Below are 57,671 nucleotides of genomic sequence, written 5' to 3' on the forward strand. Positions count from 1 at the left end.
GATGATCACCGGCAATTTCGCCCTGCTCGCCGGCATTGCGCCGAGCCAGATCTGTGAGTGGTACCTGGCGATCTACATGGACGCCTTCGACTGGGTCGAACTGCCCAACACGTTGGGCATGGTCATGCATGCCGACGGCGGTTACCTCGGTTCCAAACCCTATTGCGCCAGTGGCCAATACATCAATCGCATGTCTGACTACTGCCGCGGCTGCGCCTACAAGGTCAGCGAAAGTACCGCGGACAATGCCTGCCCGTTCAATGCGTTGTACTGGCATTTTCTGATGCGCCACGGTGAACAGCTGCGCGGCAATCAGCGCATGGCGATGATGTACAAGAACCTCGACCGCATGCCGTCAGCCAAGCAGGAGGCGCTGTGGCAACGCGGGCAGAACCTGTTGGCGCGTCTGGATAACGGCGAATCGATCTGAAATCAGCGCTCGCTTGCGCCGGTGGTGAAACTTAAGCACAACGCGCCCGGTCAACGGATGATCGGCGCTCGAGTCCTCTGCGAGCGCAATGTCCACTGCTCGTGTTGTGCTTACGCGCTCTATGCAGCCAGCCCCTGAACATTCAACAAAGCAGGTCACATGGATACCCTTGAACACCTTAGTCGCGAAGCGCTCGAGTCAGAAGTCAGGCGATTGCGCGCGGCGCTTCAAAGCACTCAGGTCGACACACAGGACGTTGACCTCGAGCGCGACATGGCGGCGCAACTGCAAGCCAGTCGGGACGCACTCGCCCGCAGCGAGGCTCGCTTCATCACCATTCTGGAAACCATCGAATCGGCGTTCGCCATCGTCAAGGTCAAATTCGACGCTGACGATAAGCCGGTCGATTATTACTTCGTCGAGGCCAATCCGGCGTTCGAACACCAGTGCGGCGTCAACCTGCGCGGCAAATGGGTGACCGAGTTCGCGCCCAATCTGGAAAGCTTCTGGTTTGAAACCTACGGCCATGTGGCCAAGACCGGGGAACCGGCGAACTTCGAGAATTACGCCAACACCTTCGAGCGCTGGTTCGACGTGCGCGCCGTGCGTGTCGGCGATCCGGCCGACCGGCAGATCGCCATTCTGTTCAACGACGTCACCCAGCGGCGTGACGCCGAGGAGCGTTTGCGAGCCAGCGAGGCCATCGCGCGGGAGAACATCGAGCGTGTGCAACTGGCGCTCGCCGCCGGGGCCATTATCGGCACCTGGCACTGGGACCTGCTCACCGACCGCTTTGCCGTGGACGAGGCGTTTGCCCGAGTGTTTGACCTCGACCCTGCACTGGGCCGCGAAGGGCTCAGCCTCGAACAAGTGATGGTGACCGTGCATCCCGAAGACCGCGACGGACTGACCAGCGCGATCAACGAAGCCATCGGCCGTGGTGGCGCCTACTCCCATCAGTACCGCGTGCGTCGCACGGACGGCAAGTACCAGTGGATCGAGGCCAACGGCCGTGTTGAGTGTGCAGACGATGGAACGCCGTTGCGCTTTCCCGGTGTACTGATCGATGTCGAGGAGCGACGCAATGTCGAAGCGGAGCGCGACCGCGCCATTGCCGCATTGCGCGCGCTCAACGATACGTTGGAGCAGCGCGTGTCATCGCGCACTTCAGAGCTGATGCAAGCCGAAGAGAAACTGCGTCAGTCGCAGAAAATGGAGGCCGTCGGCCAACTGACCGGAGGCCTGGCGCATGACTTCAATAATCTGTTGGCCGGCATCTCCGGCGCGCTGGAATTGATGGGCGCGCGCATCAGCCAGGGACGGCTGAACGAAGTCGACAAGTACATGATGACTGCTCAGGGCGCGGTCAAGCGTGCAGCCGCCCTGACCCACCGGCTGCTGGCGTTCTCCCGACGCCAGACCCTCGATCCGCGCCCCACCGACGTCAACACGCTGATGACCGGCATGACCGAACTGATCCAGCGTACGGTAGGCCCCAGCATCGTCCTGGAAACCCGCGCCGCGCCGGGGCTTTGGCCAACGCTGGTGGACGCCAGTCAGTTGGAGAATGCTCTGCTCAATCTGTGCATCAACGCGCGCGATGCGATGCCGGACGGTGGGCGCATCACCATCGAAACCGCCAACCGCACGCTGGACGGCGAGACTGCGCGCACCCTGGACATGCCAGAGGGCGAATACCTGTGCCTGTGCGTGACCGATACCGGCACCGGCATGACCGCCGATATCATCGCCAAGGCCTTCGACCCCTTCTTCACCACCAAACCGTTGGGCCAGGGCACGGGGCTAGGACTGTCGATGATCTATGGTTTCGCCAAGCAATCCGGCGGCCAAGTGCGCGTGCATTCGCAGGTCGGCCGGGGCACCGAAATGTGCATTTATCTGCCTCGCTATCATGGCGAACCGGTGCCGAATCAGGATCACAAGGACAACGCGCCGGCCGCCTTGCCCAAGGCAGGTGAGACCATTCTGGTGGTGGACGACGAGCCAACGGTGCGTGCGTTGCTGACTGATGTGCTCGGCGATCTCGGCTACACCTTGATAGAGGCTGCTGACAGTGTGGTTGGGCTGAAGATGTTGCGCTCGGACATTCACATCGACTTGCTGATCACCGACGTCGGCTTGCCGGGTGGCATGAACGGGCGGCAACTGGCCGATGCGGGCCGGGAAATCCGCCAGAGCCTGAAGACCCTTTTCATTACCGGGTATGCGGAAAACGCGGTGATTGGGGCCGGTCAATTGGGCCCGGACATGCAAGTGCTGACCAAGCCGTTTGCCGTCGACACGCTAGTGGCGCGGGTCAGCGACCTGATGGCGATGAAATCCGAATGAGCGACCGTTGCGGCGCTGTAATCCCAGAGAGAGTGGCTGCGGCCAAGGAGTGATAAATGGTGACGTTTCTGATTTTCCTGATTGCGTGCGGCGCTGCAGCGAGTACCGGGGTAATTTTCAAACCCGGGCCATGGTACGAAGGGCTGAACAAACCCGGATTCACTCCACCCAATTGGGCGTTTCCGGTGGCCTGGACAATAATCTATCTATTGCTGGCCTGGGCCGGTTATCGCTTGAGCCTGATTCCTGGCAGTCAGACCGTGTTGGCACTGTGGGCCGCGCAGATCGCCTTGAACACACTGTGGACGCCGGTGTTCTTCGGTGCGCATCAGGTGGCCGCCGCCATGGTGATTCTGTTGGTGTTGTGGCTGGTAGTCGCGGCAATGGTGTTTCTGGCGATGCGCCTGGATGTGATCACCGGGCTGATCCTGTTTCCTTATCTGGCCTGGTTGTGTGTGGCGGCGGCGTTGAATTTCTCGATTCTGCGCAATAACCGTGGGTGATCAAGCGCAACAGCCAATGTTCATTGGAGCGCTGAAGGGGCTGGATTTCATCTATGAAAATAGAGACAGCCCCATTCTGCCAATCAGGAAAACCAGCAGAATCAGGAAAAAGATCCGAATAAAGCCACTGCCATACCGCAGTGCCAGAAAAACTCCAGTCAGCGAACCGGCAATATTGCACAGTGCTACGACGCCACCTACAGCCCACAGAACATTTCCCGTTGGTACAAAAAACATGAGCGCCGCGCAGAACGTGCCCAGATTGACCAGCTTTGCGGAGGCGGAGGCATTTAAAAAATCAAAGCCAAAATATTTGACGAAAATGAATAGCAGAAGGCTGCCGCTACCCGGACCGAAGACGCCGTCATAAAAACCGATCAAGCCACCCCAAAAAATGCCCCACGCAATTTCCTTTGTTCCGCAATGAAATTCAGTGCTGATCAGGCCTAATCTTTTTTCCGCGAACGTATAGATGGCCATCGCTATCAAAACAAAAAAAACAACGAACTCCATGATTTTTTTGGGAACGATTGACACTGAAAACGCGCCAATGAACGCAAAAACGAATGCCGACAGCATGGTGGGCAACATCAGTTTCCAGACAATTTTTATTCTTTTGGTATAGCTGTATATCGAAGAAAGATTGCCCGCAAGAACCGCCAGCTTATTGGTTCCAAATACGGTTGCCAAACTATATTGAGGAAGCGCATGCAAAAGTGCTGGCAGCTGTACAAGCCCGCCACCACCTACCGCTGCATCTATCAAACCACCACAGAATGCAAAAAAGCCTAAAGCAAACAACGCTTGTTCAAAATCCATTCAGGAGATCCTTTCGGGACTGAAACTCTTCGCAAAGCAACATGAAAATCTCCGGATTATTTCCCGCTAACCCGCTGATTTAAATTTCCACAATCAGATCAGACTTTGAAAAATAGGTGACTTGATGGGTTTCGACAAGTGACTTATAGTGATCAAATCATTCATCATAAGTGAGCAATAGCATGGAGCTTTCTCAACTTACTATGTTCAAGACTGTAGCGGATCACGGAAGTATCATTCGCGCCTCTGAATTACTGCACTGTGTGCCGTCCAACATTACCAACAGAATCAAACTTCTGGAAAAAGAACTTGGGGTATCTTTGTTTATCAGGAAAGGTCGGGGGCTTGTTATCAGCCCTTCCGGTAGATTATTTCTTGGGTATGCGAACAAAATCCTGTCTTTGTGCCAGGAATCACAAAGAGCGCTCGATCCTGCGGCGGCGCCGTCAGGACTCTTGAAGATCGGGGCAATAGAGTCATCGGCCACCGGCAGACTGCCCAAGTTGCTCTCAAAGTTTCATCAACTCTATCCATCTGTGCAAATGCAGTTCAGCACAGGTGACTGGTCGCAGTTATTGAATGATGTGGTTGATCATAAACTCGACGGTGCCATCATTGCTGTCAATCAGGATCATCCTGATATTGAAAGTATCGAAATCTACATGGAAGAACTGGTATTGATTGCCTCTTCAGCTGCGGGGCACGTGCATAATCCGCAGGACTTGAGTGGCACGGATATATTCATGTGGCCTGAAGGCTGTCCTTATAGAAAGGCGCTGGAAAACTGGCTGCAAGCGCATGGTGTTGTTAGTCCTATAACAAGCATTGCCAGTTACGGCACCATTCTTGGGTGTGTCAGCTCTAGAGCGGGTGTTTCGTTAGTGCCCAGAGGCGTTTTTGAACAGTTTCGCAGGATCGGTGACATAAGCGGCCATGTATTTGACGACCTGCACCCAATACAGAATTATTTTATATGGAATAAAAACAGTGGACCTCATCGAGCAAAAGAAAAATTTGCGGAGCTGCTCGTAGAGGAATTCAAGGACGTCTGACGTCATTTTTACAGTTTTGCGCGCCCACTGATCGCAGTGCCTGCCAGGCGTGTTGTCCTTTCTGAGCATTCTTTCTCGTGAGTCCAAACAGCAGCAGCCGTACGTCGGTTGATGACTGGCACGTCGAATCGGCGTTTATCGATTCACTCTCCCTCCGTTGATTGATACCTGTCAAAAATCTCATTTGTTCAGTCGATATAGCGACTTTGCCTCACGCTCGACCAGCCCTTGCCGGTCCCGTGAGCGCTCACGCCTGCCCGCAAACCCGCGTAGCGGCGTTGATCTATGCTTCATTCTGAATTAGTGATTTAACTAGGTAGTTACCTAACTATATAATGCACGCCTCATTTCAACGGGACATTCAACGTGAAGCAGAGTCAACGCCTCTCGGGCATATCAAAATTCATTCTGGTCGGGCTGGGGGTGATCATCGCCCTGCTCGGCCTGGCACTTGCGGCTGGCGGAGTGAAGCTGGTCAGCCTGGGAGGGTCGTGGTACTTCCTCGTGGGCGGTCTGGTGATGGCCGTTTCCGGTTTGCTGATCGCTCGCTTCAAGACGGCCGGCGCCTGGCTGTTCGCGGCATTTCTGGTGGGCACCGCAATCTGGGCGGTGAGTGATGCCGGGCTGGTGTTCTGGCCGGTGTTCTCACGCCTGTTCATGTTCAGCGCCGTGGGCCTGGTGGTGGCGCTGGTCTATCCACTGCTCAAGCGCGCCAACGGTGGCGTGCCGGGTCGTGGCGCTTACGGCGTTGCCGCTGTCCTGGCCGTGGGACTGGCGGTGGCTGCCGGCAATATGTTCGTTGCGCACCCGACTGTCGCTGCCACCGGCACTGGCCCAGGCCTGACCCCGGTTGAGCCGGACAAGGCGCAAAAAGACTGGGCGCACTACGGTAATACCGAGGGCGGCAGCCGCTTTGCTGCGCTGGACCAGATCAACCGCAACAACGTCGACAAACTGAAAGTGGCGTGGACCTACCACACCGGTGACGTCGCCGAGAGCGATGGCAACGGTGCCGAAGACCAGCTCACCCCACTGCAGATCGGCAACAAGGTGTTCATCTGCACCCCGCACAACAACCTGATCGCACTGGACGCCGACACCGGCAAAGAGCTGTGGAAGAACGCGATCAACGCCAAATCGAAAGTCTGGCAGCGTTGCCGTGGCATGGCTTATTTCGATGCCACCAAGGCCATCGCTCAGCCAAGCAATTCGAGCATCATCGAAGCCAAACCGGCGCCTGCCGCCAATTGCCAGCGCCGTCTGCTGACCAACACCATCGACGCTCGCCTGATCGCGGTCGATGCCGACACCGGCGAGTTCTGCCAGGGTTTCGGCAACAACGGTCAGGTTGATCTGAAGGCCGGTCTGGGCGATGTGCCGGACAGCTACTACCAGCTCTCCTCCGCTCCGCTGATGGCCGGTACCACCGTGGTGGTCGGCGGTCGTGTGGCCGACAACGTGCAAACCGACATGCCGGGTGGCGTGATCCGTGGTTTTGATGTGATTACCGGCGCCATGCGCTGGGCGTTCGACCCGGGCAACCCGCAGGATAAAAAGGCCCCGGCCGATGGCAGCACGTATGTGCGCAGCACGCCGAACAGCTGGGCGCCGATGTCCTACGACCCGGCGACCAACACCGTGTTCTTGCCGATGGGCAGCTCGTCCACCGACATCTATGGTGTCGAACGCAGCAAACTCGATCACACCTACGGCGCCTCGGTGCTCGCGCTGGACGCCACCACCGGTGATGAACGCTGGGTATTCCAGACCGTGCACAACGATCTCTGGGACTTCGACCTGCCGATGCAGCCGAGCCTGATCGACTTCACCAAGGACGGCAAAACCGTTCCGGCGCTGGTCATCGGCACCAAGGCCGGGCAGATCTATGTGCTCGACCGCGCCACCGGCAAGCCGTTGACCGACGTTAAAGAAGTCCCGGTCAAAGCCGCGAACATCCCGAACGAACCGTACTCGCCAACCCAGCCGAAATCGGTGGGCATGCCGCAGATCGGTGCCCAGCACCTGACTGAGTCGGACATGTGGGGCGCCACCCCGTACGACCAGTTGCTGTGCCGGATCGATTTCAAATCGATGCGTTACGACGGCCTGTACACCGCGCCGGGTACCGACAAATCGCTGAGCTTCCCGGGTTCGCTGGGCGGTATGAACTGGGGCAGCCTCTCCACTGACCCGGTCCACGGTTTCATCTTCGTCAACGACATGCGCCTGGGTCTGTGGATCCAGATGATTCCGTCGCAGAACAAGGCTCAAGCCTCGTCCGGTGGCGAAGCGTTGAACACCGGCATGGGCGCGGTACCGCTCAAAGGCACGCCGTATGCGGTGAACAAAAACCGCTTCCTGTCGGTGGCCGGCATTCCTTGCCAGGCGCCGCCGTTCGGCACCCTGACCGCGATCGACATGAAGACGCAGAAAGTCGCCTGGCAGGTTCCGGTCGGCACCGTTGAAGACACCGGTCCGCTGGGCATTCGCATGCACCTGCCGATCAAGATCGGTCTGCCAACCCTCGGCGGCACCCTGTCGACCCAAGGTGGCCTGATCTTCATCGCCGGTACTCAGGACTTTTACCTGCGCGCCTTCAACAGCGGCAACGGCGAGGAAATCTGGAAAGCGCGTCTGCCGGTCGGCAGCCAGGGCGGTCCGATGACCTACGTTTCGCCGAAGACCGGCAAGCAGTACATCGTTGTAACCGCTGGCGGCGCGCGTCAGTCGACTGACCGCGGCGACTACGTGATGGCTTACGCCTTGCCGTAAACCGCAGTGCCCGTGTTGAACACGGGCGCTTTATTTTTGCGCGCGGCACCTGAGGGTGCCGCGCCGCTTTCCGATATTGCTACCGCTTTGAGCAGGAAGATCTCCATGTTTGGTTTTACTCGTAACGGCTGGGTCAACGGCGTGCTGTTGGGCCTGACCTGCAGCGCCACCCTGCCCGCCTTCGCCGATACCGATGCAAACCTGTTGACCCGCAATACCCTGACCGGTGACTGGGGTGGCTTGCGTCACCAGGTGGACCAGGACGGGATCAAGTTCACCGGCGATTACACCGGTGAAATGGCCTACAACGCCGATGGCGGCCTGCACCGTTCCGGCCGTTACTCGCAGAACATCAAGCTCGGTGCACAGTTCGACCTGAGCAAGTTGTATGGCGTGGAGAACGCCGGCAAGGTCCAGTTGACCATCAACGACCGCCGCGGCAACAGCGCCTCCGAAGACCTGGTTGGCAACCGTCTGCCGATCCAGGAAAACTACGGCGGCCTCTACACCCGACTGACGGAACTCAGCTACGAGCGCAGTCTGTTCACCCCGGCGCTCAACGTAAAGCTCGGTTACATGGCCATGGGCAACGACCTCGGTGGTCTGGACAGCGGCATTCTGTGCAACTTCATGAACGCCGGTTTCTGCGGCCATCCGCTGAACATGTCCGGCGGCAGTGGCTGGACCAACTACCCCAACGCGCACCTGGGCGTGCGGGTGAAGTACGACTTGTCGTCCTCGTGGCAACTGCGCGTAGCGGCGTTCAACGTCGACCCGGAAAGCAACGGCAACTCCAGCCGCGCCTGGCACCTGGGCCCGAAACACACCACTGGCACCGTGGTGCCGATCGAACTGGTGTACAAGCACGCGGGCCAATTGCCCGGCGAATACAAGCTGGGTTACTACTACGACAGCTCCGACGTGAAACGCATCGGCAACGACAAAGAAGTCTCCGGCCGTGGCGGTCACTACCTGCTGATCGATCAAGCCGTATGGAGTTCGCCAACGTCCGAGGGCCGCAGCCTGCATGCGTTCGGCCAATACTCGGCAGCCAGCGAGGCGGCTTCGCCATTCAGCAAGTGGTATGGCACCGGTCTGGTGCTGTACAAACCGTTCGAAGGTCGCCCGCGTGACACCGTTGCCTTGGGCTACGGCCGCGCCGTACCTAACCCGCGCAGCCGCGACGTGCAGCAGGACGCCGCCATGGCCAATGGAACGCAGTTTCCGAATCTGGACAGTGGCGAGCAGTTGATCGAACTCGGCTACGGCTACCAGGCCACGCCTTGGCTGACGCTGCGTCCGAACATGCAATACATCATCGAGCCGGGCGCGTTTTCCGGGCAGGACATCGACAATGCGCTGGTGTTTGGTTTACAGGTGAAAGCCTCGCTCTGAACCTTCGATTTGAAGCGATAGCAGACCTCAAACAACCCGGCATTTCGCCGGGTTTTTTGTTGCTCGATTATCTCGACCCGGGAGGGTCTCTTGTCACGTGTTCAACGCTGACTGCGGCGTATCGGGATTAAGTTGCCGACGCCGGAATTGCCCCGGAGGCTGGCCATGGATCTGGCGGAAACGCCGGGAAAAATAAGCTTCATCCGCGAATCCGCACAACCTCGCCACCTCGCCCACCGGCCGTGTGCCATTGAGCAGGTAATTGCGCGCTGCGTGCATCCTGCGTTCGAGCACAAGTTCGGTAAACGTCTTGCCGATTTCCTTGCGCAACCAGTGCGTCAGGTACGTCGGAGACAGATAGGTCGCGGCCGCTACCTTGATCAGGTTGAGATCCGGATCGGCAATGTTCTTGCGCAGATACTCATACATGCGGCTCAGAGCATCGCGTCGACTGGCTTCAGCCGCATTTTCCTCTGCCAGGCGTTTGAGCGGTTCGGCATACAGAAAACATACGTTGCCGATCAGTTGCAGCAACAAGCCCTTGAGCATTTCGCGGGTACCGAACTGGCGGTTCTCATCCAGCGTGCGCATCTGCTCGATCAAGGCACAGACCTGGTTGAAATCCGCATCCTCCAGAACGAAGTCCAAATGCTCCTGAAAGCGGAACGGCGACAACTCGGGTGCCAGAAGAATCGACACCTCCTCCAGATCCATCGGGTCGCACTGCAAATGCGGCAATAGAAAGGTTTGGGAAAAGTTGATCACCATGAACTTGCTGTCCGCCGGATGCGGGATCACATGCACCCGATGCGGCAGGATAAAGGCCAGTGTATTGCGCGGAAACGGGCGCACAGCGTTGCCGATGTGCTGCACGGTGTCGCCGCCGAGGTTGACCTGAATCTGGAAGTACTCATGTCGATGCGGGCTGGTTTCGGCGCGGCGGCCCTGTTTGTCGCGAATGTAAAAGTCGGTGAGTTCACTGCGTTGCTGCATGACATAGGTGGGGACGCGGCTGGGTGACGGCATTTTTTGAGAATCCTCGACAGGTACGTTGGCAGGTTGTCCTGGCGTTGCCGGGCAAGTGGCGGTGTTCATCTTGAAGCCTCAGAGATACGCCATCAAGAGGTCATACGATGTCTCAGCCCGTGAAAAAAATTTGCCCGTGTGCGTACCGATTCCGACTGTCCAAAAAAACCAGTTTTGGATGATTTCTATTTCTTGTTTTAAAACAAATAGATAGATGACTCGAAGACGAAAATCCCGAGCGGATTTACTGTGGCGTATTTTTGGACAGGTTTGCCCAATCGGTTTTTCAACAAAAAAACGATCTAACACCCGGATTGCTTTAACAAGGTTGTACGACCACTGTGATTGCACACGCAGCCCGACCTCTATCAAAAACAATCAAAGGTGCGCACGTCATGACCCTGCTATTGCTCCCCGCTGATCCCCCCGAACTCACGCCTGTAATGCCTGGCGCACGACGAACCTGAACGTCTGCCGCTAACGCTCACTGTCTTTTTTCAGCACTCGATGGCTCGCTCGCGCTTTTGCGGGCATGACGTCGGCTGCCCGGAAATAACTCGACATTTCTAACAATAAAACGAGGCTTACTCATGTCGAATACCCACACTTCCCAGACGAGCGCTGCGCCGTTGCTCGTCGGCGCGCGCGACACCGTGCTGCCTCAGCGACTGCCTTCGCGGCGGCGCTGGTTCATGCTCTCTTTGCTGCTGATCGCGACGATCATCAACTACATCGATCGGGTGAACATTTCGATTGCCGCACCGTTCATGGCCAAGGACCTGGGCCTGGACAAGATCGAAATGGGCCTGATTTTTTCCGCGTTCGCCTGGACCTATGCGCTGGCTCTGGTGCCGGCCGGGTTTATTGCCGACCGCTTCGGTTCCCGTTTCACCTACGGTGTCTCGCTGATCAGTTGGTCGACGGTCACCGTCTGCCAGGGCTTTGCCAGCGGATTCGCCTCCCTGTTCGGCCTGCGCCTGGCCGTGGGCGCCATGGAAGCTCCGGCGTTTCCGGCCAACAGTCGTGCAGTCACGGTGTGGTTTCCGGCTCGCGAGCGCGGTCTGGCCAGCAGTATCTATGTGTGCGGCCAGTATCTGGGCACAGCGTTGTTTACCGGGGCGCTGTTATGGCTGGCCACGACCTTTGACTGGCGCCATGTCTTCTACAGTACGGGCGCGCTGGGCATCGTTTTTGGTGTGCTGTGGCTTTATCTGTATCGCGACCCGTTGAACTGCAAGAAAGTCAGCAAAGAAGAACTGAGCTACATCGAAGCCGGCGGTGGTCTGGTCAAGAGCAGTCAAGAGCGCACCCGTTTCAACTGGCGGCAAATCGCCGAGTTGTTCAGCTACCGGCAGATCTGGGCAATTTGCATTGGCAAGTTCGCCAGCACCTCTGCGCTGTACTTTTTCCTCACCTGGTTCCCGACTTACCTGATCGAGGAACGCAAACTGACCATGATCAAAGCCGGGATTTTTGCCGTGATGCCCTTCGTGGGCGCCACCGTCGGCATTCTTCTCGCGGGCATTGTGTCCGACCTGCTGATTCGCCGGGGCTACTCGATGTCCTTCGCGCGCAAATTGCCACTGGTGATTGGCTCGATGCTCGGCATGTCCATTGTTCTGGTCAATTTCACCGACTCCAACATGATCTGCATTGCCGTGTTGACCGTTGCCTTCTTCGCTCAAGGCATCGCCTCGTCTTCGTGGGCGGCGGTGTCGGAAGTAGCGCCCAAGGAACTCATTGGGCTCACCGGCGGCATCACCAGTCTGGCGGCGAACATTGGCGGCATCGTCACGCCGATCGTGATCGGGGCGATTGTCCACGCCACCGGCTCGTTTGCCTGGGCGTTCTGGTTCATCGGCGCTGTCGCACTGATCGGCACCCTTTCCTACTCACTATTGCTCGGCCGTTTGTACCGCATCGAGCTGAAGGCGAATTGAGATGTAAAGCACCGTTTTCTCCAACCAGAGGCGGCTTTCGTCCAACTTTGCCAACGAACGCCGCCGTACGCTGAAGCTTCTGACAGGACTTTTAACAGGATGAACATGACTGAGTATGTTTTTACCCCGGATCTGCCAGTGACCTTGCCGGTTGTCGGCAGTAAGCAACGTTTTCCCGTCGGCCGGGTGTTTTGCGTCGGCCGTAATTACCCCTGGCCAGACACTCAGGGGCAATCTCGCCAGCCTCCAGTGTTTTTCATGAAGCCGGCGAGCAACGTGGTGGATGCCGTTGGTGAAGTGCCCTTCCCGCCTCTGACCGACGAGTTCGCCCACGAGATCGAGCTGGTCGTCGCCATCGGTGAAGGGGGCGCCGATATTCCAGAGAGTGAAGCGTTGGCCTACGTGTGGGGCTACGCCGCCGGACTCGACCTGACCCGCCGCGACGTGCAGCGCCAGGCCAAAAGCAGCGGTTTGCCATGGGAAGGGGCCAAGGTGTTCGACGGTGCCGCACCGATGACCGCCGTTGTCCCCGTCAATCGGTTGGGCCATCCCGACGGGGAGCTATGGCTGAACGTCAACGGCCAGGAGCGTCAGCGCGACAGCCTCGATAACCAGATCTGGTCGGTCAGTGAAGTGATCAGCCGGATTTCCCGATCGGTGACGCTCAAGGCCGGCGATCTGATCATGACGGGCAGCCCGGCGGGCGTCGATGTGTTGCAACCGGGCGACATCATCAACGCCGGCATCGACGGTATCGGCCAACTCGAAATGCGTGTCGGCCCGCGGACTTGATCCCGCGCCACGCCCAACCTGATTCGTAGACAGGAGAACAATAAGATGTCGAGCGCTCAAGCTTTGAAAGTAGCCCTGGTCACCGGTGCCGGTAGCGGAATCGGGCGCAGCGTGGCCCTCGGTCTGATGGCCGACGGTTACACGGTGGTACTCGCCGGCCGCCGACCGGAACCGTTGCAGGAACTGGTCGCCATGGCAGCCCTGCAAGGCCATCAGGCGTTGGCGGTGCCTACCGATGTGCGTGAGCCTGCCAGTGTCGATGTGCTGTTTGCGACCATCGCCGAAGTCTATGGACGCCTTGACGTGGTCTTCAACAACGCCGGGGTCAATGCCCCCGCCGTCCCCCTGGATGAACTGACGTTCGAGCAGTGGCGCAACGTGGTCGACACCAACCTCAACGGCGTTTTCCTCTGCGCCCGTGGTGCCTTCGGGCTGATGCGCCGCCAGCAACCGCAGGGCGGGCGGATCATCAATAACGGCTCGATCTCGGCTCATACACCACGCCCGTTCAGCAGCGCCTACACCGCCAGCAAACATGCCGTGCTCGGCTTGACGAAGTCGCTGGCACTGGACGGTCGCGAATTCAACATCGCCTGCAGCCAGATCGATATCGGCAATGCCCTCACCGAAATGTCGGTGCGCATGACCAAAGGTGTGCGCCAGGCCAACGGCAGCATCGCCGTGGAGCCGATGGTCGACGTCAAACATGTGGCTGATGCCGTGCGCTATATCGCGGCCCTTCCACTGTCGGCCAACGTCCTGAACATGACAGTCATGGCCACGGCCATGCCTTTTGCCGGTCGCGGTTAAACCGGCCCTTTATCGAGTAAGTGAGGTTTACATGAAGCCAGAAGTCTTGCAGCTCAGCCCGATCCTGATTCCAGAAATCAACGCCCGTCTCAGCGAACTGTTTACGATCAGACGTTACTTTGAGCAGGCTGACAAAGCGGCGTATGTGCACGAGCACGGGGCCAATATCCGTGGCGTGATCACCGGTGGCCATACGGGGATCAGCCAGGCGCTGATGGCGCAACTGCCGAAACTGGAAGTGGTGGCCGTCAATGGCGTCGGCACCGATGCAGTAGACCTGGCTTACGCCCGGGATCGCGGGATCCGCGTCACCGCAACCATCGGCGCGCTGACCGAAGACGTCGCCGATCTGGCGATCGGCTTGCTCATCGCCGTGTGTCGCGGTCTGTGTACCAGCGACCGTTATGTGCGCTCCGGCCAGTGGCCGCAGAGCCCGACACCGCTGGCGCCGCTGCCACTGGCTCGCCAGGTCTCCGGCATGCGCATCGGCATTGTGGGCATGGGCCGGGTCGGCCGCGCTGTGGCAGTGCGGGCAGCTGCGTTCGGTTGCCCGATCAGTTACACCGATCTGCAACCGATGAACGATGTCAGCCACACCTTCGTGGCTGACCTCAAGCAACTGGCCCGCGACAGCGATGCCTTGATACTGGCAGCCGCCGCCGATAAAGCCGAGGCGATTATCGATGCGCAGGTGCTGCAGGCGCTGGGCAAAGATGGGTACCTGATCAACGTGGCGCGGGGCAAGCTGGTCAACGAAGAGGATCTGGTGGCAGCCCTCAAGGCCGGCGAGATTGCCGGTGCGGCGCTGGATGTGTTTGTCGACGAACCGAATGTGCCTGAGGCGCTGTTCGCCAACGAACAGGTGGTGTTGCAGCCCCATCGCGCCAGCGCAACGCTGCAGACGCGCACACGAATGGGCGAAATGGTCGTGGCGAGTCTGCTCGACAGCTTCGGCGGAAAAACACCACAAGGGTGCGTCACCGGCTAGCGGTAGTCAGACATCCTCCGACTCTGCTCGAAAGCGTCGCAGGTGCGCCCTGGCATAAGGCCTGTCAGCGTGACCTGCGTTGCCCTCGTTTGACGGATGCGGCCAGCCATCGAACCTTTATGGCGAAAACACCGTCCGAGCTAAGACGTAATTGTTGACCGCTCGCCACGAGGTTTCCGTTTGAAAGCCACCATCGTCAAAAAATACCGTCTGATCATCAAGACCATGGGTTACGTGGGCTGGTCGCTGTTCTGGCTGTTGCTCTGGGACATCGCCGTCACCGTCGACTTCATGTTGTTCCTCAACGCCAAGATCAACCTGCCGCTGATGCCGCTGACACTGCTCGGTTCAGCGCTGGTGGTGCTGATCAGTTTCCGCAACAGCAGCGCGTACAACCGTTGGTGGGAAGCGCGCACCCTGTGGGGCATGATGATCAACAGTTCGCGCAGCTTCGCCCGGCAGGTGCTGACGCTGCTGGATGATCCGCAGAACGAAATCAACCCGGTGAAGGCGACGCTGTTGCGCCGCCATGTGGCGTACGTCAATTGCCTCGCCGCGCACCTGCAAGGTCAGCCTTGCCCGGAGGAAGTGCGCGCGTTCATCCCGGCAGATGAGTTCGCCCGCAGCGGCACCACCAACAACTTCGCCAACGACATACTCACCGGCTCTGCATCGTTGCTGGCCCGGGAATACAAGGCCGGGCGTCTGGACAGCATTCGTCTGGCGCGGCTGGAATCGACCATGGTCGAGCTGTCCAACAGCCAGGGCGGGATGGAGCGGATCGCCAATACCCCGCTGCCCTACCCTTACGTGTATTTCCCGCGCCTGTTTATTTCGCTGTTCTGCCTGATTGTGCCGGTAGGACTGGTGGAGTCGCTGGGCTGGTTCACCCCGCTCGCCTCGACCGTGGTGGGCTTCATGCTGCTGGCCATCGAACGCATCGGCACCGACCTGCAAAGCCCGTTTCGCCATAGCGAGCACCAGATTCAGATGGAGGCCCTGTGCGAAACCATCGAGAAAAACCTGCAGTCGATGCAGCGTGATTCGTTGGGGGATGCGCGCAGGGCTGAAGAGACCGTTTAAACAGATGCACGCCAGGGCGTAATGCCCTGGCGAGTCGCAGGCATTAATTCTTCTTTTTCGCCGGCTTGTCAGCCTTCTTTGCATCCTTGGCCTTTTCCGGCTTGCTATCGGCTTTCTTGGCAGACTTTTTCGGTTCGGCGTCTTTCTTCTTGTCTTTCTTGTCGGAGGACTTGGAAAGCGCCGAAGCTGCCGTCGATTTCTTTTCCGGCGAGGACTTTTTGTCTTTCAAGTCCTTGCTGGCTTTCGAAGCGTCGTCTTTTTTGCTTTTCTTCTCGTCTTTAGCCACGTTGACCACCTCTCGAAATGTGCCGGTATTGGCACCGGGCCTGTGCGAATAAACACAAGCTGATCGTTAGGCGTGAGCGTTCGGGCGGGGTTCAGATTATTTGACTCGACCCAGCACCCTTGGCGGCGGTCAGGGGTAATGACCCAGACGAGTCTGGTGCGTGACTTGTGTGCCGAGCACGCACCAGAGCACGATTGCCTCCGAATCACCTTGCGTCCAAGACGACTCAGTGCGGGCTGGCGGTCGGACGAACCACAATCTCACTGACGTCAACATCGTCAGGCTGCTCGATGGCATAGGCGAGCGCTCGCGCAATGGCATCTGCATTGAGCGCCACACGCCGGAAGGCTTTCATTTCTTCGCGGGCCATTTCATCCGAAATCGTGTCCGCCAACTCGGATTCAACAACCCCCGGGCACACCACCGTGACGCGGATTTTGTCCGTTTCCTGGCGCAGACCATCCGAGATCGCCCTGACGGCGAATTTGGTCGCGCAGTACACCGCCGCTGTCGGGGAAACCGCGAGGCCACCAATCGATGAGATATTAATCACCTGACCGAAACCTTGCGCTTGCATGTCCGGCAAGACGGCGGCAATACCGTGCAGTACGCCGCGAACGTTGACATCAAGCATCTGGTTCCATTCGTCGACCTTCAACGAGGCCAGGGGAGACAAAGGCATCACGCCCGCGTTGTTGATGATCACATCGACCTTGCCGTGTTGCGCCTTGGCGAATGCCACGAATGCGTGCATCGATTGCAGATCCGTAACGTCCAGTGCACAGGCGCTTGCTGAGCCACCCTCGGCGTGGATCTCGCTGACCAGTTTGTCCAGACGCTCGGTACGGCGGGCACCGAGGACCACATGCGCGCCTTTGGCGGCGATCAACCTGGCTGCCGCTTCGCCAATGCCACTGCTGGCACCGGTAATCAGGACGACTTTGTTTTGAATGTTCGACATATCCGTAGCTCCTGCTGTCTGCGTTGAGGTTCAGCACTGACCGCCAGAGGGCGGTCGTTGCTGCTGGGTGTGTCGAAAAGATTAAGGGCACAGACCTGCTCGACGCGTGCCGAAACCTGCGCAACTTTTGCCTATTCGTGTCTGTGTGCATCGCCGCACATTTGTAATGAAGCGCCGCTCAGGCCCCACGGAACTCGCTGGGCGTTACGCCCACTTCACGCCGAAAGACCTGCGAGAAGTGACTGGGGCTTGAGTAACCGACCTCGAGTCCGATGTCGATGATGCTAAGGCGGGTTTCCAGCAGCAGGTGCCGCGCACGAACCATGCGCAAGCGAATGAAGTACTGCGACGGCGAAGTCCCGGTCGCACGTTTGAACAGGCGGCTGAAGTGGTACTCGCTCAGTTCGGCAAGACTGGCCAGCTTTGCCAGGCTGAAATCAGCGTCCAGATGCGCACTCATGGCGTCAGTGACTTTGCGCAACTTGTAGGCTTGCAGAGCGTTCACCCGGCGCCCGGGCTGGCTTTCGGCGCGATAGCTGCGCACCAGATGTACGGCCAGTGCCTGCGCCAGAGAGCGGGAAAAAAGGGCACTTGGCGAGCGTTCAGTGGCCAGTTCAGTACGCAACTGCTCCATGACAAAAGCGACGCGCTCGTCACGCGCCCCTGAAACATCGCGCAAACGCACAGGCTCAGCGTGCTCACCTGACACTTCCCGAGACGCCTGCTCGAACAACGGCAGTCCCAGATAAAGGTGCATGACTTCGAAGGTATCGCCTTCATGCGTCTGCCAACGCATTTCATAGGGCTCATCGGAACTGGTGAGGAAAAAATCGCCGGCACGGACCTGCGCAGCTTCCCACTCTCCACCCAGTGCGCGCTCCTCCACCCTCGCCGCCCCCGCCAGAACCAGAACGAGCAGCGGTTCGACCACTGCAGGCACAAGAATGGGCTCACTGACGCTGCGATGGGTAAACAGCGCAATGACAATGTCTTTGATTTCCAGGCGTGATGGTAACGGCTGCGGCTCGCCTGGCAGGTAGTCAGCCATTGACTCGCCGGTGATGCGCAGGTCACGAGATGACGTCGACATCGGTTCCTGGGAGGTGCGTCCGGTATTGGCCATGAAATCGTCCTTTGCGGATTCAGCGGTGCAAAGCCAGGCAAGTCTCATAGGCTTGCCCGTACTCCGCGTCACGTAGACCGGCTCGATGATATCGGGCTTTTCCCGTGGGTTGAATCGAGCACTGAACCGCCCTCACTGACATTCGGCGCAAAACCCCGACAGTCTGGGCAATCTCACGAACGCCGACCTTCGCCCGCTGCGAGACAGTAGACCCGTCGCCGATGACAGCGCCTTGCAAGCGCCAGCACGGCTTATCCCTACTTGATCAAAACGCTGGAGAACGTCATGACTGATATCAAGAACAGCACCCCAAACGAAGTGGCCGGTAAAGTCGCGCTGGTCACTGGCGCGGCCAGTGGCATCGGCAAGGCCATCGCACTGCTGCTGCATGCCCGCGGCGCTCAGGTCATTGCCGAAGATATAAACCCTGAGGTGGAAGCGCTGGCCCGCCCAGGTCTGGTGCCACTGGTGGCTGACATCTCGCAGGACGGTACCGCCGAGCGCGCAGTCGCTCTGGCTGTCGAGCAATTCGGCCGGCTGGACATTCTGGTCAATAACGCCGGCATCATCATCAACAAATTGGTCATCGACATGACCCGCGAAGACTGGGAACGGATTCAGGCAGTGAATGCCACAGCGGCATTTTTGCATAGCCGGGAGGCCGTCAAAGCGATGATGCCCAACAAATCCGGATCGATCGTCAACATCGCCTCCTACGCCTCTTACTTCGCCTTTCCCACCATTGCCGCCTACACCGCTTCCAAAGGCGCGCTCGCGCAACTGACGCGCACCCTGGCGCTTGAGGTCATTGGCCACGGCATCCGCGTCAACGCCGTTGGCGTCGGCGATGTGGTGACCAACATCCTCAACAATGTGGTCGACGATGGCCCTGCGTTTCTCGCCCAACATGGCGAGGCCGCACCGATCGGTCGCGCCGCCCAGCCGGAAGAGATCGCCGAAGTGGTCGCCTTCATCGCCTCGGATCGCGCCAGTTTCATGGTCGGTTCGGTGGTCATGGCCGACGGCGGCATGACTGTCACGGCCGGCTGAGCCGCCGCACGAAGGCGCCGCACGACATGCTCCACAAGAGCGAGAGGATCAGGCAAATCTGCGGCAGTTTCGTCCTAACACCGCCCGGCTCGCCTACGTAATCTGAAAGCACGCAACGGATGCAGACACAGGCCACGGCAGGCCACTCAGAATGAACAACGTCAATGAGGACTGAACAATGAAAAACGCAAAACGGCTTTCCCTTTCACTGATGATCAGCGCGATGCTGGCCTGCGCGATGAACCTTTCCTCCACCGGCCTTAACCTGGCCGCTGATGGTGCTGATCGAACTCCCGGCATGCGCGTGAGTGAGGGTGGCAGTGACCGCACTCCAGGGTTCCGCGTTGCCGCAGACGGCTCGGACCGTACGCCCGGCATGCGTGTAAGTGAAGGCGGAAGTGACCGCACACCGGGGTTTCGCGTGGCCGAAGACGGCTCTGATCACACGGCTTTGGGTCGTATCTGCTAAGCCGGACAATCGCGGAGAAAAGCTGATGAAAAATGCCAGGAAAACCACTCAGGATCATCGTTACGCGGGCATGTGGGTCACCGCTGACGGATTCATCCGTCATGAGCTTCTGACGACTGGGCGTTACGACGAGGCCCGTGGTAAAAATAAGAGCGCCTATCAGGGCCGCTACGAGCTGGTCGGTGATTACATCCAGTACTGGGACGACACCGGCTTCACCGCTGACGGGCATTTTCATGACGACGTGCTCTATCACGCCGGCATGATCCTCTATCGGCAATGAGCACTTTGATGATGTCGGATGAATGTCGTCTGCCTGGACAGTTCCGGGCAGACGCTCATGAATACTTGTGAGAGCCTTGAAATGGAACAGAGCGATGCTTTCATTCTGCAAAACACAGCCATCTACCGTGACGAACTGGTTCGCCTGCTGACACAGCGCTTTTCCACGCCCGGAGTCTATGAAACCGCGATAGCGCCCCTGCATGTCATCCGTTTCGACTCCCCCTCAGAGCTTATCCATACCGTGCACAAGCCGGCACTGTGCCTGATCGTGCAAGGACAAAAGGAAATCGGCCTGGGTGACGACCATTACCTGTACGACCCGCTGAGTTACCTGGTGGTATCGGTGACGCTTCCAGTGTCCGGACGTGTGCTGATGGCCAGTCCGGAGGCGCCCTACCTGTGTATCCGCTTTGATTTCGAGGCCACGGAAATTGCGCAGGTCATCGCCGATGCCCCTCCGACGGGCGTCCCGGACGAGCCGGAGCTTGGCCTGTTCCTGGAAAAAGTCGATGTGCCCCTGCTGGAAACCATGCTGCGGCTGGTCCGGCTGCTGGAAACACCGAAAGACATCGGCATGCTCGCGCCTCTGGCCTTGAGGGAGCTGTATTACCGCCTTCTGCGGGGCGTACACGGGCGTCGTCTGTATGAGCTTGCCCTCGGTGACTCGCAAACGCGTCGGGTAACGCGGGCAATCGATTGGTTGAACAACCACTACACCCAACCCTTGCGCATTGAAGAACTCGCCCGGGTCGCCAATCTGGGCAACTCCACCTTGCATCATCGCTTCAAGGCAGTGACGGCCATGAGTCCGCTGCAGTATCAGAAACAACTGCGCCTGCAGGAAGCCCGCCGTCTGCTGCTCGGCGAAGGGCTGGATGTGGCGAGTGCCTGTTATCGAGTGGGCTACGAAAGCCCCTCGCAATTCAGCCGGGAATACAGTCGTCAGTTCGGGTGTCCGCCATCAAGAGATGCCAGCCGAGTGCGCCACCCTGCGTGAACGACTGACCGGCGGCGAATGGGTGGCCTCCAGCTGATGCTGAAGTCATTGCACGGCATTTTTCATGACGGCCATCGCCATTCGGGCTGGCTTAAATGTTCGGCAAAAAAGTCCGACAGCGCTTTGATCTTTACCGGCCGTGTACGCGCCGAGGGGGTGACGAAATACAAACCGCCACGGGCCATACTCCATTGCGGTAACACCACCACCAAGCGCCCGTCTTTCAAGTACTCGCTGGCGATAAACTCCGGCAGTTCGGCGATAGCCAAGCCCTCAAGCAACACCGGCAATAACGCATCCGAGTTGGTCACTCTCAGCGGGCCGCTGGGCACCACGTCTTCTTCGCTGCCGTCTTGATGGGTGAACCGCCACACTTGGCTGCGGGCCCGGTAGGCATAACTCAGGCACGTGCGGGACGCGAGTTCGCGGGGGTGGCCAGGATGGCCATGAGCGTCCAGATAAGCCGGTGAAGCGACCAGGTATTGAGTGACGGCACACAGTCGCCGTGCAACCAGCGAGGAATCCGGCAATACGGCGATGCGTAACGCCGCATCGAAGCCCTCGGCGATCAGGTCTACCGAGGCATCTGAAAGGTGCAGATCAATCGACAGCTCGGGATACTGGCGCAGCAATTGCGGCATCAGCGGTGCCACCCAACGCAAGCCAAACGACATGGGTATCGCCAAGCGTACTTGGCCGCGGGGCTGGACCGATAAATCCTGAGCCTCGCTTTCTACCTCTTCAGCCTGCCGATAAATCTCACCCGCCTTGGCCGCCATGCTCGCGCCGAATTCAGTAAGTGCCAGTTGCCGTGACGTACGGTTGAACAAGCGCCCACCCAGGCGCGCCTCCAACCGCGCGACCGCCCGCGATACCGTCGGCACCGACACGCTCATGACGCGCGCCGCGCCGGCAAACGAGCCCTCTTCGGCCACCTTGGCAAACATCGCCAACCCTTCGAAATCCGGAAGTCTGCTCATTTCATTTCTGCAACGATAGGTTTCAGACAATTCTATTTTGAAAGTTTTTCCCCGTCGATAAGCTTCTCCCACACCGCAACTCACTCAATCGAAATACGGGAGAAACACCATGACTAACAAACTCGAAGGCAAAATTGCATTGGTCACCGGCGGCACTACAGGCATCGGTCTGGCCACCGCCAAACGCTTCGCTCAAGAAGGCGCTCACGTCTATATCACCGGCCGTCGCCAAGCCGAACTGGACGCCGCTGTTACCGCGGTCGGCAACGCCACCGGCGTGCAGGTGGACTCCACCAACCTTGATCAGCTGGATGCGTTGTATCGCCAGATTGGCGCGACCCACGGTCGAATCGACGTGCTGTTCGCCAATGCCGGCGGTGGATCCATGCTGCCACTCGGTGACATCACGGAGCAGCAGTACGACGACACTTTCAATCGCAACGTAAAAGGCGTGCTGTTCACTGTGCAAAAGGCACTGCCGCTGCTGGCCCCAAAAGCCTCGGTGATTCTCACCGGCTCTACGGCAGGCAGTTCGGGCACCGCCGCCTTCAGTGTGTACGCCGCATCCAAGGCCGCCGTGCGCTCGTTTGCCCGCAACTGGATTCTGGATTTGAAAGACCGCCAGGTGCGCATCAACACCATAAGCCCCGGCGCTACCCGCACGCCTGGCCTGGTTGACTTGGCCGGCCCTGATGCCGCTCAACAGCAGGGCTTGCTCGACTACCTGGCGTCGCTGATCCCCATGGGGCGAGTCGGTGAGGCTGATGAAATTGCCAGCGCGGCGTTGTTTCTGGCCTCGGATGACGCCAGTTTCGTCAACGGTATCGAGCTGTTTGTTGACGGCGGTCAGGCGCAAATCTGAGCAGTCAGCGGGCGACTGTTGCGGTCGCCCGCCAACCCACGCCTGAGTGTGAGCATTACCAACCCGGACGGCGTTCGCTGGTGCTATTGTCAGGCGCAGATTGAGCGGGTGTCACTGCCGCACAATCTTTTTTACAGGGTTCTGCCAAGGGCTTGCTCGTAGCAGGAAAGGAAATGCCGCCACTGCGACTCATCCCAGAAAGAATGCCGTCTGAGCTGCGGAATGTCGTGACGCGCCGCGCCCATTGCCGTAGCACGACCGCGAGACTTCTCCAGGTCCAGCAGCGCCAGTTCGAAATCGAAGTCAGCGTCGGTAATCGACGCCTTGATAAAGATGTGTTTGGAACGCATGCAACCGTGCTGCCATTTGCCCGAGTGCAGCCGCGCCAGCATTTGCGCTAAACGTTCAAGCAGTCGCAGATGTTGCGTTGTGGTCAACAGGCTTGCAGCGCCCTGGCCATACCAGGTATCCAGATCGATGAAGCCGCCCAGGTCTTCGGTAACCAGAACACCCTGCCATAGGCCGTCAACTTTTCTCGCACCATAAAATACCGGCCTTGGTGCATTCACGCCCAGTTGCTCGAGTCTTGAAAGGGCAACGCCTTCACGCAATGCGGTGGGTCGGCCAGTGGGGTAACGCAGACTGCGGAACAAATGGCCGGTCTGACGCTTTACAAAAAACGTCTTGTCACCTTGAACAATCAGCTGGACACCGCTGGTGCCGCTGCGGCGCACATTCGGCGGTTCCACCCACGACCCGGACGTACCCCACCAAAAATCAAACTCATCGCGTGCCCTGCCCATTGTGTGCTCCATTTTTTGTAGAAATTGTTTCGTGCGACGTCGCAACAGCAGCTCAGTCTATTTGTGGACGTTAATAGTTCCCTATTTATCGCGGATGTTAGGTACATCTTGAGGCTTTTACGCAACGATGTGACAGAAATTGGCTATTGACGGTGTTTATCCCTTCGGGGAGACCGTTGCTCACATACTGATACCGGCAGAGCGCGGTCGACACATCGAGTGACTGATGAGTGAGCCTCATAAACCCTTGCCGATTGACCCGTCTAGTGGCCCTCTCAATGAGCAAGTAGTCGGCGAGGCGCTGTCCCCGGTTCGTGACCAGGTCGTGATCGTCACCAAATTCGGCTTCGCCGTCGGTGCCGACAACACAAAGCAGACTCTGGACAGCCGGCCCGAACGTATTCGGGTCGCCGTCGAGGGGCCACCCGATTGTTTTTTCGATCAACTTGAAAGCCCGTTAAATTGACCCAGATCATGATTCAATTCGATTGAGGGAAATAACGAGCAACTTCCTTGATCCGCATTTTCTTTGTGCTAAAAATATTGCCGCCAGTGGCTCCTTACAGGGATGAGTAAGGGTTTGCTCATCCGCAGCCATTGCCCACGGATGCATACTTTCAACAAGGAAGTCATATGAAAATAGTTGGGCTGTCCGGGATTCTCCCGTCACGCATTATCAGCAATCAAGACGTTATAAACCTGGTCGAGGAACACTCTAAAGATACGTTCCAGGAAGACTTGCCAAAAACCTTGAAGACCATCAGCAAGTTGCTTGAAAAAAGCGGCAGCGGCACGCGGCACTGGCTGGGCGCCGACGAGACGCCGATGGAACTGATGGAGACAGCATTCAACTCCGCGCTCGCCCAGGCCAATATCGACAAGGCCGACCTGGATCTGTTGATCTATCCGAACGTCACGCGAGGCTTCATCGAGCCGGCCAACAGTACGTTTATCGCCAAGGCGCTGGGCCTGAGCTGCAGAAACTTCGATGTGGTGGACGCCTGTAACGGCTGGGTGACCGCCATGGATGTCATCAACAGTAAAATGCAGGCCGGGGAAATTCGCTACGCGGCGATCGTCAATATGGAATTTGGCATGTCTGCTGGCGGGCCGGTGATGCCCAAGAACTTCTCTTTACAGTCGTCGGCGGAACTGGCTTACAAGTTTCCGAGTTTTACCATTGGCGAAGCTGTCACGGTCACCATTCTCAGTCATGAAGCCCCCGGCAACTTCAAGTTCTCGTACATCAACAGGCCGGACTTGAGTGACTTGTCGACCATCTCCCTGCCGGACTGGAAACTGTTCTGTAATGAGGAGGATATTCCGCGTATTTCACCGACCGGCGGTCAGTATCAATTCAATTCCTACGCAGCAGCCTTGCATGAAGATGGTCGCAACGAAGCGATAAAAGTCTTCAATTTGCAAAACGTCTCTGCTGCGGATGTTCATAAAGTGTTTATTCATACCGGTTCACCCAAGATGTGGGAGCACATTGGGCAACTGATCGGTATTGATCACAAGTTGCACCATGTCGGGCATAAAACCGGCAACATCATTACCGCGTCCATCCCCTACGGCATCTTCGATGCGATGAGTCGCGGCGAAGCCGAGACCGGGCAGTTTTGCATGGGCTGGGCGGGCAGCGGCGGGATGGTTTTCTCTGCGCTGTCGTTTACCTTGTAGGGCCTGATGCAACTTGCCGTCGTGAGGCGGCAAGTTGCTCGTCCATGATCAAACTGTTGGTCGGTACCAAAACGAAAATCGCGATTCGATCTCTAGGCCAGCGGCGGGTAGTCGGTATAGCCCTCTTCCGAACCACTGTAAAAAGTGGAGGCATCCGCAGTAGCCAGCGGCGCATCAAGGAAGAAGCGTTCCGGCAGATCAGGGTTGCTGATGAACAGCGTGCCAAATGTGACTGCATCGGCCAGGCCGGTTTGCAGGGCCTGTTCCGCAGACTTCCGATCATAACCAACATTCAACACGAAAATTCCTGAGAACCGCTTGCGAGCCCCGGGCGCCAATGGTTTCGCGCCTTCCGGCAGAGTCCCAGGTTCCATGAAATGCAGAATTCCAACGTTTCTCTTTTCCAGCGCTTCTACCGCGTACATGTAGGTCTGCTCGAGATTGGAGTCGCCCATGTCATTGTACGGAATGCGCGGCGACAGCCTGACCGAGATACGGGCCGGTCCGAAGACTCTGATCGCGGCGTCCGTGGCTTCAAGCAAGAACCTCGCCCGCTTCTCAATGGTACCGCCATATTCGTCGGTGCGTTTGTTTGAGCCGTCCTCCAGAAACTGCGCGGGCAGATAACCATTGGCACCGTGTATCTCTACACCATCAAAGCCCGCATCTTTCGCGGCCTGTGCAGCTTTTTCGTAGTCCCCAATGGTGGACTTGATTTCATCAATGGTCAGTTCGCGTGGGGTCACCGAGGGTTTGATGCCTTCTGGCGTGAACGCCTGGCTATTGAAGGGGACTGACGATGGCGCGACCGGGAGTTCTCCTCCATGAAAATCAGGATGAGATGCTCTACCGGTGTGCCAAAGCTGGGCGAAAATGAGGCCACCGGCTTCATGAACTGCCTGAGTTACCTTCTTCCAGCCCGCAATCTGTTCAGGCGTATAGATCCCTGGGGTATTCGTCCAGCCGACGGCCTGGGTGCTGATCTGGGTGCCTTCGGTAAAAATAAGGCCCGCCGAGGCACGCTGTGCGTAATAGGTCGCAGTCAATTCGTTGGCCACCTGATCCTTGGATCGACCTCTTGTCATCGGCGCCATGAACACCCGATTTCTGAAAGTGAGCTCTTCGTTGTTTAAGGGGGTTAGGAGCTTAAAATTTCCCATACTTTCCTCAGAATAAATTTTATTGAACGTCCGCCCGTGCCTAACGATTTCTTAAGTGCGGCTCGACCAAAGAAATGCTTCTGTCGGATGCTCGATTGGCTGGCTGCAAGCCACTGGCAAGAGTGGCGAACGAGGGTCCGTTTCGGACCGCTTCCCTCAAGTGAGGACAATCGACAAGGTATCAATAATAAACCTGGCGTCAATTAGGCACCGTTCGTACACCTGGTAGGTCTGAGGATACCTACCGTCAGGAAATAGTCCGCGGCGTATGGGCTGGCGAGCCGTATACATTGGCCTCGCGCGCAAGAGCAGGACGCTCTGCGTTCATGATCGAACGGCCTGAGCAATCGATGTGAAGATTCGGTTGAAGCAGGTATCGAGATTGATTGCCCGCGCATGAAAGGCAAAAACCAGCGCACTGCCAACAACAAAAAGTGTTGGCAGAGTTTCATGCTTACCAGATCGCGCTGGTTCGATTGAGATCTTCGGTGTTTTTCAAGCCATCGGATGACAAGTCCCGAAGCGCAGCATGGGCGGCCGACAACGCGTTCATGTAATCCAGTGAAACAGCCTTCCCTACGTACTTGTCGGTCCGATTGCAGCGGCGTCGAACTTCTGCCGGGCAGCATCAACCTCCGGTAGCTTGGCGAGCGTCCATTCATGCAGAGCCCGAAAAGGTTGTTGCAGCGTGCGGCCCAGCGGCGTGATTTGGTACTGCACCGCGACTGGCGAAAGCGAAATCACCTCGCGCGATACCAGGCCGTTGCGCTCCAGCCGGCGCAGACATTGCGTGAGCGCTTTTTGGGTAACGCCTTGCAGGCGACGACGAATCGCGTTGAAGCGTTGCGGACCGTCATCAAGCACGGCCAACACCATCATCGACCATTTATCAGCGATCTGCTCGAATAAAGCTCGGCTAGGGCAGTCGGACGAGAAGCACAGCGGTTCGAGTTCAAGCATGGCGGTTTCCTTCTGTATACCCAGGCGCTCTCAGGCGCGAGATTGACGCCAAGTTTACTGGATATACCGCATCTGAGAACGCTTTCTCCTGTCGTAGCGTTGGCGCTGATTGGCAACCGGCCCCTGCCGATTGCAAAGAGCTTGGTGATTGCACTCCCCGCAGCCAGCAGAAAGCTACCTATCGCGCTCAGCCCTCTCCCGCTTCGCAGCCAAGAGACTCGATATGCCGGTACCGTCACTACGAATCGCTTTTGACCTTCGAGTTAATTATTGAACACTCTTCATCTTCAGCCGCCCCCACAACACGAATCGTGCGATGGCATACGACTGAAGCTCTATGATCAGAAATACGAAAGGGCACAGTAGAGTCCTCTCTGTCTTTGATCCGCGGGCTTATTTCAAGTTTGCTGTTTCAGTTTGCCTCTGATTCACATGATTAATCCTGAACCAGATGGAGTACATCGCCGGCAGGAACACCAGCGTCACGATGGTTCCGACGAACGTGCCGCCGATCAGTGTGTAAGCCAGCGTGCCCCAGAACACCGAGTGCGTCAGCGGGATGAACGCGAGGATGGCCGCCAGTGCAGTCAGCAGCACCGGGCGCGCGCGCTGTACCGTGGCTTCTATCACAGCATGAAACGGATCAAGCCCTTCTTGAGCGTTGTGATGGATTTGTCCAATCAGGATCAGCGTATTACGCATCAGAATCCCCGACAGGGCGATCAGCCCGACCAAGGCATTGATACCGAACGGCTGCTGGAAGAGCAGCAGTGTCGGCACCACACCAATAAGCCCAAGTGGCGAGGTGAGGAACACCATGATCATTGCCGACACCGAACGCACCTGCAGAATGATGATCAGCAGCGTGACGGCGATCATGATCGGCAGCAGTGGCAAGATCGCTTGGCCGGCCTTGCCCGACTCCTCGATAGCCCCCGATTGCTCGATTCGATAGCCCTCCGGCAGCGTATCGATAACCGGCTGCAGCGCCTTCGTGATCACGCTTGAAACGTCCGGAGGCTGCAAGCCTTCGGCAATGTCGCCGCGTACAGTAATGGTTGGTGTGCGATCACGACGCCGAAGGACGGGATCCTCCATGCGCACGTCCACTGTCCCTACCTGCGACAGCGGAATTCGCTGGCCCGCCGTGCCCACCAGCGTAAAGCCTTGTATTTTCGCAGGGTCGAGCCGGATATCACCCGCCGCACGCCCAATCACTTGTACCGAACGGATGTTTTCACGAACTGCGGTGATCGGTACCCCGGCAAGCAGGAACTGCAACTGCTGCGCGACCGTACTGGAGGTCAGCCCCAACGCCTGCAAGCGGTCCTGATCCAGGGTGAAATGCAGCGTGGGTGTCAGCGGTCCCCAGTCAGTATTGACGGTTCGCATCAAGGGACTTGCCTGCATCACGGCCTGCACCTGAGCGGCAATCTCACGCAATCCAGAGGGATCGGGGCCCATCACCCGGTAGGCAACAGGAAATGGTGAATACGGACCAAACACCAACTGCGTAACCCTGACCCGCGCTTCTGGAGCAAGCCCTTCGGCAACGGCCTCGCGTAAACGGAGCTTGAGGGCTTCCCGTGCCTCCTGACTCTGCGTCAACACCACAATCTTCGCGAATGACGGATCAGGCAGTTCCGGCGCCATGGCCAGGTAGAAACGCGGCGCACCTTGTCCGATATAGGCCGTGACGATTTTTGCTTCATGCTGCTTTTGCAGCCAGGCCTCGACTTTGGCGGTGGTGATACTTGTTTGCTCGATGGAGGTTCCATAGGGCATTTGCACTTCGATCAACACTTCTGGACGATCCGAGGTGGGGAAGAACTGCTTCTTGACCAGGCTCATGCCGACAACGGCCAGAACAAACGTCGCAATGACGGTTCCGGCGACCAGCCATTTGCGGGCGATGACGCGCGTCAAGATCCGGCGGAATCGATTGTAGTTGGGCGTGTTGTAAATGGCCGCGTGACCACCTTCAACCTGCTTGATGTCCGGCAACAGCTTCACACCCAGATAGGGGGTGAAGGCCACCGCCACCACCCATGAGGCAATCAGGGCAATGCCTACGATCCAGAACATGTTGCTGGTGTACTCGCCTGCGGTCGATTGCGCGAAGCCGTTAGGCAGAAAGCCGATAGCGGTCACCAGCGTGCCGGAAAGCATCGGTGCGGCGGTGTGACTCCAGGCATACGCGGACGCTTTGATACGGTCGTAGCCCTCCTCCATTTTCACCACCATCATCTCGATCGCAATGATGGCGTCGTCCACCAGCAGTCCAAGCGCCAGGATCAGCGACCCCAAAGTGATCCGGTCAAAGTTCTTGCCCGTTGCCGCCATCACCACAAACACCACGGCTAGCGTCAGTGGCACCGCCGCGGCCACGACAATACCGACGTGCCAACCCATGCTGAGAAAGCACACCAGCATCACCACCAGCAAGGCGACGAAGAACTTGATCATGAACTCGTCGACGGCTGAACTGATATTCACTGACTGATCGGTGACCTTGCTGAGTGTCATGCCCAGTGGCATGTCTTCGTTGATCCGGGTTGTCTCCGCATCCAGTGCCTTGCCCAGATCCAGGCCGTTCCAGCCCTCGCGCATTACCACACCCAGTAACAGCGCTTCCTCACCGTTGTTACGCACAAGGAAGGTGGCCGGATCTTCGTAACCCCGCTCGACCGTCGCAACGTCCGAGAGCTTCAAGGTGCGTCCCTGAATCGCCAGCGGCGTGTCACGAATCTTCTGCACCTTGTCGAAGGCGCCGTCAAGGCGCAGGAAGACTTCTGGCCCCTTGGTTTCAATCGAGCCGGCCGGCGTCAGTACGTTCTGATTGTTCAGCGCGGCAAAAATATCCTGCGGGGCTACCCCCAGCGTGGCCAGCCGATCATGGGAGAATGAGACAAAAATACGTTCACTCTGCTCACCAATGATGTTGACCTTTTTCACGCCTGGCACATGCAACAGACGCTGGCGCAGCGATTCGGCATCACGTACCAGCAGTCGCTGCGGCTCGCCTTTGGCTTTCAAGGCAAACAGCGCAAAGGTCACATCTGCAAACTCGTCGTTGACCATCGGGCCAACCACGCCGGCCGGTAGCTTGATCGATTCGTCGTCGAGTTTTTTGCGCGCCTGGTAGAACTCCTCCTGCACCTGTGAGGGCGGTGTGCGATCAAGCAGTGTCACCACGGTGAAGGCCAGACCCGGACGAGTGTAGGTTTCCGTGCGGTCGTACCATTTCAATTCTTGCAGGCGTTTTTCCAGCGGCTCGGCGACCTGATCCTGCATTTCCTGCGCGGTCGCGCCCGGCCAAGCCGTGATGACCGTCAGTTGCTTGACCGTAAACGGCGGGTCTTCCGCGCGCCCGAGTTGGAAAAATGCCAGGATCCCGGCGACACCGATCAGGAAGATCAGGAATACCGTGATCGAACGCTCGCGAACGGCGAGCGCCGAAAGATTGAAGCGCCCCTGGCTCATGGACGGCTCCCGGCAACCTGGACGTCCGCCTGTTGAGCCAGTCTCACCTCCTCCCCCTCGCGCAGAAGATGTGCGCCTAAAGCGACAACTTGCTCACCGACCTTGAGTTCACCGTCGACACGCGCAATGTCATCGCTCACGCCCAATATCTGCACAGGCCGCCAGGTCACCTTGGCCGGGTTGCCAGCAATCACCCAGAGGCCGGGGCCTTTACCTGGGTCATAAACCGCCGCCAGCGGCACTTGCAACACCTGTGCATTTGCGCGGCTGGCAGCGATCTGCAGCGTAACGGTCGAACCGAGCGGCGCATTGGCCAGCGCGCCCTCCAGCACATACCGCGCCTCAAAGGTGCGCGTCATGCGATCGGCCGAGTCAGAAAGTAACCGCAGCCTGGCTGTCACAGCACCCGAGGTGTTGCCATAAAGTGTGGCCTGCGCGGTCGAACCTGCCGCCGGACGTAGCGTCTCGGGCAGGTGCACAATGGCTTCGCGCTGCCCTGCCCGCGCCAGTCGAACCACGGCTTGCCCGGGGCTCACCACTTGTCCTGGCTCGGCCAGCGTCTCCACCACCACGCCATCGGAATCAGCAAGCAACACCGCATAACCGGACGCATTGCGAGCGACATCAGCCTGCGCTTGCGCCGCGCTCAACTGAGCTTTGGCGGTATCTGCGGCGGCTTTGATCTGATCGTAGGCCGAGGCCGAAATGGCCCCGGCGGCGACCAGATCGCGATACCGGACTTCATCATCCGCCGTCTGAATGGCTCGCGCCCGAGCGGCCATAACCGACTCTTGCTGCGCCCGCGCCTGCAGCCCGAGATCAATCGGATCGAGGCGCATCAGTGGCTGACCTCGTTTGACCGTCTGGCCTGTGTCAACCAGGCGTTCAAGTATTTTGCCCGAGACCCGAAAGCCAAGGTCAGCCTCAACGCGGGCGATCACGACGCCCGTGAAAGAACGTGAAGCCTCGGACGCCGCCGAAACCGCAGCGGACCTCACCAACGGGGCATGGGTGCGTGGATCGTCAGCGACGGATGAGTCGCCACAGGCCGTCAGGACGAGCGGCAACAGACAAACGGCAATCGGTACAGCTAGAGGCCGGCGCATAGGTTCCGTTACTCAAGAATAGGACGTGCTCGGCATTTTCAGCATGGTGACCATTAATGTCAATGGTCACTTAATTGTAGTGATCAGCGTATATATTCAGGATTTCGTTGACCTGAAGGGTGTGACGATAATTTAATATGGTCACTTATCATCCTTGTTGCAGGTACCTCAATGCCTCCTGTTCGCCCTATCACGCTTTTGGTGACCGCCAGTTTGATGGCAGGCTGCGCGGTCGGTCCCGACTATCAACGGCCTGCCCTCGCGTTTTCCGATCATTTCCTGAGTCAGCCAGCAGCCGAACAGACAACGGAATTGGCGCGGAGCCGCTTGGTCAACTGGTGGGAGAGTTTTAACGATCCCGTATTGACCGGTTTCGTCACCCAGGCGCTGGAACAGAACCTCGATCTGGCGCAAGCGGCGGCGCGGGTCACACAGGCTGGGGCAGGACTGGGGGCCGCAAATGCCGCTCTGTTGCCCTCCGGGAGTATTGATGGCCAGGCCGCACGCGCTTATCAATCCGTCGAGACGCCGTTGGGCCAAGTGTTGAACTCAACGCCAAGCTATGATCGCTATGGAAGTTCCTACGAGGTCAACCTCAATGCCGGCTGGGAGATTGATGTCTTTGGCGGGCTGAGACGCGAGCGCGAAGCCGCACTCGCCGAATACCAGGCCTCCGAGGCGGGCGCAATCGCTACACGCCTGGCCATTGCAGCGCAGACGGCCGATATCTACATCACCCTCCGTGGGTTGCAGGCGCGACTGGAGATTGCCAACCGGCAAGTCGAAACGCAGCAGGGACTGCTGGAAAAAGTCCGCCTGCTCTACGGCAAAGGCCTCGCTGCCCGCTATCAAGTTCAACAGACAGAGGGCGCGCTGGCGCAAGTCCAAGCGAGCGTGCCAGTTCTGCAGACCGGCCTGGATGCCGCCATGAATGCGCTGGACGTGATGCTCGGCACCCCGCCGGGTACTCACCGCACGCAACTGGCCGGTACGGCGAGCATTCCTGTTGTGCCGCCGATAAACGCCTCGGGAACGCCAGCCGATCTGCTGCGCCGCCGGCCGGATCTGATCGTCGCCGAGCGCCGCTTGGCAGCCTCCAATGCTCGCATCGGCGTGGCGATTGCCGAGTACTACCCGAAACTTTCGCTTAGCGCATTGCTCGGTAGCGCAACGGCTGTTTCCGGCGGCAACCTGTTCACTGGCGGTGCCAGTCAGTCGGCGGCCGTCCTTGGGTTGCGCTGGAGACTTTTTGACGTAGGCCGGATAAACGCGCAGATCGATCAGGCCAAAGGACAGGAGGCCGAAGCGCTGGCCGCTTATCGTCAGTCGGTATTACGCGCCACTGAGGATGTCGAGAATGCCTTCTCCGCCCTGGTGAACCGCAATCTTCAGGCCACCACGCTCGCGGGAGGCGAGGCGTCTCTGACACAGGCTCGCCAATCGTCTTTTATTGCCTATGGAAAAGGCACCGCGAGCCTGATTGATGTGCTCCACGCGGACGAAACGTTGCTCCAGGCTTCCGATGCCCGTGCGCAAGCGCGGACAGAATCGGCGCGGGCTGCAGTCGCGGCATTCAAAGCGCTCGGCGGCGGCTGGCAAGTACCTGAAACGCTGCCAGTCACGTCACGATGAAACTCGCAAGCTTTGTAAAGAGTCTGCTCGACAGTACGCAGCAAAAGGCCTATCGCGGTTTTGACGTGAGCCACGCAACGGCGTTTTCATCAGAGCCTGGCCAGAGTCATGGGGTTTGACGTACAAAAAAGGGCCAACCTCTCTACGAGAATCGGCCCGACAAACATACCTTTGCAGGTCTGAGGTCGGGAGGCATCACGCACTCCCGTCTCAGCATTTTGAGTACAGCCCTCAGCTAGAAACGGTAGCTGACAGACGTACCCAGCCCGCTCGCACTGTTCTTGTATCTGGCACTGTAGGCACCTCTGGATGACGAGGTGTCGTTGACCTTCACGCTCTCCTCCCAGAGGTAGGAATAAGCGAAGTCGATGGTGACATTTTCCACAGGAGTCCAGCCCGCACCGAAGCTGATAACCTTTCGATCGCCAGTAGGAATACGGGGCCCGCGATTGGTGTTGTTGGCGGGTGATTGATCAACCGAAAACCCGCTACGCAGCACCCATTGATTATTCAATCGATAAGCGGCGCCGATGGCGTGAGCCCACGTGTCGTGCCAGTTCTGCTCTTCGCTGATCGTCCCCAATTGACTGCTCAGCAACGGCGGCAGGCCGCTGTTTTCGATCGTCAGCTCCTTGAAGCGACTCCAGCGGGTCCAGGTACTGCCAACATACAGCGTCCAGTCGTTGTTGAATTGATGCGTGGCCGAAAAGTCCACCGACTCCGGCGTATCAACATCCAGCGATGCGTCATAACTGCGGCCGCTGACGCCCAGCACGCTGAAAATGCCATCGGTGACCTTGGTTTTCGCATCCAGGTGGTAACTGACTTTGGAGTGATAAGTCAGCCCCAAGCGGGTCTGATCTGTCGCCTGCACCAGCACACCAGCGTTGAAGCCCAGCGCGGTGTCATCACCCGTGCTTTTGAGCTTACCGTCATTGCGCCCAGGAGTTAATGGATTGGGCACCATGCCCGATATCTCTCCACCGATCCGGTTGATGGTCGGACCGAAACCGATCGAGACTGTTTCGTTAAAGGCGTAGCTGATGGTCGGTTGGAAAGTCAGCGTGGTGACTTCGCTCTTGTTGGCGTAATAGCGTCCGGCAAACCCACTGCCGTAGTCGGTGATCAACCCGAAGGGTACATAAAACCCGACGCCGAATGCCCAGTGCTCATCGATGGGTTTGACGTAATAGCCCATCGGTACGGTGGTCGTGGGCACCATATCGCCGTCCTCCTTACCGCCGAACGTACTGCGAGTCCGGCTGATATCTGACTTGGCGAACAATGTCGCCGCCCCCACGCTGACCTGCTCTTGTTTGAGCCGCGCCATGCCCGCCGGATTGCCGTAGATCGTACTGGCGTCTTCGGCCGATGACGATCGCCCAGCAAAACCGGACCCCATCCCGCTGATGCTTTGTTCGTTGAGTGCAAAGCCACCGGCAAGCACATTGGAAGACACAAACAAGACGGCCAGGCCCACGGGGTTCTTGAGCATTGTTTTTTTCATTATCGGGACTCTATGGAGATCACTGGAAAAAAGATCGAGCACTACAGCGAAGCCATATTATCCATGTGACCAATTCAGTCAATGGTCACGACGAGCAATTTTTTGCGCTCTCCCGGCACTCATTGGCCGGGAACGGGAAACGTCATATGGGGATGTCGTTTGACTCGAATCGACTGACAGATTTAATCAGCGACAGTCAGGGCATGAGGCTGCGCAGGATGAGGTTGGAGGTCAGCGTGGGCGCTTGCTCGATGAAATCCAGATTGTGCTGCAACAGCAAGGGGTTTACGAAAGGTCGCAGCGTCAGATCGATTGCCTCGACTGTCTCGTCCAGTGGAGTCTTGCGCTCGAACTCCCCCGCTTCTCGCCCTTGCCGCACGATGTCGACAATAAAGTCTTTGATCTGTGCTTCATACACCTGGGCACTGTGCCAACGCTCCGAGGCGGAAAACGCAGCGATGTCATAAAGCTTGCGGTCGTTGAAGAACAGGTTCACACCCGTGGCAACGACGGTTTTTACCAATCTGCGCAAACGCTCGGTTGCTGAAACAGCTTCTGCGTTAACGGCCTGCTCGACGGCTGCAACGATTTGCCCCAGACAGTTGGCGCAGATGGCCTCGCCGATCGCTTGTTTGGAATCAAAAAATTTATAGATGTACGCCTTGGAAAAACCGATAGCCTTGGCCAAGTCGGAAACCGTGGTTTTAGCGTAGCCATACTGGCTGAAGTGCTCATTGGCCGCGGCGACAATCTGGTCACGAATGTCGTGCTCGGCCGGGCCACGAGTGTTCGGCGAGGAGGCAGGTACTGATAGCTGATTCATGACAGCAGCTTACTCATCCTATTGTGGGCTGACAACTCGTGACTACACAGGAATAAGGTCACGAGACCAGTGATTTTAGATAAGTCGTGCAGGGTCTCAGCGCCTAGCGCCGCGCATCAGGGACCGGTGTACATGCATTTGCTGCGCGGCAGCGTGCCGCTGGTGCTAGCCGAGTACGGCTATACATTCGAGATAGGCAAGGCCAAGACCCTGCGCACCTGCTGCGCAATGAGGTGACGCCAACTTTCAGACAGATCGCTTTGCCCGACGCATTCCTCGATGCTGGAGCCTTGCCGACTCTGCATGATCGTTACGCTATTTCCACCCACGCGGTTTGCGCGCAGATCGAGTCCTGGCTTTAAATGCCTACTAATGAGGACACTTATGGATAAGCGCTCACTGGGATTTACATGATGTTAGCGTCGAGTAACCTCGTGACTCCCTCATGAATGATCGTTGAAGAAAACTCTACCGCGATGCCCGGTTGAATCCACAGCCGAAACCTGCCGTGTGCGATGTCCCGCTAACGACCGACATCAGGCGTTCAAATCAACCGCTAAACACCGTGCGCTGCGATGAACATTGCGACGGCGGACCGGCAATAGGATTCGACTTCTTTGTCGTCCTTTGCCTTCGCCTCATCGAAGCGGGCGATCATCAGAAGATCGGAGCCTTTGATAAGCGCGGCAAACAAGCGAGCAGACTCCTGAGGGTCGGGCACGTTTAGCATCGCCTCCGTGTGCAACTGACGCAACAGGGCCTCGATCTGGGCCGTGACATAGGCGGGACCGGCTTCGTAGTGGAGCTTGCTCAACGACTTTTGCTTCGTCTTGTCTACCATGATCATGGCTTCAACACTGCGCACTTCCGGACTCAACAACGTGCGTAGCAGGAATGTCCCCACCGCCATCAGCTGATCTGCAGCCGAACCGTCGATGCCTTCAACAATGGACTGTGGTGCAAACTGATGGCAATGGGCCGCAATGGCCGCGCTGAACAGCGCCTCCTTGTTCTCGAAGTGTCGGTAAATGCTTAGCTTGGATATTTTTGCCCGCTGGGCGACCTTGTCCATTGTTGTCGCTTGAAATCCCAACTCCACAAAAAGCTCGCCGGCGGCGTCGACGATCGTTTGGCTGAGCGCCTCGTTGGCTGGCCGGCCGCGCCGGGTCTGGCTGAATTCGGTCATAAATATTCCAGTACTTGACGGTATCGTAATTCAAGGATTATGGTACTCGAAAGTATCCAAACAGTAAAACCCGAGTCCCTTCAGCCACAACGCGGAGCCTATCACCATGAATGACGTCATCATTATCGGCGGCAGTTTTGCGGGTCTTGCCGCCGCTCTCCAGCTTGGTCGTGCCCGCCGAAAAGTCATCGTTCTCGATACCGGCCTTCCGCGTAATCGCTTCGCCGACCACTCGCATGGTTTGCTTGGCCACGATCACAAGCCACCGCTGGAGATTCTGGCTGAAGCGCGGCAACAGTTGGCGCGCTACCCTACGATCAGTCTTGTTACTGCCCGGGCCGAGAGTATCTCCGGCACCATTGACGATTTCACCATCCTCACGGGTGATGGCGAACGCCTCAGGGCACGCCGCCTGATCTTGAGTTATGGCGTCGCAGACCAGATGCCTGAACTTCCCGGCTTTGCCGAAGGCTGGGGAACCTCCATCGTGCCCTGCCCTTATTGCGACGGCTTTGAAGTTGCGGGCCGGCATTGGGGCCTCGTCTGGTCCGGCCCGCCCTCGCACAACTATGTCAGGCTATACCACGACTGGACCGACACACTGACAGTCTTCGCCAATGGTCAAGACATTCCACCCGAGATCCGGGCCGATCTGGCACGCCGCGGCACCCCTGTCGTCGATGGTCGAATCACCGAAATCGACCATGACGAGAGCCACAACACCACTGTCAGGCTCGACGCCGGCCCCTCTGTTGCGGTCGACATCCTGTTCGCGCATCCGCGCAACAAACCGTCCGCACGTCTGCATGAATCACTGGGCCTCGCCACAGTCGATACGCCCCTGGGCATCGTCCTCAAGGTCGACGAGCGACGCGAAACCAGTGTGCCCGGCGTCTACGCTGCCGGCGATCTCGCTAACCCTCTAATGGCTTCTGTCAGCACGGCTTCATGGCAAGGTGCGATGGCGGGCATCTTCGCCCAGCAGTCCATGCTCGTGTGAGAGCAAGCAGCATCGATCACGACAATTTCAATTCCACAATAGACGCGAGCGCCACAATGGAAGTCCTGAAGAAATTCAAGCCGCTAGACGATAAGTTCCCGCTTGAGCGCCAACTCGGCATCTCGGCCGCGCCAATCGTACTAATCAACATATTCACGGTCGGTTCCGCCGACGAAGCGGGTTTCCTGGACGCCTTCAAAGCGGCAGGCGAAACCCTGAAGAAGCAGCCGGGCTTCATTTCCACCCAACTACACCGAGCGATCGGTGATAGTCCGACCTTCCTGAACTATGTGGTGTGGGAGTCCACCGAGACGCTCCGCGATGCCTTCGCCCGCCCCGAATTCGTCGCGAAGGTTTCGGCCTATCCGTCATCCGTCGTAGCCACCCCGCACCTGTTCCAGAAGGTCGCCGTCCCCGGCTTTTGCACGGCCTGACTCCGGAGACATGGCAAGGCGCGATGGCCGATCCTTCGCCCAGCAGTCGATGCCGGCTTAAGAGCACAGACTGGAGGTGAGCATGGAGACGCACATGTCCAAGACCAGCAACACCGAGGCCCGCATCAGCATTTCTCGCCTGACCATTTTTCAAAAAGGCTGAAACACATGGAGTTCGAACACGTCACTTTCGACCTGCCACACGGAACCTTTCATGCGCTGAAGGGCGGCGATCCCGATGGTCAACCGACGATCGTCTTGCACGGTTTCCCAGATCATCCGCCAACCGCGAAGCTCTTCCTTGCCGAGCTCGGCCGCCGTGGCCGTCATGTCGTCGCACCCTGGCTTCGCGGTTACGCGCCATCCCCGACCGCGGGGCCGTTCGACTTCTCGGCTCTCACCAGTGACGTGCTCGCGTTGATCGACCGTTGGTCTCCGGGGCGCCCCGTGGAGTTGATTGGCCACGATTGGGGCGCCCTGATCACCTATGACGCCTGCGTTACAGCACCGGAACGGATCGAACGCGCGGTCGCGCTCGCCATCCCCCATCCACTCACGTTCATGAGCCGGCTGACGCATCTCGCTCAGCTACGCCGGAGCTGGTACATGGGGCTCTTTCAACTGCCTGGAAGCGGCTGGATCGCCACCGCCCGCGATCTTGCCTTCATCGACAGCCTCTGGCGTCAATGGTCGCCCGGCTTCTCGCTCGATCCCGCTCTCAAGGCAGAGCTACACGAGCATCTGCGCAAGAGCATGCCCGCGCCCCTGAAGTATTACCGGGCGATGTTGCGCCCCGGCATGATTGGTGCGACGCGACGCATGTCTCAGCCGATCACGGTGCCCCTGTTACAGCTTCACGGTGCCAACGACGGCTGCATCCTCCCTACACATGTTAAAGACCGACATCGGTTCGCCGCCCCGCACGCGATGGAATTCGTCTCCGGCGTCGGTCACTTCCTGCACATCGAGGCGCCTGAGGCGATCGCGGAACGGATCGCGGCATGGGCCGCCCTTTCCTTGCCTCGATCAAAGGCTGGCTGGTCAAAAACGAAATAAAACGAGGAGATGTCATGACAGAGCAAAAAGCCTATCAGGTCGCCGATTGGAATGGCGAAAGCGGAGAGTATTGGGCCGTCAACCAGGCCCGGCTCGACGCCATGTTTGCAGTATTTGGCCAAGCCGCGATAGAAGCCGCGGCGCCCGCCACCGGCGAACGCGTGCTTGACGTCGGTTGTGGCGCGGGCGCGTCGAGCCTGGCTCTGGCCGCACGCGTCGGTGCGGGCGGACATGTGCTGGGCGTGGACATATCCGAATCGCTGATTGGACGAGCGCGCGAGCTTGCGCCGCAGGATACGCCGGTCCTGTTCCAAGTGGCCGACGCCAGTAGCGCCGAGCTGCCCGACGGCGCGTTTGACATCCTTTACTCGCGTTTCGGGGTGATGTTCTTCGACGATCCAACAGTGGCGTTTGCCCATATGCGACGCGCGCTCCGACCAGGTGGGCGGGTCGCTTTCATCTGCTGGCGCGGCGTGGCCGAGAACGATTGGGTGCGCCTGCCGATGGGTGCGATCAGGGGCATCGTCCCGCCGATCGCACCGCCTGATCCCGAAGCACCCGGACCTTTCTCGTTCGGTGACCGGGGGCGCGTGAAACGTATCCTGACGGAGGCTGGCTTTACCGATATCACTTTTGCGCCGTTCGATGTGTCCATCCCATTCGGCGAAGGCGAAACTCGGGATGCGGCGATCGACGACGCGGTAAGGATGGCGTTCGAGGGCGGCCCGCTGTCGCTTGTGCTCGCGCATCAAACCGATGACATCCGTGACCGCGCCTGGGCTGCAGTTCGTGCCGCCTTCGCCGACCTCCCCGGCGAGCGGTCGGTGATGATCGACGGCGCGGCATGGATCGTCATGGCATGTAATCCGGCAGCCAGCGCTTGTTAGCTTGGACGACGCCCCGTTCAGGGCAACTTTGGCAAATTAGATTGATGTCCTTTTTGGTTTGGTGATCCGTCCTTGGCAAAAGCGAATACTCGTCAATGGTCTTGATCGGCCAAAAGCAGCCGCTAGCGAACGACTGCTTCTGGCCGACCTCTGCCAGTTGTTGCCTTTTAGCGAAGGGCTGCAATCGAATGTGGATTCAACCGCTCGCTGCCATTGCCAAGTCACTTAATCCAGGAGTGGCCGCTATTTTTTCAGCTAAACGCAGTCTCGATAAACGCTTCCAGCGCCTTTTCTTCGAGTATTTCGATAGAGAAATGCCCGAAGCGCTTTGGTAACCAGATAATGCGTGCGCCGGCCGGGGATTGCAGATTCGCGCGAGGCAATGGCTCTCCGTTTTCGTCTTGAGGCTGAACACCCGCGTCCATCAGCTCGTCATAGGCTTTTTCGATATCTTTCGTTGAGTAGCAGTGGCGGTAAATCATGCCTTCACCCGAGGAATCCAAAAGCTCTTTCAGATTGCCTGCCAACGGTTGCACCAGCATGAAACGTTCTTGACCTATCAGTGCAATCGCGTAGCGAACATGCAGACCGCCCCGCTCCCAGACAAGTGTTTTGGAAATCCTGGCGTTTAGTATGTGTGCGTAGTAAGCACAGGCTTCCTCGAGATTATTGACCAGTACATCTACATGACTGAACTTCAAATCCATTGCATAGCCCCTGTCCATAAAAACCATCGTAATAGTCAGCCACTCGCCGGCGGACGCTATCCGAACTACCGCCCTGAATGTTGGCATATTCGACTCGATCTTTTTCCCGGCTGATGCGCGATTCGGTCGAATAGCTGAGAGATTCGTAGAAAATTCCAATACGACCTCATGGTATTCGCATGTCGATATCAGACACGATCATGGCGCAATCAGGCTACTGAATCAGCGACAAGGCCGGCTAAGGTGCCGTGTCTTCGTATCAAACGACCCCGCTCGGATCATGGGGTTGATAAGAGCTGCGGCGTTTGGACGGGCTTCTTTCGGGAGTTTCAGCAGGCAACGATGGTGTTCGATCGGGTGCCCGTTCAATTCGCTTAAATGTCGATCAGCAGAGAATAAAAATACCGATGATCAGCCCGAACTCCATGGATTCGAGTAGCCAATTGGCGCAGGGCTTCAAGCCTCGTCACGTCACAATGCTGTCCATCGCCGGGATTATCGGCGCCGGTCTGTTTGTCGGTTCAGGGCACGCCATTGCCGCAGCAGGGCCGGCGGTGCTGCTCGCCTATCTGTTTTCCGGTTTGCTCGTCGTGCTGGTCATGCGCATGCTCGGCGAGATGGCGGTGGCCAATCCGGACACCGGTTCTTTCTCCACCTATGCCGACCAGGCCATCGGCCGCTGGGCCGGTTTTACCATCGGCTGGTTGTACTGGTGGTTCTGGGTGCTGGTCATTCCTATCGAAGCGCTGGCAGCCGGGCATGTGTTGAACCAATGGTTTCCGCAGGTCGATGCCTGGCTGTTCGCGTTGGGATCGATCATTGCGCTGGTGGTGACCAATCTGTTCAGCGTGTCCAAATACGGTGAGTTCGAGTTCTGGTTCGCCATGGCCAAAGTGGTAGCGATCATCGGCTTCATCGGTGTCGGTTTTGCCGTGTTGATGGGCTGGGTTCCCGACCGTGAAGTCAGCGGGCTGAGCAGTCTGATGGCCACGCACGGCGGTTTTGCGCCCAACGGCTTGTCGGCGGTGGTCGGCGCTTTCATCACGATCATGTTCAGTTTCATCGGCACTGAAGCGGTGACCATCGCCGCCGCCGAATCGAATAACCCGGCGCAGAACATTGCCAAGGCCACCCGCTCGGTGATCTGGCGCATTGGCGTGTTTTACCTGCTGTCGATCTTCGTGGTCATCTCCGTAGTGCCCTGGAATGATCCGTTGCTGGCCTCGGTGGGCTCGTATCAGCGCGCCCTTGAAATCATGAACATTCCAAATGCCAAGTTCATGGTCGATGTCGTCGTCCTGATCGCCGTGGCCAGTTGCATGAACTCCTCGATCTACATTGCCTCGCGCATGTTGTACTCGCTGGGTCGTAGAGGCGATGCACCAAAAGCGCTGAAGGCGACTTCCGCGGCAGGTGTGCCGCGGGCCGCCGTGATCGCCAGCACCGTGCTGGGCGCATCGATCACCGTATGGAGCTACTTCATGCCCGCCGGGCTGTTCGAGTTTCTATTGGCCAGCTCCGGGGCGATTGCCTTGCTGGTGTACCTGGCGATTGCGGTGTCGCAGCTGCGCATGCGGCGGATATTGCAACAGCGCAAAGTCGAGCTGACCTTCCGCATGTGGCTGTTTCCCTGGCTGACGTGGCTGGTGATCGGCTTCATCTGTGCGGCGCTGGCGGTCATGATGATCACCCCGCAGCACCGCACCGAAGTCACCACCACCATTGGCCTTGCGCTGGCAATCTCCTTTATCGGCTTGATGACGTCGCGTCACCCTGCCCCGGCGACGCGAGCAACGTCGGTGGGCTAGGCGTTCACGTCGAAGCTGATACTCCTTTGGCGAAGGCCGGGGGAATGAGCGACGCCTGTATCTCAGACAGATTCCTGTGAGGCCATGATGTCATCGACCCCGTTCGTGGCCGACGGTACGACACAATCCGTTGGTTTTCTGCTGTTGGATAAATTCACGCTCATATCTTTGGCATCCGCCGTAGAGCCGCTACGCATGGCCAATCAATTGTCGGGGCGAACACTGTATCGCTGGCATACCTTCAGCCGCGATGGAACAGCGGTCTGGGCCAGCGACGGCGTGCCAATCACGCCGGACGGGGCGTGGCGTAATCCCTCCATGGCGGACACGGTTATCGTCTGCGGTGGTGTCGGCATCCAGACCTCGATTACCCGGGAGCACACGGCGTGGCTGCAAGCGTTGGCGCGACAGTCAAAACGCCTGGGCGGAGTGTGCACCGGCAGTTGGGCGCTCGCCAGAGCCGGGCTGCTGGACGGCTACGAGTGCAGCGTGCATTGGGAGTTTCTAGCGGCGATGCAGGAAGCTTTCCCGCGCGTCACCGTCACCACCAGCCTCTTCACCCTCGACCGAAACCGCTTTACCAGCTCTGGAGGCACCGCGCCGCTGGACATGATGCTGCACCTGATTGCTCGTGATCATGGTCGTGAACTGGCCAGCGCAATCTCCGAGATGTTTGTCTACGAGCGCATCCGCAACGAGCAAGACCATCAACGCGTGCCGCTCAAACATGTGGTCGGCACGCATCAGCCCAAGCTGCAAGAAGTCGTCGCGCTGATGGAGGCCAATCTTGAAGAACCGATCGACCTGGATAAACTGGCTGAATACGTCGAACTGTCACGCCGACAACTGGAGCGACTGTTCCAGAAATACCTGCAATGCACACCGTCACGCTATTACTTGAGGTTGCGGCTTATTCGCGCACGGCAACTGCTCAAACAAACTTCCCTGCCGATCGTTGAACTGGCGTGGCGTATGTCTGCGGATTCGTCTCCACACCGCATTTCTCAAAATGCTATCGCGAGCACTTTGGTGTGCCGCCGAGCGACGAGCGTTCAGGCTCTGAAATGAGTCGAAAAGCGGCAGTGCAATCGTCATCGATCAGAACGCTGACGACGCTCGATCAGGCACGCAACGAATCGACATTTGCCAGTATTCGAATGATGGACCGCGCCGATCGGGCTTGAACAAAACCGAGACAAGATACAGTGCCCGATACTGCTGCAGGTGTCGCGAAAACTGGTATTCGCTCATGACCAGACGACCTCATGAATCGTCAAAGCCTCGCCTCACCGGCAGACGTTGCTGCTGGATGGCCCTCAACGCGGCCCCTTGTTCTCAGAAAGCCAGTTACCGCCGTCGACCACCAGAAGCTCACCGGTGATGTAGCTGGCCTCGGGTGAGGCGAGAAAAGCGGCGGCGGCAGCCACCTCCTCCGGTCTGCCTGCACGTCCGACCGGCACATAGCGCGCTGCTGTCAACTCCTCGGGGGTGCTGGACTGTGTCGCGATCCATCCGGGAGCAACAGCATTCACAGTGATACCGAATGGGGCGACTTCCAGCGCCAGGCTCATGTTCATTCCGACGATTCCGGCCTTTGCCGCCGCATACGCGGCCTCGCCGGGGTTGCTGCCACGGGTACCGGTGGTGGAACTGATATGGACGATGCGCCCGTAGCGACGCTGCTGCATCCCTGGCAACACGGCGCGGGTCAACAAAAAGGTCGTGGTCAGATTGCGGGCAATCGAGGTGTTCCAGTGCTCGACGCTCATTGTGGCAACGTCGCAAAACACCTCGGGCTCACCCTGAACCGCCATACCGGCGTTGTTCACCAGTATGTCGATTCGCCCCCATAGCGACTCGGCCCAGGTCACCAGTTCGGCGACCTGAGCAGGCTCAGTCAGATCGGCAGCGCGACCTTCCACGGTATAACCTTGCGCACAGAGTTGTGCGACACGCTCAAGGATGCGCGCGCTGCTGCCGGTGATGATCAGCTTTGCCCCCAGGTCACCCAGACGTTTGGCGATGGCGAAACCAATGCCCTGCTCGCTGCCCGCGCCACTGACCAACGCTACCTGACCACTCCAGTTATCAATCATGCAATGCTCCATGGATTACACAGGAAATAAGGTCCGACAGCACGCTGTCACGGGTATTGAGGGATCAGAGGCATTCGAGTTCGTCCCCTTCATTCAGGCCTGATCCACCGCCTCGATCACGCCTTTGTCCTCACCCAGAAAGCCGCCGCTCTGATGCGCCCACAGCCGTGCATACACACCGTTTTTCTCCAGCAATTCGGCGTGGGTGCCCTGCTCGATGATGCGCCCGTCATCCATGACAATCAGCCGGTCCATCGCCGCAATCGTCGACAGTCGATGAGCGATCGCGATCACGGTCTTGCCCTGCATCATGTCGTCGAGGCTTTCCTGAATCGCCACTTCAACCTCGGAATCCAGCGCACTGGTGGCTTCGTCCAATAGCAGAATCGGCGCGTTCTTCAGCATCACCCGGGCAATCGCTACCCGTTGGCGCTGGCCGCCGGACAGCTTGATCCCGCGCTCGCCCACCAGAGTGTCGTAACCGGTATGGCCCTGGCGGTCACTCAACTGGCTGATGAATTCGTCGGCCTGAGCGTTGGCCGCCGCGCGGCGGATCTGCGCGTCGGTGGCATCGGGCCGGCCGTAGGCAATGTTGTCGCGAATCGAGCGGTGCAGCAACGAAGTGTCCTGCGTAACCATGCCAATGGCACTGCGCAGGCTGTCTTGAGTCACGTGCGCAATGTTCTGGCCGTCGATCCGAATCTCGCCACTGTCGACATCGTAGAAACGCAGCAGCAAGTTGATCAGCGTCGATTTGCCGGCACCGGAGCGGCCCACCAGACCGATCTTTTCTCCGGGACGGATGCTCAGGCTCAGGCCATCGAGCACCTGACGCTCGCCACCGTAATTGAATTTCACTTTGTCGAACGTCACTGCGCCGCCCGAGGTCACCAGCACGCCGGCATCCGGCGCGTCCTGCACCTTGGTGCCCTGGGTCAGCGTCGCCATGCCGTCCTGAACGGTGCCGATGCTTTCGAACAGCGAAGTCATTTGCCACATGATCCAGTTCGACATGCCATTGATCCGCAACGCCATGGCGGTGATCGCCGCCACCGCGCCGGCGCCGACATCGCCTTGGTGCCACAGCCACAGGGCATAGCCGCCCGCTGACATGATCAATGCCACCACCAGGGCCTGATTGACGATCTCGAACAGACTGACCAGACGCATCTGGCGAAAACCGGTTTGCTTGAAATCCTCCATCGCCGCCCGCGCAAAGTGCGCTTCGCGGTTGGAGTGGGAGAACAGTTTCACCGTGGTGATGTTGGTATAGGCGTCGGCGATACGCCCGGTCATCATCGAGCGCGCGTTGGCCTGCTCCTGGCCGACCTTGCCCAGGCGCGGCACGAAGTACCCCATGGCCAGCCCGAACAACACGACCCACGCGAGAAACGGCAGCATCAGCTTCAGCGCAAAACCGCCGGCCAAGGCGATGATCGCGATGAAGTACACGCCGATCCCGGGCAGGATCTCGATCATGGTGAACAGCACGTCGCGCACGGCGAGCGCTGTCTGCATCACCTTGGTCGTGACCCGTCCGGAAAACTCATCGGAGAAAAACGAAAGGCTTTGCCGCAGCATCAGCCGATGGAAATCCCAGCGCAGGCGCAGCGGCAGGTTAATTGCCAGAATCTGGTGCTGAACCATGGTACGCAACGCCACCAATCCGACACTGAGCACCATGACGATGCCCATGCCCCACAACACGCGACGCTCCTGCGCAGCCGCTTCCCCGCCCGCCTGCCAGGTCGAGAGCAGATCGACGACCTGGCCGAGGAAGGAAAACAGCCACGCTTCATAAACCGACACGGCAGCGCTGAGCAACGCCAGCGCGAGGACGTAGCCGCGCGCCCCCCGAGTGCAGGCCCAGAGAAACCTGGCCAGACCGTTGGGCGGCGGTGGCAACTCGTCAGGCGGGAAAGGATCGAGTCTTCGTTCAAACACACGAAGCATGGTGTTCTCCAAAACAGTCAAGTCAGGGAGATTCTGCCATCGATTGGATCCCGGGAGGTCTTTGTGAAAAAGTGTGTGCTCCTGACCTCACGAGTGCCTGCCGTCTCTACCAAACCGCGATATGCGAATCCGCCCTCGGCTCGGTCCCGCCACACAGCACGCCCGTCACCGGATCACGCAAAATGATCTGCCCGCGTCCGTAATCCGTCAGGTCACTGGCGATCTGCACCTCATGTCCACGACGGGCCAACGCATTGGCCAGATCCCTTGAAGCGCCCTGCTCGATGCCGACCTTCATCCCGCCCAGCCACTGCCAGCGCGGCGCGTCCAGTGCCGACTGCGGGTTCAGGCCGAAATCCACCAGGTTCATGACCATCTGCACATGACCCTGCGGCTGCATGTAGCCGCCCATCACGCCAAACGGCCCCAGCGCCTGGCCGTCCTTGGTCAGGAAGCCGGGAATGATCGTGTGAAAGGTCTTTTTGCCGGGAGCCAATGCGTTGGCATGCTCGGGATCAAGGCTGAATTCCTGCCCTCGGTTTTGCAGGGCGATGCCGCTGTCGGGCAACACCACGCCGGAGCCGAAGCCGTGGTAATTGCTCTGGATGAACGAGACCATGTTGCCCTGCCCGTCCGCTGTGGCCAGGTACACCGTGCCACTGGCGTGTGGATCGCCCGGCGTCGGCGGCTGCGCTTGTTCGCCAATCTGAGCACGGCGGCGGGTGCTGTACTCGTCACTCAACAGATCGGCCACGGCCACGCGCATGTGCAGCGGATCGGTGATGTAGTGCAGACCATCGCTGTAGGCCAGTTTCATCGCCTCCAGCTGGCGGTGCCAGGTCTGTTGGCTGTCACGGTGGTCGAAGTCGAAACCTTCAAGAATCTTCAGCGCCATCAGCGCCACCAGCCCCTGCCCGCTCGGCGGGATTTCCCAGACATCCACGCCGCGATAATTGACGTGGATGGGCTCGACCCACTGCGCGCGGTAATGCTCAAGATCCGTGGCGCGCAGATAGCCGCCCGTTGCCCGCGAATGCGCATCCAGGCGTTGCGCCAAATCGCCGCGATACAAACTCTCGCAACGCGTGAGGGCCAGTTCTTCGAGGGTTCGCGCCTGCGCCGGGTTATGGAAAATCTCTCCGGCCCTGGGCGCACGACCGTCAATCAGGAACGTGTCGAACCAGGCCTGCAGCACTTCATTGCGATGAGGACTGAATTCATCCAGCGCGATCTGCCATTGATGGGCAACCACCGGCGACAGCGGAAAACCGTTTCTGGCCAGACTGATCGCCGGTTGCAGCACATCGGCGAACGGCAACACACCAAAACGTTGCGACAGCTCGGCCCAAGCCGATGGACAACCGGGCACCGTCACGGGCGTCCAGCCATACAACGGCATTTGCTCATGGCCGGCCGCCTTCACCGCTTCGATGCTCAGACTGGCCGGGGCATGGCCGTTGGCATTAAGGCCATGCAACTGATCCTTGAACCAGACCAGCGCAAACGCATCGCCGCCCAGGCCACAACCCGTAGGCTCGACCACGGTCAGCGCCGCCGCCGTGGCGATGGCGGCGTCGACCGCGTTACCGCCCTTTTGCAGCATCTCGATACCGGCCTGCGCGGCCAAAGGTTGGGATGCCGCAACCATGCCACGACGGGCGAAGACGCTTTGGCGTTGCGACGGATAAGGGTATTCGTGAGCAGAAAATTTCAACATGGCAAAGGCTCTTCAAATCAGCAATTCATTGGCCGGACTTGATCCGGTTCCATTCGCGGGTGATCAGACGCTGGATGTTTTCCGGCAGATCGGCGGAGACGAAAGCGTGGTTGATCACCTCGTCAGTCGGGTAGATCCCCGGATTACCGCTGACCTTCGGATCCATCAGCGCCGTGGCGTCCTTGTTCGGGTTGGCGTAGCCGACGTAATCGCTGACTGGTGCAATCACCTCTGGGCGCAGCAGGTAATTGATAAACGCATGGGCGTTGGCGACGTTAGCGGCGTCTTTGGGGATCGCCAGCATGTCGAACCAGAGGTTCACGCCTTCCTTGGGAATCAGGTAGCGGATGTCGATGTTTTTCCCGGCCTCGCGCGCCCGGGTCTGGGCCTGCATCACGTCACCGGAGTAGCCGATCGCCACGCAAATGTCGCCGTTGGCGAGGTCCGCGGTGTACTTCGATGAGTTGAAATAGGTCACCGAAGGCCGCAACGTCATCAGCAGTTTAGAGGCCTGTTTGTAGTCGTCCGGCTTGACGCTGTTGGGGTCCAGGCCGAGATAAAGCAGGGCCTGGGGAATGATCTTCACCGGCGCATCGAGAAAGGCCACGCCGCAGCTTTTCAGTTTGGCGAGGTTCTGCGGATCGAACACCATTGACCAGGAATCGAGCGGCACATCCTTGCCCAGCACGGCGCGGACTTTCTCCTCGTTGTAGCCGATGCCTACCGTGCCCCACATGTACGGCACGGCGTATTGGTTGCCGGGGTCGGCAGCCTGCAGACGTTGCATCAAACGCGGGTCGAGGTGCTTCCAGTTATCGAGCAATCCGCGTTGCAGCGGCTGATAGGCGCCGGCGCGAATCTGCTTGGACAAAAACTGGCTGGACGGCACCACCACGTCATAGCCCGAATGCCCAGAGAGCAACTTGGCTTCGAGCATTTCATTGGTGTCGAAAATGTCGTACTGAACCTTGATCGTGCTGGCCTTTTCAAAGTTCTTCAGCGTATCGGGGCCGATGTAATCGGACCAGTTGTAGACCTTCACCACCGAGTCGGCGGCCTGAAGCATGGGGACCACGGCGGCGCAGCACAGCGCCGTAAACACACTCGATAAACGCATCGTCGATGTCCTTGTGAAATTCACAGCACGCGGCTGAGGAAGGCCTGGGTTCGGGGATGAGTCGGACGGCTGAAGATCTGTTCCGGCGGGCCTTGTTCGATCAGTTCGCCCTGATCGAGCACCACCACCCGGTCGGCGACCTCGCGGGCAAAGCCCATTTCATGGGTGACCACGACCATGGTCATGCCCTCCTCGGCCAGCTCTTTCATCACTTGCAGAACCTCGCCGACGGTTTCCGGGTCGAGGGCGCTGGTGGGTTCGTCGAACAGCATCGCCTGCGGTTTCATCGCCAGCGCTCGGGCGATCGCCACTCGTTGCTGCTGGCCGCCGGAAAGCATCGACGGGTAATGCCCGGCCTTGTCTGCCAGCCCGACTCGCTTGAGCAAGGCCCGCGCCTGCTCCAGCGCTGCCTGGCGTGGCACACCCAGCACCTGAATCGGTGCTTCGATGATGTTTTCCAGAGCGGTCATGTGCGGGAACAAGTTGAAGCGCTGGAACACCATGCCGATGTCGCGACGCTGGCGAGCGATGTTGCGCTCCGAATCACGCACCAGACTGCCGTCCGCCCGGGTGCGATAGCCCATGGGCCGACCGCTGACCCGGATCTCTCCGCCCTGAATGTCTTCGAGCAGGTTGATGCAGCGGATAAACGTGGTCTTGCCCGAACCCGAAGCGCCGATCAGTACCACCACTTCGCCACGGCGTACTTGCAGCGAGATACCCTTGAGAATCTGTAGATCGCCGAAGGACTTGTGAATGTTCAGCGCTTCGATGATCAGTTCGTCGTTTGGCTGCGCCATGCTTAGCGTCCCCTCAACAGTTTCAGAGTGCTGCGACCGAACATCCGACTGGAGGCCGGCGGCGGCGAAGAAGGTCGGTCGGACTGGCCGAAGCGGTTCTCCAGCCAGCGCTGAAAGAAGCCCCACAGCGTGGTAAGCAACAGGAAATAAATCGCCACCACCAGGTACAACTCGAACACCCGAAAAGTTGCCGAGGTGACCATCTGCGTGCTGAGCAACAGCTCTTGCACGCCGATCACGCTGACCAGCGTGGTGTTTTTCAGCATCACGTTGAACTCATTGCCCAGCGGCGGCACGATCACCCGGAACGCTTGTGGCAGCACGATGCGACGCATCAGTTTGGCGAAGGTCATGCCCAGCGAACGCCCGGCCTCGTACTGGCCCTTGTCCACGGCGCCGATACCGGCGCGGATGATCTCGGCCATGTACGCGCCTTCGTTGAGCCCCAGAGCAATGATCGCGGCCTGAATGTTGCCGGGCACCACCAGCCCGAACAGCTCAATGTCTTCGAAGCGAAAAATCCCGCCCGCCGCCAGCGCGGTGTAGAGGAAAACGATCTGCACCAGCAACGGCGTGCCGCGCATCAGCCACACATAAAAACGCACGGGCAGATGCAGCAACGGGTTCTTCGACAAACGCAACAATGCAGCGGCCAACCCCAGCACACAGCCCAGCAGCATTGCCAGCACACTGATCAGGCAGGTCAGCCAGAGCCCGGTGAGATAAACCCCGCTCGGCTGCAACAGGTATTGCCAGAACACATCCCAATTGAAGTTCATCAACGCCTACCTCAATCGAGTGTGTCGCTGGAAACGTGCCATTTGCTCAGAAGCTGGTTGTAGCTGCCGTCACTGCGCATGTCGGTGATGATCTGCTGCACCGCAGCGCTCAGTTGCGCATCGTCCTTGCGGATGCCCAGGCCGGTAAGGATCCGGCTGAAGGCCGGAACGCCTTCCTCGAACAGGTCCGGGGCCATCGCGGCGTAATAACCGGCGGTTTCCACCGTGGTGCCGTAAGCGTCGACCTGATTGATGCGCAAGGCCTGGAAGGCGTCGGTGTCGGTGTTGTAGACCACCAGTTTCATCGGCGGCTTGCCGGCCTTGGTCAGGCTTTCATTTTCCGCATCGAGCAAGGTCTTGATGGTCGAGCCGTTAAGCACCGCGATCTTGTGCCCGCTCAAATCCGCCAGGGTTTTCAGCGCCTTCGGATTGCCTTTGGGCACGACGACTGCCTGGCTGGAATACATGTAGTTGACGATGTCGATCACCTCGCGGCGCTCGGGCTTGTCGAACAGCTGGTCGACGATCATGTCGCACTGTTTGGCAAGCAAGGCCGGGAGCAGTCCGGAGAACGGAATCACCCGCCAATCGACCTTCTTGTCGCCCAGGCGCTTGGCGATTTCCAGGCCGAGGTCGACGGTCAGTCCTTTGGGCTTTTGCGCTTCATCGAAAGACACCAGCGGCGGCGAATCCATGCCCGAGCAATAGGTCAGTTTGTCGACCTTGACCAGACGCTCCGGCACCGTGGGTGCGGCGAGCGCCCATTGCGAACAGAGTCCGAGGGAAATTGCAGCCAATAACAGGCGAGACGTATGCATGACCAGACACTCCAGTTCGGTTAGTAACGGGGGCAGTACTCAACGTCAAAACATCGGCGGACTCGTGTTCCGCTCTGTGGTTATTTTTCCGATTGCAAAAATTTGATCAGTTCGGGCACCGTGCCTTCGATGTGCTCGCGCACCACGGCTTCGGCCTTGCTGGCGTCGCCGGCGCGAATCGCATCAAGGATGATCTGGTGCTCCTGGCGCGCACTCAGGGGCTTTTCGATGTGCTGCAGCCACAGGCGCATGGGCGCTTCGATCAGCGCGTAGAGGGCGCTGATCTGCTTGAGCAACCGAGGGCGCTCGCTGAGGCTGCACAGGTATTCATGGAACTTGCGATGGCGGCTGACCCACGCCGCACTCTCGTCGCGGTAGTCATCCATTTCATCGAGAAGCCGTTCCAGCGCCGTCAACTGACGCTCGCTGATCCTGGGCACCGCGATGCGAATCGCCAGGCCCTCTAGCGCACTGCGCATCTCGAACACTTCGTGCATCTGCTCGACATCCAGACCACTGACCACCGCGCCGCGATTGGGCCTCAGCGTCACCAGACCCTGCGCATCGAGACGGCGAAACGCTTCGCGCACCGGCATGCGGCTCATGCCGATTTCACTGGCGATGTCCTCGGCGATCAACCGGTCGCCCTTGCGGTACCGACCACCACAGATGCCCTCCAACAGAAAGTTGTAGGCCTCTTCTTCGGCGGTCATCGGTTGACGTTGATCGAAGGCAGGAGCGAATTGCATGGCAGCACCTTTTGTCTTTTTGTATCCAATTATCCACGGATGCAAAAAAAGCACGATGCATGCCAGATTCTGTTCAACTCAGCCAAGCTTTTGATTCGCATGATTTAAGCGACAAACCGGCGATAAGTTCCTGTCTTGCAAGACTCGAGATGTGCTACCCGATGGCTCATTGCGAGCCCTGCAAAGGTGCAGATCGGTAGCTGAGTAACACTTCGCTGATTTTCGCAGGCCTGCCAATAGGAACAGGCAATCCTCGCAGACTAACCGGCATACCCCTCTCGCCCCAGGCTGCCTACCATGGCCTCTCACTTATCCGTCGGAGCTTGCCATGCACAGCCTCAAAACCTTGTTCATCACCGGTGTCAGCAGTGGCTTTGGCAGTGCGCTCGCGCAGGAGGCGCTCAACGCCGGTCACCGGGTTATCGGCACCGTGCGCAATGACGCCGACCTGAAGTCATTCGAAGCCCTGTCAGCAGATCGGGCACACGGCGTGTTACTCGACGTCACCGATTTCGAACACATAGACGGCGTGATCGCCGACGTCGAAACCCGAATGGGTCCGGTCGATGTGCTGGTGAACAACGCCGGCTACGGACATGAGGGTGTTTTCGAGGAGTCACCGCTGGCGCAGATGCGGCATCAGTTCGAGGTCAACGTGTTCGGCGCGGCAGCGATGATCAAGGCGTTCGTGCCGTACTTCCGACAGCGGCGAGCCGGGCATATCCTCAATATCACCTCGATGGGCGGCAGCATTACCATGCCCGGTATCGCCTATTACTGTTCAAGCAAATTCGCCCTGGAAGGCCTTTCCGATACGCTGAGCAAGGAATTGCAGCCGTTCAACATTTTTGTCACTGCGGTGGCACCTGGCTCGTTTCGCACCGATTGGGCCGGTCGTTCGATGCAGCGTACGGCGCGCAGCATCGCCGACTATGACGCCAGCTTCGACCCGGTACGCAAGGCCCGCGAAGAGAAAAGCGGCAAGCAATTGGGCGATCCGCGCAAGGCTGCGCAGGCCATGCTTCAGCTGATCGGCAGCGCTTCCCCACCCGTGCACTTGCTATTGGGCAGCGATGCACTGACGCTGGTACGCGAAAAACTGCAACGCAGCCTGGCCGAGATCGAACAGTGGGAAAACCTGACCCGCTCGACCGATGGCTGAGCCCCGGCAAGGAGATCAATGCCCATGAGTCCATCCGATCCTTACACCGCGCGCATGGTGCAGTTGCTGGGGCAGCTCGCGCCGCTGGAAGGCTATAACCTCAGTGCGCTCGATGATGTGCGTTTTCTGCGTTCGAATCGTCCGCTGAGCAACACCCCGGTGCTGTATGACCCCGGCATCGTCATTCTTTGCCAGGGGCGTAAACGCGGTTATCTGGGTGATGATGTCTACGTGTATGACGCCCAGCATTATCTGGTGGTGTCAGTGCCCGTGCCGTTCACCATGGAGACCGAGGCCAGCGCGGCCGAGCCGATGCTGGCGGTGTATATGCGCCTCGACTTGCAACTGGCCAGCGAGTTGATGCTGCAGGTCGACGAGGTGTTCGGCCCCAGCGACGCTCCGCCCAAAGGAATGTACGCCTCGCCGATGGATGATCCATTGCGCGCATCGACCTTGCGTTTTCTTGAAGCGCTAAGCACTCCCGGCGACGCGCAGATCCTCGGGCCGGCGCTGGTCCGGGAGATCTACTACCGGATCCTGACCGGTGCCCAGGGCGGTTCGATGCGGGCGGCGCTCCAGCAGCAAGGGCATTTCGGCAAGGTCAGCCGGGCGATCCGGCGGATTCACAGCGACTACGACCAACGTCTGGACGTCGAGTCGCTGGCCGAGGAAGCCGGGATGAGCGTACCGAGCTTCCATGTGCATTTTCGCAACGTCACTGACTCATCGCCGATGCAATACCTCAAGGCCACGCGACTGCATCAAGCGCGCCTGTTGATGCTGCGCAGTGCCATGCCGGCTGCGACGGCCGCATTCAACGTCGGCTACGAAAGCGCCTCGCAGTTCAGTCGGGAGTTCAAGCGCTTCTTCGGTCGCACACCGCTGGCCGAGGTCGCGTGGATGAAAGCCACGTATGCCCTGCCCCAGTCCGCCACGCCCTCTGTGTACGTTTCTTCGCACTGAGCACCGATAGCACCGAGCCATCCGCGTCCGCTGCGGTCTCAAGGCAAAATCCCCGCGTATTCACTACGCTTGAGAAATCCGCCGCAGCGCCATTGCCAACAACAGATTGAACAATGCGCTCGGGCCGCTGTTCCAGATGAGCAAACCCTAGCTACCAAGGACGAGCATATGGACAGTTTCGCTCCTGCCACGCCGGTTCCGCCTCAGCAAAGCGCAATCACCCGCCGCCTGGCGTTTGCGGTCGGTACGCTGTTTATCGTCGGGGTGATTGCCGCTGTCGGCACCCTGCTCAGCATTGCCGCTCGCCTGGATCGCGAGGATGTCGAGCAAACCCGCTTCTATACGGCCCGCGCCCTGGAAAATCGCATCGCGACCTCCAAAAGCTACATCACCAGCTATGCCGACTGGAACACGGCCTACGAACACCTGCATCCAGATGTCGATATCGACTGGGCGTACGACCAGCAAAATATCGGCAAAACCCTGTTCACCACCGACGGTTATGACGGTGTTTTTGTGTTGAATCGACAGGGGACCCAATACGCCGTGGTGCAAGGGCAGCAGAAAGACGGTGACATCTCGCGCTGGCTCGAGGTATCTGCCGCCTCACTGATTGATCAGGTGCAAGGCCAATCCAGTCTGACGGTGCCTGTCAGCACCTACTCACTGTTCGACGGATGGCCGGCGCTAGTCACGGCGGCGGCGATCCTGCCCAACGATGAGCGTCCGGTGGGCGATCCGGAACAGACCTCGGTGCTGGTGTTCGTCGACAAACTGACGCCCGCCAAACTGCGGGTGATCGGAGTCGCTTATGGCCTGAGCAACCTGACCCTGACTCCGGATGGACAACTCGCCGAAGAACAACCACGAGTACCGCTGGACAGCACCGGTTACAGCTTGATAGCGGATCTGAAACGACCCGGGCAGCAATTGTTGTGGTCGTTGCTGCCCACGCTTGGCGCCGTGCTGGCCGTGCTGATGCTGTTGACCGCCTATTTCTTGCGCCACGCCGTGCGATCTTCAACCTACGTCGACCACAGTTTCAGCACCTTGCAGGCTTCGAATCAGGCACTGGAAGCGGCCAACCATGCGCTGGAAGCCAGTGAAGAACGGTTTCGCGCGGTCGCCGAAGCGGCGTCGGACTGGATCTGGGAAGTCGACAGACACTTGCGCCTGACCTATCTCTCGGCGCGCTTCAGCGAGGTGACCGGCTACCCACAAAGCGAGTGGCTGGGCCAGGGCATTGGGCAATTGGTGTCGTGCGATACCACGCCGCTGGAGCTGTGGCTGAAGAAACTCACCGAGGACAGCAATGCCAGCGACTTGCGTTGCACCTACCGCGATCACGCCGGGCAGCAACGCCACTGTCGACTGTCGGCGCGGCCAATTATCGAGAAGCAAACCGTGGTCGGCTATCGCGGCACCGCCAGCGACATCACCGACGAAGTCGCCGCCCATGCGCAGATCCAGCACCTGTCGATGCACGACGCCCTCACCGGCCTGCCCAATCGCAACCAGTTGGCGCGTTATCTGGATGAGGCGCTGTTGCTCAAGGAGCACGCTCCGCCGCTGTCGCTGCTGGTGATCGACCTGGACAACTTCAAGCCGATCAACGACTCCCTCGGCCATCCGGCAGGCGACGCGGTGTTGCAGGAAGTCGCCAGTCGTCTGCGCGAATGCACCCGCGAGCACGACATCGTGGCGCGCCTGGGTGGCGACGAATTTGTCGTGGTGCTCAATGGCATGGACACTCGGCAGGAAGTCGACCGGTTCTGTACCCGGCTGGTCGAGAGCCTGCATCAACCGATGCTCTTCGAGCACCATCCGTTGCACGTCGGGGCCAGCATCGGTATCGCCCTGAGCCGCCGCCAGGGTTTCGTGCCCAGCGAGTTGATCCGTTGCGCCGACATCGCGCTGTATCAGGCCAAGTCCGAGGGCAAAAACACCTGGTGCTATTTCGAAGCGCACATGAACGACCAGATCCAGACCCGCCGGCAAATGGAGAGCGACCTGCGCGGCGCGCTGAAAAACGACGAATTCATTCTGCATTACCAGCCGCGCTACACCGTCGATGGCAAGCACATCGTCTCGGTCGAGGCGCTGGTGCGCTGGCAGCACCCGACCAAGGGTCTGCTGGGCCCGGACGTGTTCATCGGCCTGGCGGAACAGACCGATCTGATCGTGGCGCTGGGGCGCTGGGTGTTGCGCGAAGCCTGTGAAACCGCACTCGAATGGCCGTCAGACATCCTCCTGTCAGTCAACCTGTCCCCGGCACAGTTCGCCCTCAGCGATGTCGTCGAAGACGTGCGC

At 58.8% G+C, this 57,671-nt stretch carries 49 protein-coding genes and 3 pseudogenes (2 of these 52 cut by a window edge); 29 read left to right on the forward strand and 23 right to left on the reverse strand.

Translation table 11 applies throughout. The features are described 5' to 3' along the window. From ACM6HV_RS14740 to tspO, 3 genes are all read left to right on the forward strand, one after another. Positions 1-430: the final stretch of a cryptochrome/photolyase family protein gene (locus ACM6HV_RS14740; RefSeq protein ID WP_414904573.1), read on the forward strand. It extends 1,109 nt beyond the left edge of the window; 430 of the gene's 1,539 nt are visible here — the last part of the coding sequence; its start codon lies off the left edge, out of view; its stop codon occupies positions 428-430. A 159-nt stretch (positions 431-589) separates the two neighbouring features. Then, positions 590-2,779 (forward strand): ATP-binding protein, encoded by a 2,190-nt coding sequence (locus ACM6HV_RS14745; RefSeq protein WP_414904574.1) that lies wholly within the window; start codon positions 590-592, stop codon positions 2,777-2,779. Between the two features lie 59 nt (positions 2,780-2,838). Then, complete coding sequence (gene tspO / locus ACM6HV_RS14750) at positions 2,839-3,282, forward strand: tryptophan-rich sensory protein TspO (protein WP_145598244.1); 444 nt, start codon at positions 2,839-2,841, stop codon at positions 3,280-3,282. 51 nt (positions 3,283-3,333) lie between these two features. Here tspO and ACM6HV_RS14755 read toward each other — a convergent pair whose 3' ends face one another. Continuing rightward, complete coding sequence (locus ACM6HV_RS14755) at positions 3,334-4,101, reverse strand: sulfite exporter TauE/SafE family protein (RefSeq protein ID WP_414904575.1); 768 nt, start codon at positions 4,099-4,101, stop codon at positions 3,334-3,336. A 182-nt stretch (positions 4,102-4,283) separates the two neighbouring features. Here ACM6HV_RS14755 and ACM6HV_RS14760 point away from each other — a divergent pair, with 182 nt between their 5' ends. The 3 genes from ACM6HV_RS14760 (at position 4,284) to ACM6HV_RS14770 (ending at position 9,320) form a co-directional block, all read left to right on the forward strand. Then, the gene (locus ACM6HV_RS14760) at positions 4,284-5,153 is read left to right on the forward strand and encodes a LysR family transcriptional regulator (protein WP_041063966.1); all 870 of its coding nucleotides are present in this window, start codon (positions 4,284-4,286) and stop codon (positions 5,151-5,153) included. A 366-nt stretch (positions 5,154-5,519) separates the two neighbouring features. Next, on the forward strand, positions 5,520-7,925 hold the full coding sequence (locus tag ACM6HV_RS14765; RefSeq protein ID WP_047294429.1) for a glucose/quinate/shikimate family membrane-bound PQQ-dependent dehydrogenase: 2,406 nt from the start codon (positions 5,520-5,522) through the stop codon (positions 7,923-7,925). A 105-nt stretch (positions 7,926-8,030) separates the two neighbouring features. Beyond that, on the forward strand, positions 8,031-9,320 hold the full coding sequence (locus ACM6HV_RS14770; RefSeq protein WP_414904576.1) for a carbohydrate porin: 1,290 nt from the start codon (positions 8,031-8,033) through the stop codon (positions 9,318-9,320). 93 nt (positions 9,321-9,413) lie between these two features. On the opposite strand, the gene ACM6HV_RS14775 is transcribed toward ACM6HV_RS14770, so the two are convergent. Further along, positions 9,414-10,346 carry an AraC family transcriptional regulator gene (locus tag ACM6HV_RS14775; protein ID WP_414904577.1) on the reverse strand — a complete coding sequence of 311 codons (933 nt, stop codon included), beginning with the start codon at positions 10,344-10,346 and terminating at the stop codon, positions 9,414-9,416. Between the two features lie 590 nt (positions 10,347-10,936). On the opposite strand from ACM6HV_RS14775, the gene ACM6HV_RS14780 reads away from it, so the two are divergent. The 5 genes from ACM6HV_RS14780 to ACM6HV_RS14800 all read left to right on the forward strand — a co-directional run bounded on the left by ACM6HV_RS14780 (position 10,937) and on the right by ACM6HV_RS14800 (position 15,959). Next, the gene (locus ACM6HV_RS14780; protein ID WP_414904578.1) at positions 10,937-12,286 is read left to right on the forward strand and encodes an MFS transporter; all 1,350 of its coding nucleotides are present in this window, start codon (positions 10,937-10,939) and stop codon (positions 12,284-12,286) included. Positions 12,287-12,385: 99 nt separating this feature from the next. After that, entirely contained in the window at positions 12,386-13,078 is a 693-nt protein-coding gene (locus tag ACM6HV_RS14785; protein ID WP_047294438.1) for a fumarylacetoacetate hydrolase family protein, read from the forward strand. Positions 13,079-13,123: 45 nt separating this feature from the next. Beyond that, positions 13,124-13,888, forward strand: a complete 765-nt coding sequence (locus ACM6HV_RS14790) for an SDR family oxidoreductase (RefSeq protein ID WP_414904579.1) — start codon at positions 13,124-13,126, stop codon at positions 13,886-13,888. Between the two features lie 31 nt (positions 13,889-13,919). Next, entirely contained in the window at positions 13,920-14,876 is a 957-nt protein-coding gene (locus ACM6HV_RS14795; RefSeq protein WP_414904580.1) for a 2-hydroxyacid dehydrogenase, read from the forward strand. A 180-nt stretch (positions 14,877-15,056) separates the two neighbouring features. Then, positions 15,057-15,959: a bestrophin family protein gene (locus ACM6HV_RS14800; RefSeq protein WP_131670440.1), complete on the forward strand. Its 903-nt coding sequence runs from the start codon at positions 15,057-15,059 to the stop codon at positions 15,957-15,959. A gap of 43 nt (positions 15,960-16,002) precedes the next feature. On the opposite strand, the gene ACM6HV_RS14805 is transcribed toward ACM6HV_RS14800, so the two are convergent. From ACM6HV_RS14805 to ACM6HV_RS14815, 3 genes are all read right to left on the reverse strand, one after another. Further along, positions 16,003-16,254, reverse strand: coding sequence for a hypothetical protein (locus ACM6HV_RS14805; RefSeq protein ID WP_414904581.1), 252 nt, complete (start codon positions 16,252-16,254; stop codon positions 16,003-16,005). A gap of 217 nt (positions 16,255-16,471) precedes the next feature. Further along, positions 16,472-17,206, reverse strand: a complete 735-nt coding sequence (locus ACM6HV_RS14810; protein ID WP_414904582.1) for an SDR family oxidoreductase — start codon at positions 17,204-17,206, stop codon at positions 16,472-16,474. A 178-nt stretch (positions 17,207-17,384) separates the two neighbouring features. Next, complete coding sequence (locus tag ACM6HV_RS14815; protein WP_414904583.1) at positions 17,385-18,329, reverse strand: helix-turn-helix domain-containing protein; 945 nt, start codon at positions 18,327-18,329, stop codon at positions 17,385-17,387. A gap of 285 nt (positions 18,330-18,614) precedes the next feature. On the opposite strand from ACM6HV_RS14815, the gene ACM6HV_RS14820 reads away from it, so the two are divergent. The 4 genes from ACM6HV_RS14820 to ACM6HV_RS14835 all read left to right on the forward strand — a co-directional run bounded on the left by ACM6HV_RS14820 (position 18,615) and on the right by ACM6HV_RS14835 (position 21,130). Then, positions 18,615-19,379: an SDR family NAD(P)-dependent oxidoreductase gene (locus tag ACM6HV_RS14820; RefSeq protein ID WP_095669160.1), complete on the forward strand. Its 765-nt coding sequence runs from the start codon at positions 18,615-18,617 to the stop codon at positions 19,377-19,379. A 178-nt stretch (positions 19,380-19,557) separates the two neighbouring features. Further along, positions 19,558-19,848, forward strand: coding sequence for a hypothetical protein (locus ACM6HV_RS14825; RefSeq protein ID WP_414904584.1), 291 nt, complete (start codon positions 19,558-19,560; stop codon positions 19,846-19,848). Positions 19,849-19,873: 25 nt separating this feature from the next. After that, positions 19,874-20,131 carry an Atu4866 domain-containing protein gene (locus ACM6HV_RS14830; RefSeq protein ID WP_145598127.1) on the forward strand — a complete coding sequence of 86 codons (258 nt, stop codon included), beginning with the start codon at positions 19,874-19,876 and terminating at the stop codon, positions 20,129-20,131. Between the two features lie 81 nt (positions 20,132-20,212). Then, entirely contained in the window at positions 20,213-21,130 is a 918-nt protein-coding gene (locus tag ACM6HV_RS14835) for an AraC family transcriptional regulator N-terminal domain-containing protein (RefSeq protein WP_414904760.1), read from the forward strand. Between the two features lie 62 nt (positions 21,131-21,192). Here the strand turns inward: ACM6HV_RS14835 and ACM6HV_RS14840 are convergent, their stop codons facing one another. Continuing rightward, on the reverse strand, positions 21,193-22,110 hold the full coding sequence (locus ACM6HV_RS14840; RefSeq protein ID WP_041063980.1) for a LysR family transcriptional regulator: 918 nt from the start codon (positions 22,108-22,110) through the stop codon (positions 21,193-21,195). Between the two features lie 109 nt (positions 22,111-22,219). Between ACM6HV_RS14840 and ACM6HV_RS14845 the strand changes: the two genes are divergently transcribed. After that, entirely contained in the window at positions 22,220-22,972 is a 753-nt protein-coding gene (locus ACM6HV_RS14845; protein WP_047294458.1) for an SDR family NAD(P)-dependent oxidoreductase, read from the forward strand. A 131-nt stretch (positions 22,973-23,103) separates the two neighbouring features. Here the strand turns inward: ACM6HV_RS14845 and ACM6HV_RS14850 are convergent, their stop codons facing one another. Continuing rightward, positions 23,104-23,775, reverse strand: a complete 672-nt coding sequence (locus tag ACM6HV_RS14850) for a lipopolysaccharide kinase InaA family protein (RefSeq protein ID WP_121185473.1) — start codon at positions 23,773-23,775, stop codon at positions 23,104-23,106. A 268-nt stretch (positions 23,776-24,043) separates the two neighbouring features. On the opposite strand from ACM6HV_RS14850, the pseudogene ACM6HV_RS14855 reads away from it, so the two are divergent. Both ACM6HV_RS14855 and ACM6HV_RS14860 read left to right on the forward strand, forming a co-directional pair. Further along, a pseudogene (locus ACM6HV_RS14855) lies at positions 24,044-24,196 on the forward strand (aldo/keto reductase); the annotation flags it as partial. 212 nt (positions 24,197-24,408) lie between these two features. Continuing rightward, complete coding sequence (locus ACM6HV_RS14860) at positions 24,409-25,458, forward strand: 3-oxoacyl-[acyl-carrier-protein] synthase III C-terminal domain-containing protein (protein WP_041064001.1); 1,050 nt, start codon at positions 24,409-24,411, stop codon at positions 25,456-25,458. Positions 25,459-25,550: 92 nt separating this feature from the next. Here the strand turns inward: ACM6HV_RS14860 and ACM6HV_RS14865 are convergent, their stop codons facing one another. The 4 genes from ACM6HV_RS14865 to ACM6HV_RS14880 all read right to left on the reverse strand — a co-directional run bounded on the left by ACM6HV_RS14865 (position 25,551) and on the right by ACM6HV_RS14880 (position 32,167). Further along, on the reverse strand, positions 25,551-26,618 hold the full coding sequence (locus ACM6HV_RS14865; protein WP_414904585.1) for an alkene reductase: 1,068 nt from the start codon (positions 26,616-26,618) through the stop codon (positions 25,551-25,553). A gap of 576 nt (positions 26,619-27,194) precedes the next feature. Next, positions 27,195-27,578, reverse strand: a complete 384-nt coding sequence (locus ACM6HV_RS14870; RefSeq protein WP_027611764.1) for a winged helix-turn-helix transcriptional regulator — start codon at positions 27,576-27,578, stop codon at positions 27,195-27,197. Positions 27,579-27,971: 393 nt separating this feature from the next. Beyond that, entirely contained in the window at positions 27,972-31,061 is a 3,090-nt protein-coding gene (locus ACM6HV_RS14875) for an efflux RND transporter permease subunit (protein ID WP_414904586.1), read from the reverse strand. After that, a complete protein-coding gene (locus tag ACM6HV_RS14880) occupies positions 31,058-32,167 on the reverse strand; it encodes an efflux RND transporter periplasmic adaptor subunit (RefSeq protein WP_414904587.1) in 1,110 nt (369 codons plus the stop codon). The genes ACM6HV_RS14875 and ACM6HV_RS14880 overlap by 4 nt, the downstream gene beginning before the upstream one ends. Before the next feature lie 171 nt (positions 32,168-32,338). On the opposite strand from ACM6HV_RS14880, the gene ACM6HV_RS14885 reads away from it, so the two are divergent. Beyond that, entirely contained in the window at positions 32,339-33,799 is a 1,461-nt protein-coding gene (locus tag ACM6HV_RS14885; RefSeq protein ID WP_414904588.1) for an efflux transporter outer membrane subunit, read from the forward strand. A gap of 235 nt (positions 33,800-34,034) precedes the next feature. Here the strand turns inward: ACM6HV_RS14885 and ACM6HV_RS14890 are convergent, their stop codons facing one another. Both ACM6HV_RS14890 and ACM6HV_RS14895 read right to left on the reverse strand, forming a co-directional pair. After that, complete coding sequence (locus ACM6HV_RS14890; RefSeq protein WP_414904589.1) at positions 34,035-35,306, reverse strand: OmpP1/FadL family transporter; 1,272 nt, start codon at positions 35,304-35,306, stop codon at positions 34,035-34,037. 196 nt (positions 35,307-35,502) lie between these two features. After that, entirely contained in the window at positions 35,503-36,129 is a 627-nt protein-coding gene (locus ACM6HV_RS14895; RefSeq protein ID WP_145598133.1) for a TetR/AcrR family transcriptional regulator, read from the reverse strand. Positions 36,130-36,237: 108 nt separating this feature from the next. Between ACM6HV_RS14895 and ACM6HV_RS14900 the strand changes: the two are divergent. Continuing rightward, a pseudogene (locus ACM6HV_RS14900) lies at positions 36,238-36,491 on the forward strand (hypothetical protein); the annotation flags it as partial. Between the two features lie 194 nt (positions 36,492-36,685). Here ACM6HV_RS14900 and ACM6HV_RS14905 read toward each other — a convergent pair. Next, positions 36,686-37,315, reverse strand: coding sequence for a TetR/AcrR family transcriptional regulator (locus ACM6HV_RS14905; RefSeq protein ID WP_414904590.1), 630 nt, complete (start codon positions 37,313-37,315; stop codon positions 36,686-36,688). A 106-nt stretch (positions 37,316-37,421) separates the two neighbouring features. Between ACM6HV_RS14905 and ACM6HV_RS14910 the strand changes: the two genes are divergently transcribed. The 4 genes from ACM6HV_RS14910 to ACM6HV_RS14925 all read left to right on the forward strand — a co-directional run bounded on the left by ACM6HV_RS14910 (position 37,422) and on the right by ACM6HV_RS14925 (position 40,692). Next, positions 37,422-38,315, forward strand: coding sequence for an NAD(P)/FAD-dependent oxidoreductase (locus tag ACM6HV_RS14910; protein WP_145598135.1), 894 nt, complete (start codon positions 37,422-37,424; stop codon positions 38,313-38,315). A gap of 56 nt (positions 38,316-38,371) precedes the next feature. Continuing rightward, positions 38,372-38,749 carry an antibiotic biosynthesis monooxygenase family protein gene (locus ACM6HV_RS14915; RefSeq protein WP_041475302.1) on the forward strand — a complete coding sequence of 126 codons (378 nt, stop codon included), beginning with the start codon at positions 38,372-38,374 and terminating at the stop codon, positions 38,747-38,749. 168 nt (positions 38,750-38,917) lie between these two features. Further along, positions 38,918-39,805 (forward strand): alpha/beta fold hydrolase, encoded by an 888-nt coding sequence (locus tag ACM6HV_RS14920; protein WP_414904591.1) that lies wholly within the window; start codon positions 38,918-38,920, stop codon positions 39,803-39,805. Then, positions 39,751-40,692 carry a class I SAM-dependent methyltransferase gene (locus ACM6HV_RS14925; protein WP_414904592.1) on the forward strand — a complete coding sequence of 314 codons (942 nt, stop codon included), beginning with the start codon at positions 39,751-39,753 and terminating at the stop codon, positions 40,690-40,692. The genes ACM6HV_RS14920 and ACM6HV_RS14925 overlap by 55 nt, the downstream gene beginning before the upstream one ends. 251 nt (positions 40,693-40,943) lie before the next feature. Here ACM6HV_RS14925 and ACM6HV_RS14930 read toward each other — a convergent pair whose 3' ends face one another. Then, on the reverse strand, positions 40,944-41,399 hold the full coding sequence (locus tag ACM6HV_RS14930; protein WP_145598137.1) for a VOC family protein: 456 nt from the start codon (positions 41,397-41,399) through the stop codon (positions 40,944-40,946). A gap of 407 nt (positions 41,400-41,806) precedes the next feature. On the opposite strand from ACM6HV_RS14930, the gene gabP reads away from it, so the two are divergent. Both gabP and ACM6HV_RS14940 read left to right on the forward strand, forming a co-directional pair. After that, positions 41,807-43,207 carry a GABA permease gene (gene gabP / locus ACM6HV_RS14935; protein ID WP_414904593.1) on the forward strand — a complete coding sequence of 467 codons (1,401 nt, stop codon included), beginning with the start codon at positions 41,807-41,809 and terminating at the stop codon, positions 43,205-43,207. Positions 43,208-43,294: 87 nt separating this feature from the next. After that, positions 43,295-44,391 (forward strand): annotated as a pseudogene (locus tag ACM6HV_RS14940) (GlxA family transcriptional regulator). Between the two features lie 132 nt (positions 44,392-44,523). On the opposite strand, the gene ACM6HV_RS14945 reads toward ACM6HV_RS14940, so the two are convergent. The 8 genes from ACM6HV_RS14945 to ACM6HV_RS14980 all read right to left on the reverse strand — a co-directional run bounded on the left by ACM6HV_RS14945 (position 44,524) and on the right by ACM6HV_RS14980 (position 53,236). Next, positions 44,524-45,303, reverse strand: a complete 780-nt coding sequence (locus ACM6HV_RS14945) for an SDR family NAD(P)-dependent oxidoreductase (protein WP_414904594.1) — start codon at positions 45,301-45,303, stop codon at positions 44,524-44,526. A 93-nt stretch (positions 45,304-45,396) separates the two neighbouring features. Then, positions 45,397-47,256 carry an ABC transporter ATP-binding protein gene (locus tag ACM6HV_RS14950; protein ID WP_047294478.1) on the reverse strand — a complete coding sequence of 620 codons (1,860 nt, stop codon included), beginning with the start codon at positions 47,254-47,256 and terminating at the stop codon, positions 45,397-45,399. Between the two features lie 106 nt (positions 47,257-47,362). After that, positions 47,363-48,973 carry a gamma-glutamyltransferase family protein gene (locus tag ACM6HV_RS14955; protein ID WP_414904595.1) on the reverse strand — a complete coding sequence of 537 codons (1,611 nt, stop codon included), beginning with the start codon at positions 48,971-48,973 and terminating at the stop codon, positions 47,363-47,365. A gap of 25 nt (positions 48,974-48,998) precedes the next feature. Beyond that, positions 48,999-50,090: a polyamine ABC transporter substrate-binding protein gene (locus ACM6HV_RS14960; RefSeq protein WP_414904596.1), complete on the reverse strand. Its 1,092-nt coding sequence runs from the start codon at positions 50,088-50,090 to the stop codon at positions 48,999-49,001. Between the two features lie 20 nt (positions 50,091-50,110). Continuing rightward, positions 50,111-50,890 carry an amino acid ABC transporter ATP-binding protein gene (locus ACM6HV_RS14965; protein ID WP_047294482.1) on the reverse strand — a complete coding sequence of 260 codons (780 nt, stop codon included), beginning with the start codon at positions 50,888-50,890 and terminating at the stop codon, positions 50,111-50,113. A 2-nt stretch (positions 50,891-50,892) separates the two neighbouring features. Beyond that, complete coding sequence (locus ACM6HV_RS14970) at positions 50,893-51,669, reverse strand: amino acid ABC transporter permease (RefSeq protein ID WP_027611757.1); 777 nt, start codon at positions 51,667-51,669, stop codon at positions 50,893-50,895. 11 nt (positions 51,670-51,680) lie between these two features. Then, positions 51,681-52,487 (reverse strand): ABC transporter substrate-binding protein, encoded by an 807-nt coding sequence (locus ACM6HV_RS14975; protein WP_041064034.1) that lies wholly within the window; start codon positions 52,485-52,487, stop codon positions 51,681-51,683. Positions 52,488-52,567: 80 nt separating this feature from the next. Further along, positions 52,568-53,236, reverse strand: coding sequence for a GntR family transcriptional regulator (locus tag ACM6HV_RS14980; RefSeq protein ID WP_182401178.1), 669 nt, complete (start codon positions 53,234-53,236; stop codon positions 52,568-52,570). A gap of 328 nt (positions 53,237-53,564) precedes the next feature. On the opposite strand from ACM6HV_RS14980, the gene ACM6HV_RS14985 reads away from it, so the two are divergent. From ACM6HV_RS14985 to ACM6HV_RS14995, 3 genes are all read left to right on the forward strand, one after another. Continuing rightward, positions 53,565-54,398 (forward strand): oxidoreductase, encoded by an 834-nt coding sequence (locus ACM6HV_RS14985; protein ID WP_414904597.1) that lies wholly within the window; start codon positions 53,565-53,567, stop codon positions 54,396-54,398. Positions 54,399-54,422: 24 nt separating this feature from the next. Further along, complete coding sequence (locus ACM6HV_RS14990; RefSeq protein WP_414904598.1) at positions 54,423-55,361, forward strand: AraC family transcriptional regulator N-terminal domain-containing protein; 939 nt, start codon at positions 54,423-54,425, stop codon at positions 55,359-55,361. A gap of 168 nt (positions 55,362-55,529) precedes the next feature. Then, positions 55,530-57,671: the 5' portion of an EAL domain-containing protein gene (locus tag ACM6HV_RS14995; RefSeq protein WP_414904599.1), read on the forward strand. 480 nt of this gene lie beyond the right edge of the window; 2,142 of the gene's 2,622 nt are visible here — the first part of the coding sequence; it begins with the start codon at positions 55,530-55,532; the stop codon falls past the right edge of the window.

Source organism: Pseudomonas sp. IT-P260, from assembly GCF_949768395.1.
GTDB lineage: Bacteria > Pseudomonadota > Gammaproteobacteria > Pseudomonadales > Pseudomonadaceae > Aquipseudomonas > Aquipseudomonas parakoreensis.

Coding starts and splice junctions, on each gene's coding strand:
- ACM6HV_RS14810 (WP_414904582.1), bottom strand. CDS start 17,206: ATGTCGAACATTCAAAACAAAGTCGTCCTGATTACCGGTGCCAGCAGT.
- ACM6HV_RS14820 (WP_095669160.1), top strand. CDS start 18,615: ATGACTGATATCAAGAACAGCACCCCAAACGAAGTGGCCGGTAAAGTC.
- ACM6HV_RS14930 (WP_145598137.1), bottom strand. CDS start 41,399: ATGGATTTGAAGTTCAGTCATGTAGATGTACTGGTCAATAATCTCGAG.
- ACM6HV_RS14840 (WP_041063980.1), bottom strand. CDS start 22,110: ATGAGCAGACTTCCGGATTTCGAAGGGTTGGCGATGTTTGCCAAGGTG.
- gabP (WP_414904593.1), top strand. CDS start 41,807: ATGATCAGCCCGAACTCCATGGATTCGAGTAGCCAATTGGCGCAGGGC.
- ACM6HV_RS14880 (WP_414904587.1), bottom strand. CDS start 32,167: ATGCGCCGGCCTCTAGCTGTACCGATTGCCGTTTGTCTGTTGCCGCTC.
- ACM6HV_RS14850 (WP_121185473.1), bottom strand. CDS start 23,775: ATGGGCAGGGCACGCGATGAGTTTGATTTTTGGTGGGGTACGTCCGGG.
- ACM6HV_RS14825 (WP_414904584.1), top strand. CDS start 19,558: ATGAAAAACGCAAAACGGCTTTCCCTTTCACTGATGATCAGCGCGATG.
- ACM6HV_RS14795 (WP_414904580.1), top strand. CDS start 13,920: ATGAAGCCAGAAGTCTTGCAGCTCAGCCCGATCCTGATTCCAGAAATC.
- ACM6HV_RS14860 (WP_041064001.1), top strand. CDS start 24,409: ATGAAAATAGTTGGGCTGTCCGGGATTCTCCCGTCACGCATTATCAGC.
- ACM6HV_RS14815 (WP_414904583.1), bottom strand. CDS start 18,329: ATGGCCAATACCGGACGCACCTCCCAGGAACCGATGTCGACGTCATCT.
- ACM6HV_RS14745 (WP_414904574.1), top strand. CDS start 590: ATGGATACCCTTGAACACCTTAGTCGCGAAGCGCTCGAGTCAGAAGTC.
- ACM6HV_RS14910 (WP_145598135.1), top strand. CDS start 37,422: ATGAATGACGTCATCATTATCGGCGGCAGTTTTGCGGGTCTTGCCGCC.
- ACM6HV_RS14885 (WP_414904588.1), top strand. CDS start 32,339: ATGCCTCCTGTTCGCCCTATCACGCTTTTGGTGACCGCCAGTTTGATG.
- ACM6HV_RS14990 (WP_414904598.1), top strand. CDS start 54,423: ATGAGTCCATCCGATCCTTACACCGCGCGCATGGTGCAGTTGCTGGGG.
- ACM6HV_RS14865 (WP_414904585.1), bottom strand. CDS start 26,618: ATGGGAAATTTTAAGCTCCTAACCCCCTTAAACAACGAAGAGCTCACT.
- ACM6HV_RS14895 (WP_145598133.1), bottom strand. CDS start 36,129: ATGAATCAGCTATCAGTACCTGCCTCCTCGCCGAACACTCGTGGCCCG.
- ACM6HV_RS14760 (WP_041063966.1), top strand. CDS start 4,284: ATGGAGCTTTCTCAACTTACTATGTTCAAGACTGTAGCGGATCACGGA.
- ACM6HV_RS14975 (WP_041064034.1), bottom strand. CDS start 52,487: ATGCATACGTCTCGCCTGTTATTGGCTGCAATTTCCCTCGGACTCTGT.
- ACM6HV_RS14945 (WP_414904594.1), bottom strand. CDS start 45,303: ATGATTGATAACTGGAGTGGTCAGGTAGCGTTGGTCAGTGGCGCGGGC.
- ACM6HV_RS14925 (WP_414904592.1), top strand. CDS start 39,751: ATGGGCCGCCCTTTCCTTGCCTCGATCAAAGGCTGGCTGGTCAAAAAC.
- ACM6HV_RS14845 (WP_047294458.1), top strand. CDS start 22,220: ATGACTAACAAACTCGAAGGCAAAATTGCATTGGTCACCGGCGGCACT.
- ACM6HV_RS14870 (WP_027611764.1), bottom strand. CDS start 27,578: ATGCTTGAACTCGAACCGCTGTGCTTCTCGTCCGACTGCCCTAGCCGA.
- ACM6HV_RS14970 (WP_027611757.1), bottom strand. CDS start 51,669: ATGAACTTCAATTGGGATGTGTTCTGGCAATACCTGTTGCAGCCGAGC.
- ACM6HV_RS14985 (WP_414904597.1), top strand. CDS start 53,565: ATGCACAGCCTCAAAACCTTGTTCATCACCGGTGTCAGCAGTGGCTTT.
- ACM6HV_RS14875 (WP_414904586.1), bottom strand. CDS start 31,061: ATGAGCCAGGGGCGCTTCAATCTTTCGGCGCTCGCCGTTCGCGAGCGT.
- ACM6HV_RS14830 (WP_145598127.1), top strand. CDS start 19,874: ATGAAAAATGCCAGGAAAACCACTCAGGATCATCGTTACGCGGGCATG.
- ACM6HV_RS14835 (WP_414904760.1), top strand. CDS start 20,213: ATGGAACAGAGCGATGCTTTCATTCTGCAAAACACAGCCATCTACCGT.
- ACM6HV_RS14980 (WP_182401178.1), bottom strand. CDS start 53,236: ATGCAATTCGCTCCTGCCTTCGATCAACGTCAACCGATGACCGCCGAA.
- ACM6HV_RS14790 (WP_414904579.1), top strand. CDS start 13,124: ATGTCGAGCGCTCAAGCTTTGAAAGTAGCCCTGGTCACCGGTGCCGGT.
- ACM6HV_RS14955 (WP_414904595.1), bottom strand. CDS start 48,973: ATGTTGAAATTTTCTGCTCACGAATACCCTTATCCGTCGCAACGCCAA.
- ACM6HV_RS14950 (WP_047294478.1), bottom strand. CDS start 47,256: ATGCTTCGTGTGTTTGAACGAAGACTCGATCCTTTCCCGCCTGACGAG.
- ACM6HV_RS14915 (WP_041475302.1), top strand. CDS start 38,372: ATGGAAGTCCTGAAGAAATTCAAGCCGCTAGACGATAAGTTCCCGCTT.
- ACM6HV_RS14965 (WP_047294482.1), bottom strand. CDS start 50,890: ATGGCGCAGCCAAACGACGAACTGATCATCGAAGCGCTGAACATTCAC.
- ACM6HV_RS14905 (WP_414904590.1), bottom strand. CDS start 37,315: ATGACCGAATTCAGCCAGACCCGGCGCGGCCGGCCAGCCAACGAGGCG.
- ACM6HV_RS14770 (WP_414904576.1), top strand. CDS start 8,031: ATGTTTGGTTTTACTCGTAACGGCTGGGTCAACGGCGTGCTGTTGGGC.
- ACM6HV_RS14755 (WP_414904575.1), bottom strand. CDS start 4,101: ATGGATTTTGAACAAGCGTTGTTTGCTTTAGGCTTTTTTGCATTCTGT.
- ACM6HV_RS14785 (WP_047294438.1), top strand. CDS start 12,386: ATGAACATGACTGAGTATGTTTTTACCCCGGATCTGCCAGTGACCTTG.
- ACM6HV_RS14775 (WP_414904577.1), bottom strand. CDS start 10,346: ATGCCGTCACCCAGCCGCGTCCCCACCTATGTCATGCAGCAACGCAGT.
- ACM6HV_RS14780 (WP_414904578.1), top strand. CDS start 10,937: ATGTCGAATACCCACACTTCCCAGACGAGCGCTGCGCCGTTGCTCGTC.
- ACM6HV_RS14920 (WP_414904591.1), top strand. CDS start 38,918: ATGGAGTTCGAACACGTCACTTTCGACCTGCCACACGGAACCTTTCAT.
- ACM6HV_RS14890 (WP_414904589.1), bottom strand. CDS start 35,306: ATGAAAAAAACAATGCTCAAGAACCCCGTGGGCCTGGCCGTCTTGTTT.
- ACM6HV_RS14960 (WP_414904596.1), bottom strand. CDS start 50,090: ATGCGTTTATCGAGTGTGTTTACGGCGCTGTGCTGCGCCGCCGTGGTC.